A 57,671-nucleotide genomic window follows, 5' to 3' on the forward strand; every position below is an offset into this window, starting at 1 on the left:
CTGGCATCGCCGGAGGAAGCGGAGACGGTATTATCCCTTTGGTTGGGCTCTGCAAGGTGGCTGAATGCCAAAGGCATAAATCAGTGGCGACCCGAGTATTTCAATCTGAAACAAGTGTTGGACTTCATGGATGACGGCTCTGATGTTTATCTGGCCGAACTTCAAGGCGAAATTGTGGGCACGTATGTGCTGACTTGGTCCGATCCCGTTATATGGCAAGGGCTCGATACCACGGATGCGGGGTACATTCATCGCTTCGCGGTAGAGAGGAATCACCGGGCCAGAGGAATCGGAAGCAGTCTTTTGCAGTCGGCCGAGGCGCAGATCTATCAAAAAGGAAAACGCTATGCCAGGCTGGATTGCATGGCGGACAATCCGAGACTGAACCAGTATTATAGGAGCCACGGGTTCCAATGGGTCAGAAGAATGGAATTGGACAAGAACAACTGGTCCGCCAATTTGTATGAAAAGAGGCCTTCAATGAACTACGATTCCGCTTCTGAACCTGCGCGAAAAGAGGCACCCTTCTGATCTACCGCCGCAAAACCTGCATCGTTGCGTCGGCTGACGTGGAGGAGTTTAATGCCTTTTAACGCAATCCTTCTTCCTGCTCAACTCAAATATGGGGCTAGACTGATCGGAAGGTGGCATGCGCTCGTAGACGAAGAAACCAGCGAGATTTTTGCCGTGTGGGAATAAGCTCAGGAACCGTCGCAATGCGAGAAAACAAAAAAGGGAGGCTGCCTTAAGTCAGCCATCCCCCGGATGCTTAACCTCCCAATACCGCGATACGATGCAGCAGCGCTCCCCGATATCTGTTCCATACCATGGAAGCTTCTCTTCCGATCTTTTCCGCATGCCGCAGCGATCCCATTCCTTCATGCCATCGATAAGCGGTTAGCGGCACGTTCAGATACGAAAAACGATATCCGTTCAGGACGATTCGCAGCCATAAGTCCAGATCATGCGTATAGGGCAAATGCTCATCAAAGAGCCCCACGGCGGAAAATAAATCTTTACGGATCATGACCGTGCACCCATTCACCGGATTGCTTTCCACGAAGCGGCGCAGCAGCCCGATTTCGTCTACCGGTTCGATCCCGCAGTTCATGCGCGTTACCGCCGATTGCCCATTGATATAATGGAAGTTGGTATGTGATATCAACGTCCCCTGTTCGCGCATCAACCCCACCTGAAGGCGGATTTTGTCCGGATATAAGAAATCGTCCGAACTGAGCCAAGCGACGTATTCTCCCGAAGCATGGCGAATGCCGTGATTGAGAGCAGATGCCGTTCCTCCGTTGCTTTTCCCCAGCACATTGATATGCGGCAGATAGGGCTGGAGCCGTTCGGCATGCGCGGTGGAGCCGTCATTCACCACGATAACCTCCACATCGCTGTAGGTTTGGTCCAAAGCACTTTGAATCGCCTGAGGCACATAGGGGCAATTGTAAAAAGGGATGATAATCGAAACCCTGGGATTCACCTGCTCAACCTCCCCAGCCCTGACCGGGCATCCTCTAGAATATCCCGAAGCGACTGCGAAAAAGAAATCATCGGTTTCCAACCAAGGTTCCGGAGCAACGAGGCACCTTCCTGGTCCCCCGCTCCATCCGGACCGGAAGAGGCATGATCCCAACGCACGGGAATTTCAGCGTCGGACATTCCTAACAGCGCATCTGCGATCTCTCCCAGGCTTCGTTCCTTGCCGGAAACAACGGGGTATACAACGCCGGACGTTCCTTTAATCAACAAGGTGGCGTAAGCACGTACGGCATCCCGCACATCCAGATAGTCACGGGTGCTTTCCCTGCCGGACAGTCCGAAAGCTTCCGTCTTGCCCGCGATTTCGCAAGCCGCTATATGGCGTGCCAGCAGAGAACATATGCCCGTGGAAGGTCCTGCGCCAATGAGGTTTCCCGGTTCGGCAAGCATGATTTGTTGACCGAACAGGGACATCCAGGCCAGGGATACCGTCTCCTCCAGCGCTTTGCTTAGACTGTACGGGTGAGACGGCTGGGGAGGCAAGCCCGGCATTGGAACATATTTCAGCCGGGAGCCCACGATCACGATTCTTGCCGCCTTGAAATTGCGAAGAGCATCGAGCAAATACAAGGCGGCCATGACATTGCTTTCTATAGCAAGGATCGGATTGGCCCAGGAGTCCGGAACGGAGTTTTTCCCCGCCAGATGCAATACGTCGTCCGGCTGCACTTTGGTGACAAGCCGGCATACCTGTTCTTTGTCGTTCAAATCGCATACATGCACGGCTACGCCTTCCCCGAACGAGTGCGATCCTGCTTTCCTGACCACGGCGGCCACTCTGGCGCCCATGGATTGAAAATAGGCTACGGCGTGCCGACCGGTGAAACCGGTGGCACCCGTAATGAGCACTTTCCTGCCTTTCAGCTCCGTTCCATCCATAACGCTAGCTCCTTCAGCATCGTAGGATAGTCCGGGAAGTTCGTCTGCACGTCCGCACGCGTGCATACCAACGTACGGTCCTGCACCACCCGGTCATCCGGAACGATGTTGACGTCCCGTTTGTCCCAGGTCTTCTGAAACAGTACAAGCAGGTCATGCTTGCTGATCGGCTTGGGGTGTGCGAGATGGATGAGGCCGCTCACCGGCGAAGCCAGGTAATGATCCACCCACTTTGCCAGTTCGAGCGTTGTTACCCCGTTCCAGAAGACACGGGTATACCCCCCGACCTCCCCTTTGGTCGACATGAACCAGTGCATGAGGCCAATGCCGCTCTTTCGGATTTCAGGTCCGATGATGGACGTCCGGATCGTCAGATGCCCGGCATCGTGCACTTCTCCAAGCGCTTTGGTGATTGCGTAGGCGGACGTCCCGTCCGTGGCGTCATCCTCCCGGTAGGCTCCCCGGTCCCCGCTGAATACGCAATCCGTGCTGATGTGGATCAGGCGCGCGCCGATCGTATCCGCGACGCGGCGCAAGCGATGCGGCAGGAAACCGTTGATATGGTATGCCGCGATCTTATCTATATCCGCAAAGCTGTTCAGCACGCCCACCGCATTAATGATGACGTCCGGATGGACCGCTTCGACGATCCGGTCGACCATGAAGCTGTCGTTCACGTCGAGCAGCAAACCACCCGGGTCTGCTGCATCCCGTGTCGTGTAGAACAGATGGTGCCGCCCCTGACGGCGGAAATATTCGACCAGCATATGGCCGGCCATGCCGTTTCCTCCAAGGACAAGCAGCTTCATGATAAGAATCCTCCGCGCTTCAGAATATCGCGAATTTCGTCCTTCGTCATCAACTGATGCTCCGAACTGAAGCTGCTGAAGGATACCGGGCGGCAGTGGCTGTAATGCTCCCGAAGTCCCGGAATGCCGACCGTAGGCAAGATGACCAAGTACTGCTCGTCATAAACAACGGTGGTCATGCTCTCGAACTCGCTCATCAATATTTCGTGGATTTTCTCTCCTGGACGCGTGCCACTTTCCACGATCGATACGTCCGCCACGCCCGAATCCTCGATCAGCACTTCAGCCAGATCCACGATTTTGCATGTCGGCATCGTCATCACGAAAATTTCGCCGCCCACGCTCTCCACGGATGCTTTGAACAGCAGCGAGATGGCATCCTTCAAGGTAAGGAAGAAGCGGGTCATTTTCAAGTCGGTGATGGACACCTCGCCCTTTTGGCGAATCTGGTTTTTGAACAGGTGCACCACGCTGCCGTTGGTACCGAGCACATTGCCGCCGCGGACCGTAACGAATTTGGTATTGCTGTTCAGCAGATTGGCATACACGATCAGCTTCTCGCCGATCGCCTTGGTCATGCCGTAAAAGTTGGACGGATTGGCCGCTTTGTCTGTCGAAATATAGATCACTTTCTTAACATGGTTTTCAATGGCCGCCTCAATGACGTTTTGCGTACCGATCACGTTCGTTTTCAACGCCTCATATGGCTGGTCCTCGCAGACCGGCACGTGTTTGAGGGCTGCGAGGTGGAACACATAATCCACGTTCTGGCACGCCGCGCTGATCGCTTCCTTGTCGCGAATGTCCCCGATCCGGAAATGAAGACGGGAATCCTCGAATTCGCGGCTCATCGCAACCTGGCTTGATTCGTTGCGGGAGTATACGACGATTTGTTTCGGCCGCTGGGGAAGCAGCTGGGCGACCAGCTCATACCCCCACGATCCGGTCCCGCCAGTCACGAGTATACGCTTATTTTCAAACATTCAATTTCCCCCCAAGCAGAAATTTGACCACAATGCCGGATACATTCTTTGCTTTATAGCCGTCGGGACATTCCCAATCGGCTGGAAGAGCGGTCATGACTTTGACGCAATCGGCAATGCGGTCTGCATCGAGTCCGGATACCACATTGCTGCCGCAATCCACGGTTTCGGGACGCTCCGTCGTGCGGCGCATGGTGACGGTTGGCACGCCCATAATGCAGCATTCTTCCTGCACCGTCCCGCTATCGGTCAGCGCGCACCGGGCGTGCCGTTCCAGCATGACAAAGTCGAAAAACCCGAAAGGCTCATGGAATTCCACCAAGGGATGCATCTCCAATTCCAAATGCTCGGCGATCCGGATCGCCGTGCGAGGGTGAATGCTGCAAATGATGCGCTGCCCTTGTTCTTTGGCTACGCGGTTCAACCCCTTCATGATCTCCAGCAAATGCGGAGGATGGTCCACGTTTTCGGCTCGATGGGCGGTAACCAGAAAGTATTGGCCGGGTTTGAGTTTTAGCTTGTTTAGAATATTGCTCGCGCTCACCTGCCGATCATAATGTTGCATCACTTCATATATCGGATTGCCCGTCAGCACGATGCGGCGGCTCGGCACGCCTTCCCTGACGAGATGTTTCTTGCTCTGCTCCGTATAAGGCATGTTGATGGTCGATATGGCATCGATCACCCTGCGATTTTTTTCTTCGGGAACGTCGAGATCGAAGCAGCGGTTGCCTGCTTCCATATGAACGACGGGAATGCCCATGCGTTCTGCCAACACGGCGCAAAGCGCGCTGTTGGTATCGCCGAGGAGCAGCACCTTGTCTGGCTTCTCTTGGCGCAGGATATCCTCCATTTGGGTAAACATTGAGGATAACTGTCTCCCAAGCGAAGCTGCCTCATCCTGAAGCACGTAATCCGGCGCACGCAGACCCAACTCCTTGAAAAACAGGCCGCTCAGGCTTTCCGTGAAATTCTGTCCGGTATGGACCAAAACATGTTCGGCTGCATACTGGTCCAGCTTGGAGATGATGAGGCTGAGACGAATGATCTCCGGTCTTGTGCCCAGCACCGTCATGATTTTCATCGCTATCCCTGCCTTCGTCGTAAAATGGATGTCGGCTGTCAAGCCAGCCTTCGCTTACGGGTTTTAACTTTTACGGCTCGCGAGGGGCGCTTCCTTTTGCTCGCCCGCCCTTTTCTGCCTCCGGTCCTTACTTTGCGGCCCAGCATCCTCCGTTTGGCCAAACGGTTGCCGCTTTCCCTGCGCTTTCTTCTTTTCTTGCCTCGCTTGACGGCCGCGGGATACATGAGCGGGCCATCCCCTCCCCCGCTCCCTCCCTCAATGGCAAGCGGGGGAAGAGGAGATTTGGGCAGGGCCTCGATGACGGATAGCGGGAACCGCTTTGCACTCATTCCGTTCCGTTCAGATACCAATACGGTACGAAGCCCTCCTTCTCCCCATCCATATACAGGACCCGTGGGCGACTGAATATACGGGAACCATCCGGGAAAACGCAACAACCACCGGGTCACCATCGCGTGCAGCGAGGTTCTGTACGCATCGTTTCCATACAGCCGTTCGGCCTCCGCCCGGTTTCTCCACCCCGTATCGGAAGCTAATTCCTCATTGTCGATCAGACGGGCGGCCAGCTCCGCGAGCGCCGCGCTGTCCCCTGGCGGCGCAAGAAACTCGCCGCTGCCGACGCCCTCCATCAGTTCAGCCAGCCCGCCCTGCGTGAAAGCGATGACCGGTTTGGCAAAGTGCATGCCCTCCAGCGCGGTCATGCCGAAACCTTCCTTCACCATGCTTGGAATGACCAGAATATCCATGGCAGGATAGGCCATCGAAACGTTTTCCACGAATGGGGTCATCTCGAATCGACGCTGGTAACCCGATTTTTTGACCCGCGATATGCATGCATCGTAATACTTTTTGTCCGCCGGCGTGCCGATGATCCAGAAACGGGCCCGCGGATGCGTTTCGCAGATTCGCAGGCACATATCCACGAAAGGTTTCAGTCCCTTGGCATCATGGATGAAAGAGGATATATAACCTATGCAGACATGCGATGATTTGAAGCCGAGTTCCTTCCGCTTCCGTTCCCTGAAGTACAGCCATCGGTCCGGGGCAGGCAGAGAGGAATCCCACGTAGGAGGCAGAACCGTGAGTTTGTCTTCGATCCCGGCTTCTCGAAAAGGCAAGGCCGCTGCATTGGAGATCGTAATGATCCAATCGGAGTAGCTGGCGATCAAGCGAATGGCGTCCTGCAGATGATCCGTGGACTGCATAATCTCGGTGATCTTCCAGATGACGGGGATTTGCAATGATTTCGCCGCAATTGCAGGCAGAACGTTGACGCAGGTATTGGTCAGGACGAGATCAGGGCCGGTTTCCCTGATCAGGGAAACCACGGCCTGGAATTCAGGTTTATGGCGCAGTTGTTCAGCATCGTCCCCAATGCCCTTATATGGCGTATAAACGCCATATAACAGCGGGAACTCGCAGACCTTGACCCGGATCCCCGATCTTTGGGCAAGCCCGGCAAGCTTCCCTTCACGGGGAACGACCAGCACGCAGTCGAAAATGGTGCCCATCTCCCTCATGAAATGAAGCAGGAGCTTTTCCGCTCCCGTAATGCTGCGGGTATTGCATACATGGGAGAACAACATCAATTTCGGTCTAGTCTCCATGGCCGCACGGGCCCGTGCATGTCGGCATGCAGAGCCCTATGCACACCTCCTCTAACCTGAATTTAAGAGAAGACGACGGACAGCAATTCATTGATCCGTTTGCCGTACGTGTGATCCTTCAAGGTCCGTTCGAGCCCGCGCAGCGCGATCTCTCGGCGCTCCTTCTCGTGGGTCAGATAATATTCGACCTTTTCGATCAATTCCTGCGGAGAGGCATACGTTTCGATCTCCACTCCCGGCTGGTAAAATCTCGTTAAGTCATCGCGCGCATCCGTGAGTTGGAGCGTCGCACACGCCGCAATTTCGAACGTTCTTGGGTTCGGCGAGGCCGGAGGTATCCGCAAATGGTTGTTGTTGACCGAATCGTCTTCATGCGAACGGTGCAGGTTAATGACGAGTTTGGTGCCGTTGTATACGTCGTTGGTTTCCTGGGGATTCATCCAGCGGCCAAGCTCTATTTTTTCGCCGTAAGCCTCGTAGCCGGGCAGGCGATCCCACCAAATCCCGTTGAATACCGTGTTGTGGGACATTAATTGGGCCATGATCGGATTGAAGAAATACACCCGGTTCCAATAGGCCGAGCCAATGAAGCTGACGTCACGTTTAAGCGGGGACGGGGTAGTAATCGGAAAGTAATGCGACGTATAAGCCGCAAATGGCAGGTAATGCACCGAAGCGCAACCGTTCTGACGGTAAAGCTCCACGCAATTTAGTTCTAATGTAAAGACATGATCGAAATGCTTCGATACTTCCAGCGTCATGTCGGTGTAATAAGGATCGTCGGTCAACCAGATGGCTGTCGGTATGCCTGCCTGACGGATAGCATCGATTTGGTCCAGCGGCAGGTCCATGCCGTCCAGGGCAAGCACAAGGTTCGGACGGGTCGCCAATGCAGTTTCGGCAATGGGTTGACGCGGATCGGATAAAGTGACTTTAGCCACCATACTCTGCAAGGTTGCGGCGATCGCTTCATCCAATGGGGAATACGGGAAGCCTTTGCCCGATGAAATATACATGATATGCACGGGGCGAAAAGGAAGCGGCTCCTTAGCACAATTGACAATATAGTTTGCGCGTCCGCGCAGATAGCCTTCCTCCTTGCCAGCTTCGTATCCGGCACGCTGCCCGTTTTTGCGTGCCTGGTCAGCCAAACCGAGCACCGGGACATGAGACTGTCTGTGTTTACGGTGTTTGATAGGCATATTGCCACTCCTTTGTATGGGGATCATTCCGATCCCTGAATAAGAACCTACAGATGTTCCAGAAGCTGAGACATGCGTCTCGCAAAAGTATGGCGACTCATCGTGGTGATCAGTCCGCGCATCGCTATAGCCAGGCGCTTATCCTCGTTCTCGAGGTAGTATTGGATCTTGTACCGAAGTTCGGACGCGGAAGCGAACGTTTCGATATCGTATCCTGGCCGGTAATATAGCGGGAGATCGGCGCGCAGGTCCGTAATTTGCATCGTTCCACACGCACTGATTTCATAGGTGCGCGGGTTGATGGACCGGCCTTCGATCTGGTGCACATTGCGATTGTCCTCCCCGGACTTATCCGTGCGATGAACATTGATAACGATTTTGGCTCCATTGTAATAATCCACCGTCGCGTTGGGATCGATCCAACCTTCATGCAGAAAACGTCCCAACAGATCCGAGCGCTTCAGGCGATTCCACAGACCTCCTGCGATGAATACCTTTTTTCCGGCAAGAAAAGGAGCCAACTCGTCGAACAGTGCGATTCGGTTCCAGAAGCCCGTTCCAATAAAACACACGTCATACTGGTGCTGAGGCTCGGCCCGCCGCGGCTGAAACATTTCCGGATTAACCGCAAGCGGAAGATAGATGACCCGACTGGCTCCGTGTTGATGATAAAAAGCGACCGTCGCTTCCTCATGTGTGAATACCACGTCGTAATGACGGCAAATTTCCAGCGTGTCCTCGGTAAAATAAGGATCATCCACAAACCACACCGCCGTTTTGATCCCCAACCCACGTATGCCGTTTACCTGCTCCAGGTGGTCCGCAGGAAATACATGCAACCCATTCATGACCAACACAACATCCGGCCTATGCTGAGCCGCTTCCTGCAGCATCGCTGCAGGGGAACCGACGATGCATTCGCGTACCAATTGCTTCAATGCTCCAATGACGCCAGCATCGATGGCATCGAACCCCTGAGGAATGTAAAGCACCTTTATATCGCGCAATGGCGGCTTGAACCCCTCCACTCTTGCCATCACGGCCTGACAACCACCGAATCTGCGGCCTTCCGCGTATCCGCAGCGATATGCCGCTTCCGATTCCGTCAATGGCCGGTGCCTTTTTTTTGTCACATCCTTCACCCTGACTTCCTGCAGGAGAACCCGAATTGGATTCTCCCCGAGATTTGATCTTCCCTCTAAAGGATATGCCCTAGGGTCAGATGCATCATGGACGGCTGTCCTGCTGAGCGCAAAATTGGCGCATGCCCGAGCCAATAGCCTGTACGGGCATGTCCGCTCCTGCGGGGACGCAAAAAAACCCGGGGGAAATATCCCGCCGGGCAACATCATGCCGCTGGTCCGGATGAATGAGACGGTCTGGAAAATGACTCCATTAGTCTGCTACTGCGCCTTGTACGCCAGTTGATGTCCGTCCTCGAATCCCTTCGCGAAACCCGCGTTGAATCCCTCGTTGTACGCTTCGTTGTATCCCTGGCCGTACGCATTGTCCGGATTGGGATCGGTGGGCGTAGCCGGCGCGACCGATTGTACGGGATCTTGGCGCCGTACGGCCGTACGTTTCTTTTTTCTAAGCCACGCTTTGCGTCCCCGAAGCGTGCGTTTGCGAAGCACGGGTTTGCTTTTGGCGGCTCGCGGCTTGCGAACTTTGCGCAGACGTGCACCGCGAGCTACGAGCGCTCTTTTTTTCAACCCTACTTTTTTCTTCTTCAACATCTCAACATTCCTCCTGTATGCCCGGAACGATGCGTACTGCATATCCGGGTTCTTTGAGCCACGGCACGCTTGGCTCTCCCTGCTGAATGCGGGCCAGCCTGATTCCCGTCACCATACAGGACATTTCTTCCTGATACCGGCTCAGCAAACGAATATTCTCGGCAATACTGCGAGCGGACAGCTCCGAAATGGCGGATACGCTGGCTACGCTGTCCAGAATACGGGCTAACGCCTCCTGGCTGTGCGCAATGGATTCAATGAGAGCCAGCTTGACTTCCTGTTCACGCCTCAACAGATTCATTTTCCCATGTCCCCCATGTCCATACCGCCAAACATGCCTCCGTCCATGCCGCCTTCTTGCTCATTCTCATCCTTGACCATCAGTGCTTTCAGGTTGTTGCACAGGCCGGTCTCCATCCGTGTTAAGCCTTCCAGCACTTCAATGAGCTGATCATGTACTTTGAGCGGCTCTGCCACCTGATCACCGTGGGTCAGAAACGTGTCGCCGTTCAGATGATTCAACATCCATGTCCTCACCTTTTCGGCCTCGATCGCCTTGGCCTCCAGAATAAGCGCAATATTCCACTGCATCTTCGCTGCCGCATCCAACATCTGAATCAAGCTCTTCTCTTTGCTCATGCCCCTTCACCCGCCTTCCGGGCCCTATTCTTCTTCTTCTTGATCCGCCATTTCACGCATAACCTGGGTCAATGTTTCGGCTACCGCCTCCTCCAGATCCGCCAAGCCTCCCAAGTAGGAGATGATGCTTTTGTTGATGTTTCCCGAGCTGCCCAACAGACCCTCAACGCCATCGAGCTCCGGCTCGATATCCGGCAAATGATTGATGATTTCAGCCATGCGCACAGCGACTTGGCGCTTGGCGTCCAGCACGCGTGCAAGCTGTTGGTGGGATTGTGCAATGTGCGAGAATATTTCATCGATCTTGCTCTGCATGGTTCTCCTCCTAACCGATGCGGCCTGTTCAATCCATACGAAAAACCCGGCCTATCAGCATTTGCCTGCTACAGCATATGCCGGGCCGGGATCGTCAGTTACTCCAGCTTGCGCCTATATATCGTCAAATCACATAACTCCAATCCGGCGAATACCGGCTGAGGAACTGGCGAGTTCGTTCCTGCTTGGGCCTCACAAAAATTTCCTCGGGCGCGCCTTCTTCAACAATGCTGCCTCCATCCATGAAAACGACGTGATTCGCCACCTCGCGGGCAAAACCCATCTCATGCGTAACCACAATCATTGTGATCCCTTCCTGGGCAATGGAGCGGATGACGGACAACACCTCGCCTACCAACTCCGGATCGAGGGCGGATGTCGGCTCGTCGAACAGGATGACTTCCGGATTGAGCGCCAGCGCCCGGGCAATACCCACCCGCTGCTGCTGTCCACCCGAAAGCATGCTGGGATAGGATGCGATTTTGTCCGATAAGCCCACCTGATCCAGGACGCGAAGGGCACGCTGGCGAGCCTCCTCTTTAGGGACCCTTTGGGCCACGATGAGTCCTTCCGTCACGTTCTCCAGCACCGTTTTGTGTTTGAACAGGTTATAATGCTGAAACACCATTGCCGTCTTGCGCCGAAGCTGCAATATATCCTGCTTCTTTGCATGTTTGCAATCGACGGTTAATCCGCTGATATCGACTTGCCCCTCATCTGCCCGTTCCAAAAAATTGACGCACCGCAGCAGCGTGGTTTTGCCTGAACCGCTCGGGCCGAGAATCGCCACGACGTCCCCTTGCTCCACGGTGAGGTCTATGCCTTTCAGTACCTCCTGTTTGGCAAACGATTTGCGTATGTTGGTCAACGTAATCATGAGACCCCTCCTTTGCTGTACCTTGCAACCCTGCGCTCAAGCAGCGCCGTGATCCGCTCGGCAATGATGGTCAATCCCCAGTAAATGAAAGCCGCGGCGATAAAGGCCTCCAGAAACTTCAGGCTGACCGAGGCCACGACGTCCGCCTTGCCCAAAATATCCATCTGGGATACGGTAAAGGCCAGCGTCGAGCCGTGCAAAAAACCGACAAACATGCTGCACAGATTCGGCAGCACTGCCCCGATAGCCTGCGGAATAATGATCCTCCGCAATGCCTGGAGCGTGGTCATTCCTACGGCGCGTGCCGCTTCCATCTGTCCCGGGTCCACCGCAAGAATGCCGGAGCGGATGATTTCGGACATGTAAGCTCCCGCCGTGAGAGAGAAGGCCAGCAGCACGAAAACTAGAATCGGAATCGATGCCGAATGAAACCCCCAGCCGTAACGCTCCGACAATTTGTCGATAATCATCGGGATGCCGTAATAAATGAGAAACAAATGCATCAGCATCGGCGTGCCGCGGAAGAACGATACATAGAACCCGGCCGCCCGATGAATCCATCGCACCCGGTAGATACGGATCAGCGCGGTGGCGAGCCCGATGCCCAAACCGGCGACGAGCGGAACAATCGTAATGACAAGCGTCAGCGGCAATGCCTTCAGGATCTGGAAAAAAGACGTGAATATAAAATGGAAATCAATCGACATAGGTTCACCCCGCAATCCGTTTCAGCCATTTGGCGCTGGCTGGCGGCAGGCCCGCTTCGTTTTTGCGCTCATGGCGCTGCAACCTGCGTTCCGTGCGCGCGAAGCCTTTTTCCAGCACAATGACGATGATGTAATAAATGATCGACAGGCTGATGTAAACCTCCAACGCGTGGGAGGTTGCCGAAATCAGCGTTTGGCCTCTGCCCACCATATCCATGACGCCGATGGAAAAAGCCAGCGATGTATCCTTGAGCGAACCGATCAGCGTATTGGCCATGTTGGGAAAAGCGACGACCAACGCCTGCGGTACTACGATCCGGCGAAAAGATTGAAATGCCGTCATGCCCGCAGCATAGGCTGCCTCGGTCTGTCCTTTGTCCACGCTGCGCACCGCGCCGCGGAAAATCTCCGCAAAGGATGCCGCGTCGCTCAGCGCATAAGTCACGATGACGAACAGCAGCGGATCTGCCCGCGAAAGGTCAATGCCTAGCGGCTTCAACAGTTCTGGCAAGCCGTAGTACACCAGAAACAGCTTGATTAGAATCGGCGTGCCCCGCATAAAAGAGACATATAGGGTGGCCAGCTGGCTCAGCACCGGAACCCGATACAGCCTGGGGACAGCCAGCAGCAGTCCACCGATCAATCCTAGCACGATGGAGCCGCCGAGCACGATGAGCGTAATATGCAAATATCGCAGCAGTTCCGGCACAAAGTCCAGAACAAGCGACAGATCGAACGATTTTCCCATGTCTTCCCTACGCTCCTTTAGGTCTACTCCTCAACCGTATAATCCGCGCCAAGCCATTCGGTGCTTAGCTTGCTCAACGTGCCATCCTCTTTAATGGATTTGAGCGCTTCGTCGATTTTGCTCTTCAGTTCTACCTCATCCTTGTTCAGGATGAAATACACCTTGGAATTGGATAGGGTATCCCCCACCGTTTTCAATTGCGCATCCACGGCCTTGTTCTGATAATCGATGGCAAACGGCGTGCTGATCGTTGCGTCCACCCGGCCTGTTTTGATCTGGGTTATTGTGTCTTCACCGGCACCGGAGTAAACGATGTCGATGGCGTTGTCGTGCTCCGCATTCCACTTTTCAGCCAATACCGCCGCATTGCTTGTGGCGCCTACGATCAATTTTTTTCCTTTCAGGTCGTCGATGGATTTGACGTCCTGGTTTTTCTCGCTCACGACCACTTTATTAGGGAAAATGTTATATGCTTCGTCATTGAACAGGAACTTGGCCTGTCTTTCCTCATTCACTTCCATCTGATGGGCGATGACATCTATTTTTTTCGTTTCGAGACTGAGCAGCAGGTTTTTGAACTCCATCGTGCTGAATTCGAATTCGTATTCCGGCAAACGTTTGTCGATTTCGCGAATCAATTCCACGTCATAACCCGTCAGCTTGCCGTTTTCGTCAATGAAGCAAACGTTGGGAAACTGCGTGCCGGTCCCGACGATAATTTTCTTTACCGTGCCCTGACTGGAATTTGTCCCAGAGCTGGCCTCATCCGCTCCTCCTCCGGCACTGCAGCCTGCAAGCACCGCCAGCATGGTGATGAACAGCATCGCTGTCCGCATCTTTTTGATCCCCTTTTGCTTACCCATTCCCGATCTCCTCCAATGGCTTTGGCGCCAAATATGATGTGTCCTCCCATTCCCCTCTTCCGATTTATATTAACAACCATTCTTACTTGTATAGTCGGAATTAGATTGAACCAAGAATATCATCGTGCCCATGTCCAGGCAATATGCCAGGCAATAGGAGATGTTGATATCGTTATAGAATTTCTCTATTCCTGACGGTAGCCCCTCGCCAAAAAAGCCGCTCCCCTTGGACTCGTCCGGGAAACGGCTTCTTTCATTCATGATGCTATGCTATCTGCGACTGGCCCATTTGATTTTGCGGGCGATCTCTTCCCGCTGCACCTGCAGCAGTCCGATCCGTTCCTCCCATTTCTCCCGCTCATCATTCGATTGAGCCACTGGGAGCTGGCCCAGCAACCCAGTCAGTCGACTGTTGATTGTCGTAAATCTCGTCCATAATTCATCTTCAGGCGATTCCTGCCGCTCCACCCCGGGCTGAAAAATTTTGAGCTGATGGATAAGGGACTGCTGCCATTCCTGATCCTGAATTTGGATGGCAAAATGCAAAAGATCCAGATAGTCGTCGATTTGCAATGATACGCCGCAATCAGGTTTCGTTCTCATAGTCGTCTCTCCTTAGTTCAGTGCTTTGGTTGGAGTCAGTCTCTTCTATTTTACAGGATGAAGGTTCGTTTAGGCGATAGTTTGCAGAAGAAAAGTTGTAAATTTTTTGTTTAATCAGATGGTGATTTGCCACAATTGGATCGCGGGCTTGCCGGATGCATAGAAGCTTTCAATGAACATATAGACATAGTTTGATTCCCCCTACACCCTATGCGAACATATTCGCGCAATCTCACACCAAATAACCCGCCTCAAGGACATCTTCCCTTGGTGCGGGTTATTTTGGAATCGATACAACGTACCCTTTCAGACCTGTCTGCACAGTTCAAGAGCCGTCTCGATGAGACTGCCTCGTACATAACAGCATTAAAAACGAAATGACGATGACGGCTCCCGTCCATGCCCAGGCCATGGGCTGATTTCCCGAATCCACAGCTACATAGATCGCGGTAGGCACCGTTTGCGTTTTGCCCGGAATGTTTCCCGCAATCATTAACGTAGCTCCGAACTCCCCAAGCGCCCGGGCAAAGCCCAGGATAAAGGCCGTCATGAGCGCCCTCCCGGCGAGTGGCAACGAGATATATCGAAATACTTGCCACTCGTTCGCACCGATAGATCTCCCGGCATCCTCCAGATCGCGGTCGATTCCCGCAAAACCGGACTTCATCGTCTGATAGACCAAAGGAAAAGCCACCACAACCGAGGCGATGACCGCAGCCCACCAGGTAAAAATGACCGGAGCGGAGAAAATCGCTTCAATCCATCGTCCGAGCAAGCTTTTGCGTCCGAGCAGCACCAGCAGCAAAAATCCGACGACCGTTGGCGGCAGCACCAAAGGGAGCATAAATGCCGTCTCCAGCAACACTTTGCCCCGAAACGAACGGCGGGACATGAACCAGGCTACGGCAATGCCCACAACGGCTGCAACGATGCTGGATAATAACGCGACCTGCAACGATAAGCGAACGGGAGGCCAGAATGCCCCCCAATCGATGGTCGTTCCGCTCATTCCGCGATGGCGAAACCGTATTTGGTGAACACGTCCAGCACCTCGGGCGTTTGCAAATAGGCATAGAATTTTTCGGCTTCCGCACGATGCTTCGTAGCTGTGATAATACCTGCCGGGTAGTTGGCTGGCGTATAGCTGGCCTTGTCCACTTCAAAGGCAATCTTTACCTGGTCGGATGTCAAAGCATCCGTTTTGTACACGAATCCTGCATCGGCATTGCCTGTCTCCACATATTGCAGCACCTGTCTAACATCCTTGCCCTGCACCAGCTTGCTTTCCAACTGGTCCCACAGTTTGGAGTAAATCAGGGCTTCCTTGGCATATGTACCTGCAGGCACGCTTTCCGGAATGCCGATGGCTACGGTACGGATCGCATCAGATGTCAGATCCTTTTCGCTCGCGATGTTGTTTTGGCTATCTGCGGGCACGATGGCAACGAGTGCGTTTTGCAGCAGGTTTTTCTGGTCTGCCGAAGCGATCAGCTGTTCATCGACCAGTGCGTTCATGTTTTTGGTCGCAGCGGACACGAACACATCGGCCGGCGCTCCTTGTTCAATTTGCTGCTGCAGCGCTCCGGATGCTCCGAAATTAAAGCTTAAATCGATGTTTGGATTTTCGCTCTCAAATCCTTCTTCAATCTCGCCCATGGCATCCGTAAGACTTGCCGCCGCCGAGATGGTCAATGTTACTTTTTCCTGAGGCTCCGTACTGCCTGCAGAAGCGTTATCGCCAGTCGTTGCCGTCGTCGAAGCCGCTTGGTCACCCGTGGTGGCCGATTCTGCAGCATTGCTGTTTGCTCCGCAGCCGCTCAGCACCAACGCCAATCCCAATGTCATGCTTCCCAATATGTAACCCAATTTCTTTTTCATCCGGTCTCCCCCAATGTTATGTTTCGTTATAACTAGTTATAATTAATTATAATTCATTATACATAAGATCGATCAAATGAAAAGGTGACATAAAGCACACTTGCCCTATTTTTGGCTTTCTTTATGGCTCGCTGCGTCCCTTTTGGTTTATCGCGCCCGGCAGGAATGGTATAGTACAAGAGGCACGGTAAATTGAACACGCCCCAACCGGAAGCGGAATCGCAGCAACGAACCATAGATGACATACATGTACCTTTTTGAAGGAGGCGCTTCACCATGACAGAGGAGCAGTCCTATACCACGGAGGAAATCTCCAAGCTGTTGAAAATATCCAAATTGACCGTATACGATCTGATTAAAAAAGGGGAACTGGTCGCCTACCGCGTCGGCAAACAGATGCGTGTCGATGCCACGGACCTGGAAGCCTATAAACGTCGCGCCAAACAGCTGCAATCTCCGGGGCAACGGGGACAGGACACCGGAGCTGCAGCCCCGTCCGCTTCGAGGCTCATTCACGAACATGCCGAGATTGCTGCCCATCCTGCGGCGGCGGCATCCGGGGACCTAGCGTTTTCGGCGCCACTTGCCCCTTCCCGCCCGGAGCAGGGTCATTTGCCCGGGGCGGGAGCGGCAAGGCATCTTGTCATAACAGGACAGGACGTTAGCTTGGACATTCTCATGCGGCATATGGAGAAACACACCGGAAACCTTCGTCCCTTGCGCTCCTTTATGGGCAGTCTGGACGGTCTCGTCTCGATGTATCGGGGAGAATCCGATCTGGTCAGCACCCATTTGCTCGACGGAGATACGGGGGAGTACAACTTGCCTTATATCCGCAAAATTTTGACCGGCAGGTCTTACTTCGTGGTAAACCTATTGTCACGCCCTGCCGGCTTGTACGTGCAGCGCGGCAATCCCCGAGGGCTCCGGAACTGGACAGACCTTGAACAGCAGGGGCTCAGGCTCGCTAACCGGGAAAAAGGCTCCGGGGCCAGGGTGCTGCTCGATGAGCAGCTTCGTTTGCACGGCATCCCCGCCTCCAGCCTCTGGGGCTACGACCAGGAAGAAACCAGCCATATGGGCGTAGCGGCCAAAGTAAGCTCCGGCGAAGCCGATGTCGGAGTCGGCATCGAGAAGGCTGCGCGGATCGTAAGCGGGGTCGACTTCGTCCCATTGGTGCGGGAACGATACGATCTCGTCATGCTCAACACGAAAGGTAACGAAGCCTGGACGGAATCGGTGCTCCGCATCCTGCAGTCCCCGGAATTCAGGCAGGAACTTCAGGCCTTTGAAGGTTACGACGTCTCCCGGACCGGCGAAATTTTATTTGAAGCATAGGGCGGCGAGGCAAACGGAAGCCACGTGATCTTTCTTATGCTTCATCTCGAACCCATACTATGGCTCGGATGATTGGAGCAAGAACCGTCCGTCTGGAAGTTTGGTCCCCTGCTCGCCTCCAAACATGCAAAAAACGCCGCTGCAGCTTCTCGCTGCGCGGCGTTTTCTTCTTTGCGGGCATCATGATGTCGTAACATTTGTCGCCATCCAGCGTCTTCCCGCCGTCATTGCAAATTCGCAGGGCTCTATTGTTATCGCCAAAACAGGCCTGCTTCATCCCGCTCCACTTGTTCAAGCAAATCCTCGAAGCAGGCTTGGGGTCCAATTCCATCTACCGTATGCCATGTGCACCCGCCTTCCGCAGGCGCATACACCTTCCACTGCTCCGATTCCCAACAAAAGCGTGCAATATGCTGTTTCTCCCAAGGGGTCTGCCTGTCTACGGGACGTTCTTCCGTCAGAATCAATTCGTCATTGTTGAGCTCATATGTCAGCTTGACCATCGTTCGAAGCGATGCGGGAATTTTGGCGTCAATGTACCCGTTCAATAGTGCCTGGATATTGTAGAGGGTGAAGTCATCCACGATTGGTCTCATCTCCCGCAGCAGTCCAAATTTTAACGATTCATGATCGTTTTTAGGTTGCAACATATGCTTCATCTCATCGCACGTTCCTCGCTGCCCGTTTCATACATGAACAGGCTTTAACAAAACATGGCCTCACCAGCTCGATTTGGTTACCCCGGGAATTTGCCCTTTGTGGGCAAGCTCGCGAAACGCAATCCGGGATACTTTGAATTTGCGCAGATATCCTCTCGGTCTGCCGGTCAGCTCGCAGCGGTTTTTCAACCGGGTCGGAGAAGCGTTGCGGGGCAATTTTTGCAGTGCTTCATAATCTCCTTTTTCCTTCAGCTCCCGGCGGAGTTCAGCGTATTTGGCAACGGTTGCCTGTCGTTTTTGTTCACGGACGATTTTCGATTTTTTGGCCATGGTTGTACATTCCTTTCTGTTATATTTAAACCGCACTATCAATCACACAAGGCCACTGCGAGTGCAGTACCTTTTTCCGATCGCCTGTTATTCCCAGATTTTTTGTTTCCCCTTTTTTAAGGAGAAAGTCCGGTGATAAGCCTATGCTTCCGATGCAGCTTTCTTTCAGAAAGCTTTTGGCGAACGCTTCGCTTCTCCAGATTGGTTCTGCCTCTCCATTGACGTGTGTATGTTTTTTGCAGTTTATATGCATGGTTTTATTGCAACAGGGGCTGTGCGGCTTCGATCGGCCATGGCAGCGGATTATCAAACCGTGCCCAGTCCGCTTGCATTTCTTCGTCGTTCAACAAACATTGATCCAACTCTTCTTCGATCTGCGCACGTTCCATCTCAATGCCGATCATGACCAGTTCGGTTTGGCGGTCTCCCCACTCTGCATGCCACTGCTCCATGATCTCCGGTTCGGTTTGCAAAATGGCTTCCCTGTCCGCTTCGGGCAAAGCCGCCGTCCAGTACCCTGCCGGTCCGAATTGAATGGATGGCCCTGCTTGACTGAGGCTTGCGGCGAGATCTCCCTGTGCGGCGAGCCACACCAACCCTTTGGCTCGTACCACTTCTTCCGGCCAATGGCTCATGAATGCGGCCAAACGGGCCGGATGGAACGGTTTGCGGCGACGGTACACAAAAGAGCTGATGCCGTATTCTTCGGTTTCCGGCGTGTGGGATTCCCGTGCCAGTTCCTGGATCCAACCGGCCGACAGGCTTGCTTTTTCAAAATCAAATAAACCGGTATTCAAAATTTCGGACGGGTCGATCTGCCCCTTCACGGTACGGATCAATTTGGCATTGGGCTGCAATTTGCGGATAACATGTTCCAGCTTCAGCAATTCGGCCTCGTCCACCAGATCACATTTGTTTAGCAGAAGTACATCGCAAGTCTCGATCTGATCGATCAGCAGATCCACCACATCGCGGGTATCGCCTTCATCCGTTGCTTGATCCCGGTCCAGCAAGCTTTCGCCCGAGGCAAAGTCATGCCAGAAACGGTGGGCATCCACTACCGTCACCAGACAGTCCAGTCGCGCCAGCCCTGTCAGGTCGATGCCGGTTTCCTCATCCGCATAAGTGAACGTCTGCGCCACAGGTACCGGTTCGCTAATCCCGGTCGACTCAATCAGGATATAATCGAAATCACCCTCATTGACCAACTTTTCGATCTCCTGCATCAAATCGTTGCGCAGGGTGCAGCAGATGCAGCCGTTCGACAGCTCAACCAGCTTTTCTTCCGTACGGGACAAGGCTGCTTCTCCCTTTACCAGCGCCGCATCGATATTGACCTCGCTCATGTCGTTGACGATGACGGCTACTTTAAGCCCTTGCCGATTATGCAACACATGATTGAGGACCGTTGTTTTGCCTGATCCGAGGTAACCGCTAAGAACCGTTACCGGGACTTGTTTTTGTACCATGAAATTCTTCTCCTTTTGAAACGAGTAATGAATTGTTTTATCTTTTTTTGTTTAATAGTAATTATTACGATTAACAACAATGACTATACTCTGCTTGCTTTAAGATGTCAAATCCCTTTTTCATGTAAACGTGCGGGCAACATTCCATAAAAATATTGTGAGAAGAGCCATGAATCTGCCGATTCATGGCTCTTTGGCTCACTTTTCCTACCACGCTACATCTTTAATGCGGTACCTGTGACTGAAAATCGTCCCGGCTGGATCGACCCGCATCGTAAAAGACCACATCCCCATCCATCAAAGGCCATGTGTTTCCTTGGCCGTTCAAAGGGCGTGTATCAAAACCCTCCAACTTCCACTGATTCATCAGCGGAGCGTGGATATATTGCAGATAAGGCTCGTTCACATTGCCGTTACGCAATGTCTCGATATTAAAATTAACCACGATATACCCGTCTCGCAGAAACACGGGCGACTTTTCATCCAATGACTGCTGTCTCGCAACGGCCTCCAGATCGGTGCCTTTGGGAACGGCATATACATCGGCCGGCAGGCTGTACTCTCCATACCAACGCTGGACAGAGGCTAAGGCCCGGTCGGCATTTACGCTGGCTGGCAGATCTGTCTTGGGCCCGATCAACGTCCGGATGGTGTCAGGCAGTATCATCCAGTCGTAACGGCCGACCCACGTCTTTCGCCGCGATTCTTGTTCGGTTTGCTGGACCATATACTCGGCCAACGTCCGCCGCCCTCGTTCCTCGGCCGTGAGTTCGTTGGCATATCGATAGCGGGCCGTATCCCCAAGCTCGGTTCCGGGGACATTGCGCAGCCGTTCGTTAAGCACGACGTACCGTTTCTCCAGGTCCTGTTCGGAGCCGATCCGAATTAAACGCTCCTGCCCGCGATGGTAATACAAGTCCACCTCTTGCCTCGACTTGCCGTCCCGGCTCACCACGTAGAAGCTCGGCGTGATTCGGATGCCATCCTGCCCTCCAAACATGTTGCCTTTGGTTTTCAAGTCGAACCGGAAAAGGTAACCCGTTTTTACCGCTACGTTGCCAAAGCCCTGCACCGGATGACTCCCTGGACGGATTGGCAGCATATAAGGCGTCAGGTTCCCACGCGGATCGCCATCAATACCGAAGGGACCCACCCAATAGTTATTTCCCGTTGTTTCAGGACGTCCGATTTGTTTTCGAAATACATTTTCCCAATGGTAATCGGCAATATCCGTTATTTTAAAATCATACACGCGCCCTATGACTTGCACAGGAACGGTGTTCACGGCGACATGTTTTGCCAAGTTCAAGTTTGCCTGATCCTCGTAAGTAAAGCCTGATTCGGGCGAGTTCTCTGCAAATGAGCGATAAGAAACCGAATAATCCCCCTCATCCACCCAGGTCGGCAAATAAAAGGTGGTCTCCGTCTGTGAAACCGGAATATCGATCCACGTATTTGCCGGATAAAACGTGACTTTATTCGCCGTATACACGTCAAACGGGAATAACACCTGTTTGCGCTTGATATACTTTGCATAATCTCTGTCCCCGTAGCCGGGAATATTGCGATGCTGTCCATTGGTGGGCAGCGATACGGTAAAAGGTCGGTCCAGAATAAAAGCTCTGCGCGCATAATCCGGCGTCGTTCTCTGATTGTGCTCCCGGTCATCGGAAGCATCGGAATACATAACGGTCGGTGTATGCACCGTTACCGTATTAATCCCCTGAATCGGATGCTCTTGATTGGCCCCTCCACTCACATTGCCTGGAAGCAATTCATAAGAAACGTTTCCGGAACTGCCCGTGTTTTCTCTGTTCAGCAGCGTGCTGCTGATCATGTTTCCAGGTTTGTATAGTACATCCCGCCCAACCTTTGTTGGATTCGGAATATTCGATGGGTTCGGTCCATCTTTCGTATATTCGGCCCCGTCCATGATCGTCTGGTTGTTAAACTTGACCAGATCGTTATTCACTTTGCTTTGCGGTGTATTGGTCTCGGCCATCCCCCTAAGCAGTTCGGTGTCATCACGAACATCAGGTGGAGCGTTGAGCCCCCCGGTTAATTTGGGCGGTGTATACGATATCGCTGCCGTTTGCCCAGGACGCACGTGGCGATCGACGGCTTCTTCATGTCTCGATTCCAGCGTTGGTGCGGTGTACCCCGCTGGCATCATCGTGACCGTGCCGCCAGGCAGCGCATAATTGCTCATCGTTGCTTTGGCGAGCTTGTACACTTCCAGATTGTTGATTTTCCAGTACGAGTAGTCGCGGGTCATTTGAAATTGGTACGATTTCGTAACGGTGTCCCGCTCCGGTACAGGATCTCCATCCGTACAGTTGCCCTCTTCATCACATACTTCCGGACCTGGAACCGTCCATTCTCTCTCATACGTAATGGAACCACTGCAATTGTAGGTCACTTTTCCGCTCATTTTTGCCCAGGCTTGCTTAAACAGGTAATTATCCGTCAACGCATTGGTATAGAGCGATTCCGAGGTCGGGATTCCCTTCGTCACATCAAATTTCTCAGCATCCCGCTGGTCCGCGCGAATGACTCCCGTCGCATTGGGATCGAGATCGCTCATGATCATCGTTGTGCCCGCAGAAGGCGGACCGATGGTGGGAGCACACACCACGTCGCCCCCGCCTGGATTGCCACCTCCATCATCAGTACCTTGTCCGACCACAATATTTGTTGAGGTTGTCAAATGATAGCCATCTTTTACCCATAATACCGTAATCGTCGTCGTTCCTTCGGTTAAGGCATGAACAACCCCTGAACTGCTAACAGTAGCCACAGTTGGATTGGAGGAAGTCCATGTGATATCTCCATTTCCACTGTTTACATTCGTTTCTGGGCCAAAACTGCCATCGCCGGTTTTGGTCTTTACTGTTGCATTCAGTTGTTTTGTATCATTCTTGTTAAGAGACCCACCATTAGTAAGGTTTATTTCTTTGGTGACCTCGGCTCTTGCTCTCCAGTAAATGTCAGTGTTGAAGACGTAATCTGCAGAGTATTTAGGAGAATTATAAGGCCTGTAATCAAACGGCTCTATGGCTCCACCTATTTGCATTCGGAATTTAACCCAATCTCCATCAAAAGAATCTACATCTAATAGAATAGGAAGACCTACAACATAGTGATCCGTATTATCCATATACATCGGTTTCACAGACTGGATTGTAAACTCAGAATCTGGATGTGACTGACCTAAGCTATCTTTGTAGTCTGTTGGTTTGTATTTGGGTGCATCCAACGGCAAGTTAACACAAACTATAGATGACTTCGGCTTATTAGTGTCGGGATCATTTTGTAAGAGCGCTTCCCTATTACACTCACCATCTACCTTCCAACGTAGATCGTCAATTTGGTAAATGTAGATACCAATATTACTAGTTCCCTTCCCCTCAACTTCACTCACTTTTTTTTGTGATTTTGCAGGTGTTGAGGGCTCAAAATAAGGGGCTACCAATGGCGGCTTGACTCCTGGTCCACCTCCTGCTATTACATAAGAATTAGGGAAATAAAAGAAGTTTACTATTGATACTATTGATAGAACAAAAGCTACTTTCTTTAGATTCGAATACACACCAAGCCCCCCAAGACATCAATATATTGAGACATTAAATTCAGTACCTTCTTTCGTTTCAAGTCTCACTTGAGTCGTTAAAGTTTTATCAAAATGCAATAGTCCTGCCCCCCAATAAACAGGCTCTTTATCTGAGAAAGCTCTTTTATTATTAATATAGTCGTTGACCTTCGGAGCACCATATGCTGCAAAAGACTTGGATGTAGGAGACAGTAGGGCATTAAATGTTGGAGATTGAATTAAGCCCCCTGCTTGTAGGTGTGTAATAGTGTTGGGAATACTGAGCTCAAACTCAGTAAAAGAGTGATATGATCCTCGTAAAGTAGTAATTACACCCTCGTCCACAAATACAGGATAGTAAATACTCCGATCATCCTCTTTGGCATAAGGACTCACGACGATCCAATTTCTAATTTTAAGATCCGCATAATTGGTTCGGGTAACAATCTCTTTATTCCGCACTTTTGAAAAATCATCCGTTACCATACTATAATCAACAGTCGGGGAGACCTTACTCTCTGGCGTTTTCTTATACGACGGCGCAATAATACTCAAGTTCGTCCCCGTTAAACCTACCTGGCGCAACTCATTCAAACCTTTAAAATCGGACGGTTTCGCCTTTGCCACCGAAGAATAGCGTTCAATGAGGACCGCTACCTCAGCGCGTGTGGTTGTGCGATCAGTTCCGAACATTTTATCATTCGCAACGCTCATCAGCCCCGTGCCCATCGCTACTGCCACCGCATTTTTTTCGGAAGCCGCGAGTTTACCTGTAAAATATTCTTTAGCTGGTACAACGGTATTGGTAACGTCAGACAGCGCTTGCTTGTAATCGGCATCAACAGTTGCCAAACCTTGAGTAAGCCAAACTGCCATTTCCCCTCTTTTAAGGGAAGCACCGGCATCCAGTTTTCCTTTGTAATCGGATGGATCAATGAACCCTTTTTGAATAGCCAAGTCCACCCCGTCTTTCGCCCATGCGGGAATGTCTGTAAATGTATTGGTTTGATGGATTGCCGAGTTCGGCTGGTCGCTCAGCCTTCCCAAAATGCTTGCCATTTCTGCCTTCGTTACAGGCGAACCGGGTTTAAACGTTCCATCGGTGTATCCTTTTAAATATCCCTGTTCCACTGCAGCATTAATGGCTTCCGATGCCCAATGCGTTGCCGGCACATCTTTAAATTTTACCGAGGAAGCAGCCTCCGAAGAGGACCCACCCGTTCCCATAACGCCAGCTAACAAAGATAATGCCATCAATCCGGAAAATAACCTCTTTTTCATGACATGCACTCTCCTTCAATTGAATTTTTCGAATCGATACCCGAAGCGTCTTGACCCATTTTTTCTAACTCCATGCTTTACTTCCTCGTCTACCCTCAGCCTGGTTTTCTATATTGCCGCATGTTCCTATGTACCTGAAAGCAGACATACTCCCTTGCTCCACTTACTCCACCACGCTGTCCTCACCATTCGAAAAATCTAATTTTGTCAGAATCACCTATATTCTACCATGCAACATGGGAGATTGGGATTATTTTTCATTAATTCCATCCGACTAAAAACGCATTCCCTCCTCCCAAAGACCTACCTCACCTCCTGTCAAACAACAAAAAAAAGGCCACGAATCCGCAGATTCATAGCCTTATGCTTTAAGGTCGTCGTCGATCATATTTCATGCTTGCAATCAAGCATAACCGATTTCTCGGTCTTTGAACAGAGGGCAACAGGAAAATATTTCATCTAAATCGTCCCGTATCAATGACTCAACCCATTAAAACGACGCTTTCGCCGCCTCCATCCGCTTCCTGCAAACGATAACCGGAATCACTGCCAACACCGACAGCAACGTACAAATCATAAACATCGCGGAATATGACGCAGCCTGCACAATCACTCCCATAACAAGCCCGCCTAATGAGAATCCAAGATCGTACGAGGACATGAAAATGCCCATAAGCACGTATCTTGATTCTGCCGGAAGCACAAATGACAAAAACGTCGTGAGCGTCGGATAAAGCAGCGCCACCGCAAACCCGCTGCACACCGCAGACAAATAAACCAGCGGGCCGATCATTTCCATCATCGAGAGCAGCTGGGTGCCCAGCGCCGCAGACAGCAACAATCCGGCCATCAGCCACGTATTCCAACTGCCGTCCGAAGGGATTTTTTTACGCAGCACGAAGCGGCAAACGATCACCACCAGCCCCTGTAAGGCCAAGAACAACCCTGCACTGGCTCCATCGTTTGCTACCATGTACAAAGGCAAAAAAGTCGCAGTCGCGCCAAACACGCACGAAGCAAACAGCATGACCACCGTGCTCACCAGCAAAGGAGTGCTCTTCCAAACGCCGCCAAGGGAACGGAACATATCCGTTAGCGTATACGATTTGTTTTGCACCGTGCTCTCCGGCAAATCCAGACGAAATCCGAACAATAGCGGTAATCCGGCCAGAGCAGCAAGCATCAGCACAAACCAGAAGCCGCTAGCTTGTTCCCAGATTTGGATCGCCAGCACGGGAATGACCAGCGAAGGAACCATCGTAAACAACGTGTACATTGACAGTCCTTGCGCCCGATCCTTGTCCTCCAGCCTCTCCACGATTCCCGCCTGCATCGTCATCGAGAAAAAGGCCGTAGCCACGCCCTGCAACGCCCGCAGCCACAGGTAACTCCCCACGCCGCCCACCATGAACAACAGCAGCGTCGCTGCATGCAAAACAAGCAGCCCCTTCATAACGCGAAGCGGCCCGCAGCGTCCAAGAAGCTGGGCTGCGAAAGGACGCAGCAGCATGCAAGTGAACATGTACGCGCCCATCATCAGACCGATTTCGGACTGGCTCAAGCCGGCCGCCTCGCTGCGGAGCGGAAGGATGATCGTCAATGCCGAATTGGCGGCAAAAAACAAAAAAGCCAATATATAAAACCGGATAAACGATAAGGAACCCGGAGTCAGTTTTCCAGATTTCTGTGCAACTTTATTCAACAGTACGCCCTACTTTCTCTCTTTCAAATCCCTATCCCATCTTGATGAAACCGAGAGCTTCTCATCCCCGGCTTCACCCAACGATACAATCATTTGACTTTGGAGACAAGTAGGCGGGTATAATCATGGCGTTCTGCATCATAAATTCGTTCAGTTTCAAACAGGTCAACACGTCGCCCTTTCTTCATGACCAAGATGCGATGGCTAATGGAGGCTACCGAAGCAATGTCATGCGATATAAACAGGCAACTGATGCCCAGTTCCCGGCCGAGCCCCTTCAGCATACGCAAAATTTCGGCCTGTACCGTCACGTCCAAGCTGGACGTCGGTTCATCGCAGATCAGCAGTCGGGGATTCAGCGCAATGCCGCGCGCAATCGCCACCCGCTGCTTCTGTCCGCCGCTCAGTTCATGCGGGTAACGGTCCAGATACTCCGGTGAAAGCCCGACCATATCGAACAGTTTCTCGGCACATGCCCGGCGTGAACCCCGAACTTCGCTCAAAAACGGTGGAACGATCTCCGGAAAGTTGTCCAGCGGCTCCATGACCGAACGCCATGCGGGAAGCCGCGGGCTTAACGACGATGAGGGATCTTGAAACACTACTTGCATATTTTTACGCATTTGTCGAAGCGCTTTTCCTTTCAAACCAACCAAAGATGTGCCACCAAAGACGACCTCGCCTGCATCCGGACGTTCCAGACAGAGCAGGATGCGCCCAATCGTGCTTTTGCCGCTGCCGCTCTCGCCAACAATCCCCAAACACTCGCCCTGCCTAATCTGCAAAGAAACATCCTGCAGTGCTGTCACCAAGTGTCCGGCATGGCGGTAGCTTTTGCACACGCCCCGAAGCTCGGCCAATACAGGTCGTGAAAAATCCTGAACCGCTAAGCGCTCACCTAAACGAACAGAGCTAACCATGCTTCACCAACTCCCGATCCGAACTTTCTATGGTTTCTCCACGCCCCTGCTCCTCAGCATCACCAGCGGACTTATCATCCTCCACATCATCCTTTACCGGCATTTTTGGGCAGCTTTCCAACAGTTTCAGCGTATATGGATGCTTCGCTTTCATGCGAATATCCGATGCCGTTTTCTGTTCAACGATCTGCCCCTCCTTCATTACGGTTACATGGTTGGCACGTTTAAGGACCATCTGCAAATCATGGGAAATGAGCAAAATGGCGCATCCTGTCTGCCCTTGAATGTCCTGCATCAGATCAAGCACGGTCTCTCCGCTAATGACATCCAATGCCGTCGTTGGTTCATCCGCGATCAGCAGCTCCGGCTCCAGCATCAACACCGCCGAAAGCGCTGCACGCTGCAATTGTCCCCCACTCAGCTGAAAGGAATAACTGGAAAAGATTCGTTCTGCCGGCAGACCTACCTTGTCCAGATGCTCCAACACCATTTTTTTGCATGCTTTGCGCGTGAATGCTCGGTGAGCACGAATCGCATCCATCAGCTGGCTTCCGATCGTTCTGAACGGAGCGAAGCTGCCCCGATAATCCTGGAATACGCAACCGATGGATCGGCCCGCCAGTTTTCTGCGCTGTTTACCGTGCTGCTGCAACAGGTCCTGCCCCTGGAAAATCAGTTGTCCCTGAACGACCTTTATTCCCGGCGGCATCAGACCAATAATGGCATTGGCCGTCATGCTCTTTCCGCTTCCGCTCTCGCCAACCAGCGCCAATATTTCTCCGGAACGAATGTCAAAAGAAAAGTCCTTCAGGATCATCCGCCCCCCGTCAGCCGAACGAACGGATAGATTCCGTACGCTTAAAATGGGCACCGTGCCTGAATCCATGAGTATCACCTCAACTTAACCAATTCATGATCAAAGTCATCCTTGTTTGCCACGAACGTCCAACCCATCTCTCAGACCTTCCCCGATCAAATTAAAAGCAATGACCACCAGCATAATGGCCACTCCGGGATAAATCATAAGTTCCGGTTGGGTTTGGAAAAACGGCCGGCCATCGTTCAGCATCGCTCCCCATTCAGGGGAGGGCGGCTGTGCCCCCAGTCCAAGATAGGACAGGGACGAGATGACCAAAATCGTTTTGCCGATATCGAGTGCGGCATAGACGAGCACCGGAGGGAGAACCGCGGGCAATAAGTGTCGCCACAGGACGGTCCATGTGTTTCCACCGGCGATCTCAGCCGCCGTAATGTAGTCTTTTTCCCGCTCGGACAGCACGATCCCACGTACAATGCGTGCATATCCAAGCCAGTTGATCAATACGATGGACACCACCATGTTTTCCCTGCTTGGCCCCAAAAAGCCGGAGATGGCAATGACCAACAGAAAATCAGGCAGCACGCTAAGCCCATCCACAATGCGCATAAGGAACGTATCCACCTTGCCGCCAATATATCCTGAAAGCAAACCCAGCGGAATGCCGATCAACATGACCATAACGATGACCATCGACGAAATGCCAAGAGTCGAACCCGCACCCTCTACCAAGCGGGAAAACAAGCATCTGCCCAGCTGATCCGTACCGAGCGGATATGCCAGGCTCGGCCCCTGCAGTCTGATCGCCATATTGACAAGATCGGGATCATTCCGAACAAACAACGGTCCGAGCACAATCAGCAATACCATCAACGCAAGTATGGACAAACCAGCCACGATGCCTGGTCTGCGCAGCAACCTTTTGAAAGAAGGAGATTTGCCAGAACTCAGAGAGCTCTTCCCACGAGCTGTAGCCATTCTCACGAGGAGACTCCCCCTTTGCGCAAACGAATTCTCGGGTCGATCCAGCCATAGAGCAGGTCTACGAGCAGATTCACCAAAATGGTAAACGCACCTGTCATCATGAGATATCCCTGTATGAGCGGATAATCCCGCTGGAAAATAGCCTCCACCGCCATGCTGCCCAATCCGGGCCAGGAGAACAGCGTTTCAACAACGACCGAGCCGGCAATCAAACTGCCAAAGGTCATGCCAAACACCGTCAGCACCGGGATACACGCCGCACGCAGCGCATATTGCAGGACGATTTTGAATTCGCCGATGCCTCGCGCCCTTGCAGAACGGACGTATTCCGTGGACAAGCTTTCAAGCATGCCGGTTTTGAGCAACTGTGTGTGGACCGCCGCCAGACCGAAACCAAGCGTAATGGATGGCAGCACCAGATGTTTAAATTCGCCCTTGCCCATCGTGGGCAGCCAGTGCATTTTGGTTGAAAACAGGTAGATCAGAATCAGACCGATCCAGAACGTCGGCATGGATGCCCCCAGCAAAGCAAACATTTTGCCAAAATGATCAGGCAATCTTCCCGGAAAACGCGCAGCCAGCAAACCCAGCGGGACGGAAATCAGCACCATCACGGTTATGCCGCCCATCGCAAGCTGTAACGTGGCTGGCAAACGATCCAGCAATTCGTCAAGGACCGGTTTGTTCTTCAACAGCGAATCGCCGAAGTCAAGCGTCATCACATTCGTCATCCAGCTCCAGTATTGAACGGCCAAAGGCCGGTTGAAACCAAGCTCCTCGCGCAGCGCCTCTGCCTGTGCCCGGGTTGCCTGCATTTCATCCGCTCGCAGCAAACTCATCACCGGATCGCCGGGAGCAAGCTTCATCAGCACAAAAACGACAATCGATAAAACAAACAACACGATGACCAGTTGAGTCAGCCGTCGCCCTATCCATTTCAACACGTCAGTTCACGTCCATCTTATTCGTCATAAAGTAGTAGTCCTCGGCGCCCGGTTTCCAACCTGTGACACGGTCGCTCATACCCACGATGATATTCGGATAGACGATATAAGCATGCGGCATGTACTGCTTGGAAATTTCCACTGCTTCCTGCGTCAGACGGATTCGCTTGTCCATATCGCTTGCGGCATTCAACGTGTTAACCGCGCCCGACAGCTCATCGATCTCGATATCGGCTGCGTTCAGTGCCCCGCCGGGCATCAATGCCGAATTAAGGAAATATCCACCATCGCCGCGAGGCGCGGACAGATTGCTGTACGTCACGATATCCCAGTTGTTATTGTCACGGATGGCCGTGTCTACATTTTCCACCGTTCGGATGTTGATCGTTACACCGGCTTTCTGCGCTTCAGATTGCAACACCTGGGCAATAAGCGGCAGCTCCGGACGTGCCTTGTACGTCAACAATTCCAGCGTTAACGGTTGTCCGTCTTTCACCATTTTCCCGTTCTCGAGCACATAACCGGCCTCCTGCAACAGCGCTTTGGCCTGCTCGACGTTTTCCGGTTGAACGGGATCTGTGCTGCCGAACGGAAGGCTCGCATTAAACGGACCGTTGGCTGGAGCGGCATACCCCAACATGACGTCATTCGCAATGCTTTGGCGATCCAGCAGTAAATTCAGAGCTTGTCTTACTTTCAATTCCTTCGTTGCCTCCCCCGCCGGGTTAAACAACAGGAAGTGCACGCGCAATCCCGGAAGTGATTCCACATGCAAATCGGAAGACTGCTCGATCGGTTCCACGGATTCAGCAGGCAACTGCGTGGCAATGTCGACCTCGCCCGATTGCAGCGCCAATGATCGCACGTTACCATCCTCGTTGAATTTGAAATCGACCTGCTGCAGCGGGGAAGCGCCATCCCAATACCCGTCATAACGTTCCAATTGAATTTGGATACCTGGCGAAAAGCTCGTTACCTTAAAGGGGCCCGTACCCACGGGCGCCAGATTGAAATTTTTCGTACCCATTGCTTTTTCCGCTTCAACGTTAATGATCGAAGCATAAGGGTTGATCAGCTCCGATACGAGGGCAGGATTCGGTTTGTTGGTCACAATGGTCAACTGCTGCCCTTGAGCCTGCATGCTTTTGATATCGAGTGCATTTTTCAATGCCCCATTCACGCTAACGGCACGCTCCAGCGAAGCTTGGACCGCCGCCGCATTGAGCGGAGCACCATCTTGGAAAGTCACGCCATTCCTGATCTCAAAGATCCATGTATCATCTCCCTGTGCTTCCCAACGGGTGGCAAGCCAAGGCTGTACGGCCAGATTCTCGTCTAACCTGACAAGGGTTTCCGTAATTCCTGCCCGTACCGCCACGAGGTCATTGGAAGGGTCAAGCGTACTGCTTCTAAAATGGAACAGCAAGGTCACCTTTTTTACCACCGATTCGCTTTGGGAGGCGGAGCCCGTAGAGGTTCCTTCACCAGACCCGCCACCTGCCTTTGCGCTGCATGAAGACAATATCATTGCCGAGGCAAGCACCTTTAGCGTCAATAACAACCATTTTTTACACAACACTCGCTTTTTGTTTTTCAATGAATGGTCAATCCTTCCTTCTGCTTCTCTTAAAACCGCAATCAACGCTATTAAGACAGTAATTTTCACACTATCGGAGAATTCCTTTATTTCCCTGTCACATTTTCTATCATTATATGTAATTCAATCTATGTTGTACATACAAAAAAAGACTGACACCAATGTGCCAGCCCTTGCTTCATTTATTTTTCATTTCCGAAGTGTTCTTTCCGTGCTTGTCTCAGTGCGTTCTCCGCGAGAGATGCAAGCAGTTCAGCCCCCAGCGGCAGCGCCCGTTCATCCAAATCAAAAGCAGGATGATGCCATTCGTGCGACCCGGAAGTACCTAAGAAAAGAAACAGGCCCGGAACCTCCCTTTGATAAAAAGAAAAATCCTCGCCTGCCGGTGACGGCAGCGGCCTGACGCCATTCAATCCTACAGCTGCGGCGGTCTGTTCCGCCAAGGCTGCAAGCGAAGGGTCATTGACCACGGCAGGAGGTCCCTGAATCCAACGGACCGTGGCGGTGGTGCCGTATGCCGCGGCTACGCCAGCCACCACCTGGTTGAAGCGCTCCCTGATGCGTGCCCGCACCTTCTCTTCAAACGTACGAACCGTGCCGTCGAGCACCGCTTCCTCCGGAATGACGTTCCAGGCCGTGCCGCTATGGATTTTGGTCACGCTGATCACGGCGCTTTCCTGTGCTCCGACATTTCGGCTCACGATGGACTGCAAGGCCGTGACGATATGGGATGCCACCACGATCGGATCAATGCCTGCCTCAGGTACGGCCGCGTGGCTTCCTTTGCCCTGCACCTTAACGACAAAGCCGTCCGCGGCGGCCATGAGTGCACCTTCGCGGATGCCAACGCTGCCTACCTGCAAGTCAGGTTTGTTATGCAGCCCGAAGATGGCTTGAACATCCTGCAGCGCACCGGTTTGAATCACTTGTTTGGCCCCCGTCGCTTTTTCTTCCGAAGGCTGGAACAGAAGGCGAACCCTGCCCGGCAGCCGCGATTCGCGTTGCTTTAACAATTCGGCAGCGCCGATCAGTATGGCCGTATGAGCGTCATGTCCGCAGGCATGCATCTTTCCGGACACCTGTGACGCATACTCCAGTTTCGTTTCTTCCTGGATCGGCAGTGCATCAATGTCGGCCCTTAACGCAACAACCGGACCTTCGCCTTCCCCGATTTCCGCAACCAGTCCGGTGCGAAGCGAGTATTCCTCGGCAATGCGAATACCTTGTTCCTCCAGCCAGCCCCGGATGGATTCCGTCGTTTCCCATTCCTCGCCCGACAATTCCGGATGACGATGCAAATGACGACGGATGGCCGTCAATCGCTCCGCGAAGGAAAGATCCTGACCGCGATCCGCCGCATCCGATAAGGACGTTGGTTCTTTAGGCGCATTCTTCGCATCCAGCGCCTCTCGCTGCTCCAATTCGCTTTTCATGAAATGGCCCCCTTGGTTCAATTTCCGATCCATCAGATCGTTATGGAACACGTCATTTCACCATCAAAGCTGCAACTTCTCTGGTCGTGATCCGATTCGCGGTAATTTAATTTTGGCACAACAGAGGTTAGCCGACAACGGTCTGGATAGCTTCATGCTCTGCCTCAAATGCATCCAGCCCTTGCTCTACCAACGCCTCGCGCAGCAGCTCGAAGGAACGCAGTCTTTTGCCGAAATCGCGGGTTGCCGTTGTTACGATCAGTTCATCAAAGGCAAAATCCCGCTGCAGCTTGGCCACAACCCTGCCCACGCTCTCCTTGTTTCCCTTGATTGTGCTTGGTTCAAGCACCTCGATCCGGTATTTTTCATTCGATTGCTCGCCAAACTGTTCCGCTTGTTCAATCGAACCGACCGTCAGCGTTTTGCCGCCTTCCAGGTGAATTTTAACGAGTTTGTGCTCGCTGGTCAGTTCCTTGGCCTCTTCCTCCGTCTCCGCGACGATGAGCGCCGCTGCCAATGCCACGTAAGGCTCGGAACCGCCGGAACGGTCGAATTGTTCGCGATACACGCGGAAGGCCTCCTGCGCCACCTCCGTATTGCCGTTAATGAACAGAGAAAATACATAAGGCAATCCTAACTCGGCGGCCATCGCCGCGCTATCCACGCTGGCTCCAAGCACGTAGAGCTCGGCAGGCGCATCGACGACCGGTGCGGCACGCAAGCCTGCCAGAGGATGCGTCTCGTCCGCATGCGGTTCATTGTGAATATACCGCTTCACTTGCAGTATCTTTTCTTTTAGTGGAGCCGCATCGCTCACTCCCTCCTGCAGGGCTTGCGTGGAGCGCGGCAAACCTCCCGGCGCGCGACCGATGCCCAGATCCACCCGTCCCTGACCAAGGGCGGCAAGCACGTTGAAGTTCTCGGCCACCTTATACGGACTGTAATGCTGCAGCATCACTCCGCCGGAACCCAAACGAATCCGCTCCGTATGGGCAAGCAGGTGCGAAATCAATACCTCGGGCGACGAGCCGGCGACATGCTCCGAATCGTGATGTTCCGATACCCACAACCGATGGAATCCAAGCCGCTCCGCCGCCTTGGCAAGCTCGATCGTATGCCGGAAAGCCTGTACCGACGTTTCTCCTTCATAGATCGGGGTCTGATCCAAAATACCAATACGAATACTCATCCTTTTTCCTCCTTCGCATGCCAACCTGCCTTGCCTCATCTATAACTTCCGCAACAGCTCCCCGAAAGGCTCCGCAAACGGCGAATGTTGTTCTTTCAATGTCACGACGCTGATCTGTAACGACACACCCGCGACTTCATGCACCTGGATCGGAAACAATTCCTGTTCCCCAACTTCCTTCTGCACCGTCAATCCGGGCAAAAATGCGATGCCCGCCTTCTGAAGCACAAGCTTCTTCGCGGTTTCCGACTGATCCACATGGTAGGCGATATCCGGCGGTTGCTCCAGCGAGTCGAATGCCCGGTGAATCCGCAGCCAGTCGAGCGATCCACATTCGAAGAACACAAGCAGCTCATCCCGCAGCGCTTCCATGCTGACATGTCCTTTTTCAATGAACGGATGTCCTTTGTACACGTAAAGTTGAATGGGATCTTCGTAAAAAGCGACCGTGCGAATGGCCGGATGCATGACCTTGCGCACAAACGCCAGATCAATTTCCTGGTTCAACAGCTTGGCAACCAGTTGGTCCGTCGTCGCCGTCGTCAATTTGACCGTTACATCCGGATAGGCTTCCCTGACCTTCGGCAGGAAATCGGGGAGGACATAGGTGGACACCGAGATGGTACTGCCGAGTCGCAGCGCATTCGGCGTCGTGCGCCGCTGCTGCAGCTTCTGTTTTCCCTTCTGGATCACCTGCAGCACCTGCTGGGCGTACGGCAGGAATTTCCTGCCTTCCTCCGTGAGCACGATCTGTTTGCCAAGCCGGTCGAACAGCTTGCAGCCGAGCTCGCGTTCCAGCGACTGAATGCGTGCCGTTACGGAAGGCTGGGACAAAAAAAGCACTTCGGCAGCTTTATTGAAGCTTCCGTAATGATTGATATATACAAATGCTTCAATGTTCTCAATGTTCATAAGCGCCTCCGTATCCTTATCCATTGACGATAACGTCAATATTGATTTAACCCATTAATTTACTTGGTTTTAGGAGATCGTAATGCTCTCCCTGCTTAATGTCAATACCAATTCTTCCAAAGCGCGATCCAAACGTGCGGCGATCTCCGCCGAGAGGGCATAGGTCCCGTCTTCCAGACGTTCAATGCCCTGATCCACGGCATATACGCCGCCAAGGATATGTCTTCCGCCGAGGGCGGCCAACACAGGTTTCAGCGCGTAATCGATCGCCAGCAAATGCGCAATGGAACCGCCGATGACGAGCGGAAGCGCAAGCTTTCCTTTCAATCCCTCCTGCGGGATCAGATCCAGAAACAACTTCAGTACGCCGGAATAGGCAGCTTTGTATACCGGAGTGGACACAATCACCGCATCCGCTGCCTGCACAAGCGCAAGCGCGTCCTGAATGGCAGGACTGTCGAACTTGGCCTGAACCACATCTTCTGCCGGCAGATCGGCGACATGGATGATATTTACCGTAGTGCCTGCTTCACCCAATTTTCCTGCACTGTAATCAATCAGTCCTGTCAGGCGGGAACGCTTGGATGGCGATCCCGCGATAATTACGACGTTTGACATTAACAATCCCTCCTCAAGCGATCTTGGTATGTGTTAAGCCGTTCCTTTGGTTTGCGGGTCCAATCGGTCGCGCAGCACGTCGCCGATCAGATTGACCGCGAGCACAAACAGCGTAATGACGAGTCCCGGGAATGTGCAAATCCACCATGCCACGGTCAGGTAGCCCCTGCCCTGTGAGAGCAGCATGCCCCAATCCGGAACTTCCTTGAGCACGCCGAGCCCGAGAAAGCTGAGCCCCGATCCCGTCAGGATGGAGGTACCTACGCCAAGCGTAGCCATAACGAGCAGCGGAGACAACGAATGCGGCAGGACATGCCTCCAAAAAATCCGCGCGTTCGAACCGCCCAAGGAACGGGTAGCCGTAATGAACGGCAGCCCCTTTACCGACATGACCTGCCCGCGAAGCACACGCGCATATCCCGGAATGGCTGCGACGGCCACGGCGAGCGCGATGTTCATCAGTCCGGGGCCAAGCGCCGCCGCAACAGACAGTGCCAGCAGAATCCCGGGAACGGCCATCAGAATATCGACGGAACGCATAATGACGGTATCCACCATTCCGCCCGCGTACCCCGAAACGATGCCAAGCGCGCTCCCCACCAGTCCCCCCACCAGAACGGAGACGAGACCGATGAGCAGGGAATCCCGGCTGCCATGCACAACGACGCTAAAAATGTCGCGTCCGAAATAATCGGTGCCGAACCAGTGCGCTGCTGAAGGAGCCTGCAAAATCGCGTCCGTCATCATTTCCGTCGGAGAATACGGAGCGATCCATCCCGGCACGATGGCACAGGCCACGATAAAAGCAACCACGATCAGTGCCGAATAATAAAACCACCGCGATATCGCAAACGATGCTTTGATGCGTTTGCGAATGCCGCCCCGCCAACGAATGCGCCCAGCGGTTCGGTTCCATGCTTTCTTTTCCTGAGCCAGCGGCTTCATGCTCATCTGCTTCTCCCCCCTGCTTCGTGCAAATGCCCTTCGATATTCCGCATATCTGCCATCGTCATGCCTTCACCGCACGCCTGATCCTTGGATCGATGTACGCGTAGGAGATGTCGACCAGCAAATTCAGGACCACGTAAATGATGGCCGTAAAAAAGACGACGCCCTGCACGACAGGCAAATCCTTGGCCATCAGCGCATCCGCGATGATTCGCCCGATGCCTTGTCTGGAGAACACCGTTTCTACCACCACGGTTCCTGCCAGCAAGTCGGCAATCATCATGCCGATGACGGTGACGGCGGGGATCAGCGCATTGCGTAAAGCATGCCCGTACATGATCGTTCGCTGCGTCAGCCCTTTGGCTCGCAGCGCAACGACAAACGGTTCGTTGATCACTTCCAGCATACTGTTGCGCACCATGCGCACGATAAATCCTGCACCTACCAGCCCAAGGGTTGCCGCCGGAAGCACCAGGGAACTGAAGCCCTCCGACCCCATGGCCGGAAACCAGCCCAACTGTACCGAAAATAACAGGATCAACAAGATTCCGGTCCAAAACGTCGGCATCGAGATGCCGAACAACCCGACCAGTCTGGCGACAATGTCAATGACGCCATTGCGATGAATGGCGGACAATACGCCGAGCGTAATGCCAACGACGATCGCGATAATGGCGCTGAGCGCCGTCAAGGCAAGCGTAGCCGGGAAATGCTCCAGTATTTTCGGCAGCACCGGGTCGGAATTCAGCATGGACTTGCCGAAATCGCCGCGCAGCATATCGCCGAAATAGTTGGCAAACTGGATATAGAAAGGCTGATCCAGCCCAAGCTGTGCCCGCAGGTTTGCGATCATTTCCGGCGTGGCCGAGGAAGGGTCCAGCATGAGCAGGACCGGATCCCCCGGCAGAAGGTACATGATGCAGTACACCAGCACCGAAGCTCCAAAAATGACGAACAATGAGGTCGCGATCCGGGTCAGTATCGTTTGTGCCATGCCGGGACATCTCCTTCCTGAATGTAAATTCATGCATCGTCAAAATGCATCAAGCGGCGTCACTGCTGGATCCGCGCATCATTGAACAGCGGATAACCGAGCGAATCGAATTTGATGTCCTGCACGGTTTTCGATGCCGCCACCGTGTAAGGGAACACGTAAATGGGCAGGATCACAGCCTGATCGATCAAATACTGCTGAATTTGTTTGTAGATTTCCACCCGTTTCTCCTTATCGCTCTCTACCGCACCCTGCTCAAGAAGCTTGTCGATCTCCGGGTCCGACAGGCCCGACAACGTTGGGCGTTCGCCTTCGGCAGGCGTGTGGTAAAAGGCATACAGCGCATGGGGATCGGAATTAACCTGGCTGTTGCCGTACAAATCATAGTCCCAATTCTGGTAAATGACCGTGGCAACGTCCTTCGTAATCTCCACCTGCACCTCGATCCCCACTTGTTTCAACTGCTGCTGAATCATCGCCGCGATATCGTTGCGCTTCTCCCGGTTAGGCGAACCGTCTACGTACCGCAAGGTCAGCCGTTTGCCGTCCTTCTCCCGGATTCCGTCCGCTCCCTTAGTCCATCCTTGCTCATCCAGCAATTGGTTGGCTTTGGCAATATCCGGCTTGATGCTGCCTTCCAGCGAGCTGTCGTAGCCGAGGATGCCCGGGGACAAGGCGGACCATGCTCTGTCGTAAGTGCCCAGATACAACGTTTTAACGATGGCATCCACGTCCACTGCGGCTTGCACGGCCTGACGGAGCTTTGCGTCATTCCACGGTGCCCTGCGTTCGTTGAAAAAGAGCGTATATGGCAGCCCTACCGTGTTGGCTTGCAGCAATTGCTGGTTCGGATCGCTTTGGAGCGCAGCGACGTTTTGCGGAGGAACCGTCTCGGCCGCAAGCACCTGGCCGCTCTGCACGCTTCCGATCCGCGTGGCTTCTTCGGGAACGATTTTGAACGTAATCTGATCCAAATGAGGCGCACCGTCATTGTCGACCGTCTCCGGTGCCCAATGATAGTCCTTGTTTTTGGCAACGACGATGTCGGCATTTTCGGACCAGCTGACAAAGGTATACGGCCCGGTACCTACCGGATTTTTGCCCAGCTGATCGCCGTACTTTTTCGCCGCCGTAGGGGACACGATGCCGAGCAGTGCCTGACTCAGGTTACCGAGGAATGCTTCAGATGGTTGGGACAGGTTAACCTTGATCGTGTACTCATCAATGACCTCGGAGGAGCTGTAGGGTCTGATCAGGGCAAGGGCGTTGGCGGCTTTGGTCGCCGGATCGATGACCCGGTCCAGGTTGTATTTGACCGCTTCGGCGTTGAACGGCGTGCCGTCATGGAACTTCACGTCCTCACGCAGCTTGAACGTATAACTTTTGCCGTCGTCCGACACCGTCCACTCCTTGGCCAGCCACGGCTTGATGGAACCGTCCGGGAGCTGCACGACCAAATTGTCGTACAATGTTCGGATGGCCCGCACGGCCACGGCCAGGCCGCTGCGATGAGGATCAAGCGTATCGGGAGAAGTGGCGAGGGCATAGGTCAAATTGCCGCCTTCTGCCTTCGCTTGTTCCCCGCCCGACGCCTGAGCCGGGCTGCTCGCCTGATGGCCTGCACCGCAACCGGACAATACCAGCATTAAGGCCGACGCAAGCGCCACATATTTAAACCACGAAATGGACCTGATCATATCGCTTCCCCCTCTGTGTATACAGCAGTCATCAATGTTTAAATATATATTTCCTATGAGTTAACTTGGTTTTAGAAACATGCGCAGCCCTAGGAAGTTTCGATACCTTGTCAGATACCAACTTCTTGACGGGCAGCCGTGTATCGGTTAACGGGAATGTTCAATCCAAGATTGCCGCGCAGCGTATCATGCTCGTAATCGGTTCGATAGATGCCGCGCTCCTGCAGAATCGGCACGACCAATTCGACGAAATCGCTCAGCCCGCTCGGAAGCTCGGAATGAATGATGAAGCCGTCGGCGCCTTCTGCTTCGAACCACGCCTGGATTTGATCCGCGACCTGCTCGGGCGTACCCAGGAACTTGCTTCGCGGTGTTGCAGCTCGAAGGGCAACCTCGCGCAAGGTCAACCCTTGCTCTTTCGCATCCTTCTTGATTTTGTCCGTGGTGCTGCGGAAGCTGTTGCTGCCGATGCCGTTCAACTCGGGGAACGGCTCATCCAGCGGATATTGGGTGAAATCGTGATGTTCAAAAAACCGGCCAAGGTAATCCAACGCTTTCTCGATCGTCACCAGACCCGCAATCTCGTTATATTTCCGCTCAGCCTCTTCTTCCGTGCGTCCGATGATCGGATTGATGCCCGGCATGATGACGATATCGTCCGCGGAACGGCCGTAGGCCACGGCACGCTCTTTGACGTCTTTGTAGAAAGCCTGCGCATCCTCCAGTTTGTCATGCCCTGTAAAGACTGCATCGGCTTCTTTGGCAGCCAGCGTTTTACCGTCGTCCGACGATCCTGCTTGGAAGATGACCGGCTGCCCCTGTTTCGAGCGATCGATGTTGAGCGGTCCTTGAACGGAGAAAAACTCCCCTTCATGATTCAGGGTGTGCAGTTTGGAAGGATCGAAGAACACTCCGCTCTCCTTGTCTCTGACAAAGGCGTCGTCTTCCCACGAATCCCATAGCCCCTTTGTGACCTGCAAATATTCGCTGGCGATCCGGTAACGCTCCGGATGAGACGGATGATCTTTTTTGCTGAAATTTTTGGCCGAACCTTCCAGAGGGGAAGTCACGACGTTCCAGCCCGCGCGTCCGTTGCTGATTTTGTCCAGCGACGCGAATTGCCTTGCCACGGTGAACGGTTCGCTGTAGGAAGTCGACAGCGTGCCGACCAGCCCGATGCGCGACGTTACGGCAGCCAGAGCGGAAAGGATGGTGATCGGCTCGAAGCGGTTCAAAAAGTGAGGAATCGATTTCTCGGTAATGTAGAGTCCGTCCGCAATAAACACGAGGTCGAACTTGCCCTCCTCGGCTTTCAACGTCTGGCGTTTGTAAAATTCGAAATTAACACTGGCGTCCGGTAAAACCTCCGGATGCCTCCAGGTTGTCATGCTGCCTCCCACGCCATGGACGATGGCACCCAGCTTTAATTTTCGTTGCGTTGTCATATGCATTCCGCCTTCCTCGAATGGGATTGAACTGAAGTTAAAAACTTCGAAATCAACGATGAAACGAACCAACCTTGGGCAGCAAGCTGATGAAACGGAACGACAGCGATAAGATATTGACCTTAACACCAAATAATAACTATTCCTATGCGTTTGGTATGTTTTTAATTTCCACAAATCTTATCACCGCCCTCGAAACGGGTCAACCATGCTGCGATAGAACTTTTCTATAAGAACGAATCCCGGCCATCTCCAACGGAGACAGACTCGCAGCCAATGACCGGGAGACGTTGGCTTCGCTTATGCAAACGGCTTCCGGCCCACTATCAGACGGCTGCCGTTTCTCCCGGCTGTGCCAGCAAGGCTGCCAGCTTTTCCAGGTCCGGCTCCAGCAGCGCTTCGAATGTTCCGTCCACGCCGACCTCGACGACAGGCACATGCCGAATGCCGTACTTGGCTTCGAGGACGTCCCTCAACACGTCATGCCCTTGTACCTCAATGTTTTCGAAAGGCTGGTTGCGCTCATTCAGGAATGCTTTGACTTCTCCGCAAAAATGACAACCCGTTTTGCTCCATAACACGACTTTTTTGCTTGCAGCAGACATCGACATACCTCCTGTTTGTCTTCATAATAAAGGTCCGAAAGAACTGTCATTCTTAGACCATCAATTCCTACCTGTTAAATAAGAATTATGGCTTTAAATGTACTCCTCGGGCCAGGAAGCGTCAATGGAATTGCTAATAGAATAAACCTATAAGCACATAGAAAGAATGTATTCGATCTCTCGCAGCATATGTAATTGGCGAATGCGGAATGAAACCCAAGGCGGGTCTCCCTGCGATTCATTCCGCACCACGGCCGACCTCCATGCAAGCCCTCCTACAGCTGGCAGCCCAGCAATTTCGGCGGCGCTATGATCGGCCATCCTTCTTCTAGAGCATGCAGCTTTTCGTAAGGAACCCGCATGACTGCATAAGGGTAAACTCCCCAGCATTCGGCGGCGTATGCCGAAGCATATTTTCTCCGCTTTCCGCCGCTAATCTGGTACCATATCTGCGGTGCTTCATTGGCCGCAACAACGCTGCCTTCCGGCCATTCCGCCGAACTTCCTTGCAGCAGATGGGCCGATGATTGGCCGGAATCCGAAGCTTTTCCCTCGATCTGCATGGAAGAATCGATGGCATTGCCGACCGGAATGCCCAGCAGATCGGGCTTTGCCAACCGAACGGGAGAGATGCCCCGCGGAACTGGAATGTGCAATTTACGCCGACAACCTCCAGACAAGTGATATACGTCGCCATTCACATCCGTCAAGAAGCTCCCCTCCGGATAGAAATCGCTGCTGCGCCTGAAAGGCTGGCGTCCGTCAGCGCTTCCTTCCGAGCGCTCGCCGACGTCGAACGAAGCAGGAGCCTCCTTTGCCATGCGAGCAACTTCGGCGATCAAGGCGTGGGGGTCTCCCCATTTTCGCTCATAAAATTGCTCATTGTCCTTGTTCAGAGCCGCGAATCGCTGCTCTTCCACCGCCTTCATGCTGACGCTCCCGAAATGATGGATAAAGGCATCCCCTGCCACAGCGAGCTTGTATCCCGCAAGTTTCGCACGCACGATCCAATCGTCGTCTTCGAAATTGCCTATGGCATAACCTTCGTCCAGATAACCTACCCGTTCGAACAATTCCCTTGAAAACAACCAGCAAAATCCGACGAGACGATCCGTCAGGCGGTGTTTGGACGCATCAGGCCTGTTGTAGTTTGCGGCAAATGCCCACATCCCCGATATGTCATCATATGGCACTTCAATCTGCTGTTCGCCGCCGATATAATTCGTCACCGGACCAACGACCCCGATGTCCGCTTGACTTTGAAGGCATGCCATCATGTTGTCCAGCCAACCCGGCGTGACCAGCGTGTCGTTGTTCAGCACGACGATATGTCGTCCTTTGGCCATCATGAGGCCATGGTTCACTCCGCCGGCAAATCCGCGATTGCCATCCAGCGCAGCTACCCGAACCATGCCCCCGATCCGTCTTAGCGCGTTGGCGGTGCCGTCCTGAGATCCATTGTCCACCACGATGATTTCGTAGGGAGCAGGGGTGTGCTTTTCAATGCTGGATACGCATTTCAGTACATAATCCTTCTGATTGTAAGTCGGGATGACGATGCTTACCCCGTCAAACACGGCGCCGAACGAATTTTTCCCTTGGCGCACGCCGTCCTCATACCCTCTTTTGTAGCCCTGATTGTATATCTTCATCCTTCGGACAGCCTGTTGTCCCTTCCGGCTTGCTTTGGATTTGCTTCCCTTGCCGCGGGCTGCCGCATGCAAAAAAACAGATGGGGCCGACGCCCGATTCCTGTTCCGTCGTTTTCCGGGTTTACCGGAAGAGCGCAGTCGGATGGCCTGCTTGCCTGACGTCTTTCCCAAAATCCGCGCTCGCTCCTTCGCACGGCATTCGGCCCGGCGGGAAACACCCCCGGCGAAAGCATCTTCACCGTCGTACGTTTCATCTGTTTGCCTATAAAGCTGCCCTCCGTTTGTCTCATGATCCGGTCTGCCCATACCGCTCCCTCCTTTTTTGTTCCAAAGCGCTGATGTTTTTACATAATCAAACTGGAAGCGCGTCAATATTGAAGTTCTCCCGTAACCAACTTGTTTGCCAGATGACCAAAATCGATGGCCACCTTGCCGAGTTCATCCGCAATATGACGGCACAGTACGATTGCGGGAATGCCCGCCGCCACCAGCGCCAGATCGAAATCATGCTTCCGAATTCGCTGCATGACTCGCGGAATGTCGGCATATCCGGCAACCGGTGCGATCATGCCGGCGACATACACCCCGTGGCTCTGCAGCAGCTCCCCCAGTTCGGATGCCAAATCGCCGATCACAAGCACGCGCCGGTTCTGCAGAAGGGACGGCAGCAGCCTGGAATGATGCAGGCTGTAATTGATTGTGGAGTCGGTCAACTTCAGGCTCGACCAATCGATCGCGAAATGACGAAGCACCGGAAACAGCAGGCCTTGGAACGTAGGTGCCCGCGAGATGGGCACCCCGACCCAATCGGCTCGGCGAATCGCTTCCGCCAAGGAGGCACGCACATCCGGCGTGGAGCGCGGCACTCCCGCATAAGGCAGAAAAGGGGCCAGCTCTTGCACTTCTTTGCTGGACAGCACGGTGTCCGCTGCCAGCGCAAGCAATTCGCCGTCGCCGAGGCGAATGACCGACAGCGGGCGCCTGGCGTCCAGCGCCGCATAAATGTGGGCAGCCACCTCATGCGGGCCGGCCAACCGGGCAAGGCGGGAGGCATATTGGTTGACCCCCGCCGCGATCAATTCTGCCGCGGCAACGTCCGGCAGAATATGGTCGGGCGGAATGCGCTGCTCCACCAGCGCCTCCCCGCCCGCGTACACGCCGTCGCGAAAACCGGCGGCGTAGCTGCTATCCCGTGCCGCCCGCTTCGCAGCCTGCGGCGGCACGCCCTTCGCGCTGCCCCGAGCACCGGCAGCGCCTTCACCCCCCGCAGCGGCGCGGGGCCGCACCTGGCCCGCTTGCGGCGGTGCTGCGCCGACAGCGCCCGCCGGCAGTGCCTGCGGTGCCGGCGAGTGCGTGCGGCGCACAGCCTTGCCCCGCTTGCCCCGGCGGCGGCCGGGCGCCGCGCTCTGGCCGCGGGCAGTGCCCGCGCGCGCTCCGGCATTAAGCTTAGCGCGCCTGTGCTTCACGCCCGCCCTTTTGCCTGCCCGGCTGCCTGGCTTCCTGCGCCCAAAGCCGGAGTTCCGAGACATTTTTCCTTTTCTGGCACCATAGCTCCCCCGGCGTGCAGAAATGAACACTCGCTGCTTGCAAGGCGCTATCTCGCCACTTCTGCAATTTATATCCATAGGTTCGTCGCTTTCGTTGACGATGATCTGCTCATCACTGCCCTGGTTCATTCCGACATTAAGCTGCCCGTCTTCGTTTGCATCAACAAGACGTCCCACGCGTTTAACGAATGGGTTTTGCACCGCTCTTCGGCGGGCTGCTTTATTCTTAAGCTTGGCTGCCTCTACTTCTGGACGTTGAACCTGACTTGCCATCGTTGATGGGTCCCTTTCGGGAAGCTTACCCTCTCTCCTGCTTGCTCCGGTGTTTTTCGCTGCTGTCACCCCATTCCCCCCTTGCCGGCCACAGAAAGTGCCACTGCACAAAACGCCGGAGCATTGGGGCTCCAGCGCGGTTCATCCACCCGATCGAGGTGCCGCATAGCGGCCACTGTGGCTCATCGACTTATGGCAGCTGTCCTTTCATGCGGACGGCCGCTTCCTGCAACGATTCAAAGGTGCCTGCATCAGTCCAGTAATTTTGCAATATATCGTACTCCAAGCTTCCGGCGGCAGCATAATGGTTATTCACGTCGGTGATTTCCAATTCTCCGCGCGCCGACGGCGAGATGCCGGCAATGAAATTGAAAACATGATCATCATACATATAAATCCCGGTGACACAATACGAAGTTTTCGGCTGACTGGGTTTCTCTTCGATATGGGCAATCCGCTCCGGGTTCGCCGGGTCGAACACAGGCACCCCATAACGCCGGGCATCGTCCACCTCTTTCAAAAGGACCCGTGCTGTCCCTGCTGGTTGTGCCATATAGCGCTCCACATAAGGCTTGAGGTCATCGCTGAACAGGTTATCGCCAAGCAGTACAACGAACTTTTCTCCGGGTGTAACGAAACCTTTGGCCAGGTTCAAGGCCTCCGCAATCCCCCCGGCCTTCTCCTGAATGCGATAGGTGAGCTTGACGCCGTACTCTTTGCCGCTTCCCAGAAATTCCGTGTACAAACCCGCAGAATGAGTGCCCATCACGATCATGATATCTTCGATTCCCGCCTGGCGGAGTCTGTCGAGTCCGTATGCGATCATCGGATGTTTGCCGACCGGAAGCAGGTGTTTGTTGATCAGGCGAGTCAAGGGATATAGTCTTGTTCCCGTTCCGCCTGCAAGAATGACACCTTTCATTCCTTATCCCTCCTTCGTCTGATGGTCAACATAGTCAAGCGGATCCACTTTCCACTTATGGATAAAAAGCCTTCTGTTCCGTTCAATCAACCGGTTCCACTGATCCCGGTCCGTTTTCTTGAAACTTGCGCTGCCCTGATGGTGGACCAGCACATCGCCGCACGCGAGCAGCCGGTAGCCTGCCAGACGGGCTCTATAGCAATAATCGTCATCTTCGTAGTGCCCCGGGGAATACGCTTCATCCAAAAGACCCACGTTCTCCATCATGTCTCGCCGAAACATCATGCATAATCCCACGATCCTTTGGACTCCTCTCCATCTGCCCGGATCGGGTTGATTATTCACGGCGGCCAGTTCCTGAAAATGCTCCATATCCCGGAAATCCACGTTGACCTGCTGAATGCCGCTTGCATAATTGGTCATCGGACCAACGATACCGATGCCGGCATCGCTATGCAAGGCAGCATGAAGATTGCGAAGCCAGCGGGGCGTTACGGTTACGTCGTTGTTCAGCAGCAGCAGGTCATCTCCGGATGCAGCACGCATGCCCGCATTGCAAGCTGCCGGAAATCCGCGGTTGGCCGGCAAACGAACGAAACGAATCCGTTCGCTCGCGCAAAAGGAGGCCGTTCCGTCAGTCGAGCCGTTATCTGCCACGACAATTTCATACGGCGTGGCGTCGTCGGTATGCCGGCGAATGGCCGCGATGCAAGACTTCAACAGCTCCAGGCCGTTATAGGTAGGAATAATGATACTGGTCAATGTCATCTGCCGTTCCTCCTGTAGGCCACTTCGATACGCGAAATGCCCGGCGAAGTCCTCCCGCTTTCTTCCGACAATTTCAGCCAAACCGCCAACGCTTCAAGATGGTCGCCGATGATCAGCTTCGCAACCTCGTTGCCGCTGCCGATATTCGACTTGCGCAAACGATTGGTCCGGATAACGTCAACCCGTGCGGGAGCAGCTATTGCCAGACCATGATGGATGGCAAGGGTTTGCGCTTTGGGCGGCACAACGAGCGATTCCGGTTTGACGGTATCGATCATGCGGCGGGATACTGCATGGGGGACGGCGGTCATGGAGTTGGAGCCAAGATCCGGCCTTCCCAATGTACGGTTGAGATAGGCCTTGATGCGGCTAACTTCATCCTGCCTTGCAAAAGGAGGAATCAGCGAGGAGATATCGTTCAGCGCAACATCGCTTCCACGGTCGATTTCGTACAGGAAAGGTGCAAGCTGTTCGGCAGGAAGCACCATGTCCCCATCCACGAACAGCACGGAATCCGCCATCGTCATTTTGGCTCCCAATGCCCGGCCCACGTCATGTCCGGTCCGTTCCGGTTCATAAACAATTGTGATGCCTTTCTCGGAAATCACCCGTTCCAAACTGTTATCCTTCGTTCCATTCAGCACAACGATAATATCCTCCAAAGGCAAACGTTTCAGCTGTCTCAGCACTTGCGGAAGCGTCTGCTCTTCATTGCAGGCACAGACTACGGCCGCAGCCGGGCGGCGCAGCAGCAAAGGGACCAGATCGAGATTGCGGCCGGCGGCATGAGCGTATCCTTCCATGAACGCCTTGCCTGCCAAAATCGCACTATCGTACGTGGGAAACGTTCCCTCGACCGCCTTGCCGTGTTCATGCCATGACTGGAATGCATGCCTGATGAATGCCTCCCTTTCTTCGGGGGCAGCCTGGCCTGCTTGTTGTCCCGCCCTTCGAAAGACATCCAAATTTACGGCGTATGGATGGATAGCCGTCCCCGGACGTTTCCTTTTATGGATTCTGCGGTTCCGACGCACTCTTCTATTTATTGCGGGCCTACGTCGCCCCGTTTGCTGCTTCATGGTTTCACCTCCGACCTGCTCATCTTGCCAAAGCGCGGACACGGTTCAAATCGGGAAATCCTCCTCGTGGACCGCGATGACCCATAATCCATCGGATCGCGGCCAGATGATCGTTCAGCACGATTTTTTCCAACGGGTCTGGCCCTGATCGCTTCAAGGCGCGCAGCCGGTTCATTTTGCCGACAGGAACATGATGCACCGCCCGTACCCGAAGTCCCGCATCCACGGCCTTTGCCAAGGCCAGCGGCGGAGTTTCCAGCGCTTCCACGCCGATGATTTCCAGTGCCTTGCGGCTCATCGCGTGAGGTATGGCAGTAAGGGAAGCTCCTTTAAGGTCCGGTCTTTCCAATATGATGTTCAATGCATGCTTAGCCTCTATGACCGGATGCACGGGATTGCGCTTTATTGGCCCGGTGTAATCATTAAGAGCCACATCCGTTCCGTCAACAATCGCTTGCACGAAAGGCGCCATTTGTTCGGCGGGAATAACGATATCCGCATCGGTAAAGAGCAGGATATCGCCGCATGCCTCCGTTGCGCCTACGCGCCGTCCTCCGTCATGGCCGAGGGCATCGTCATGAACAAGTACTCGTGCGCCCGCGCCTGCGGCTAATGCCGCCGTACGGTCCGTAGAACCGTTGACGACAACGATCACTTCGGTGCTCGGGCTGATTCTCTTCGCTTCGCGTACCGCCCTGCGGACGGTTTTCTCCTCATTCATGGCTGGAATAATGACCGAAAGCAACGGGTTTCCTGCATTAGGAAGACCTATACGGGGCAGAACATACCTTCGGCGTTTGGATTTGTTGGAAATCCCCGTCTTTCGGACGTCTCTTCTCCGGCGATTCTTTTTTCGTCCTGCACTTGCCTTTACGACAGCACCAACCTTCCGTCTCCGATTCTGCAATATGGTCACCTCCCGTATTCTTTCATCATCCATCGCCAAAGGAGCACACAGTATTCTATGTATCTGTGGAGAAGTGGAAACGGCATTCGCCCTTGAGCAGTTTTCTTCACTTATGACTTGCTCCGTCCGTTTCGACATGGATCGTTTATGGAAACAGCCGACAAAGCCGTTCCACTTGCTTTACCATTCGGTGATCCCCCCTTTGAAGCCACGTCCAAATATCCGGCTGCCAAAACTGATATCATTCAGCCTGCACTCGACTTGTATGGACCCAACTCATTCGCTGTGACAACCATTGCAAAAAGTGTTCCGGGCCGTCGGCCTCCGGGCAGGGAATACGGGCATGACATACGGGAATGCCCCTTTATACTGACCTGGCCTTCCCTGGCGATTCTGACAGGACAATCTTTATACAGATAGTAAAAAAGGCGGCATTCCGGATTTTCCCGGATACCGCCTTTGCAGCATTAACGGCTGTTATCCCCGTTATAACGACGGACCGGCCGCGATCCATGACAACAGTCCGTACGTGTGCTTGCATCCTGCTGTACGTGTAACTTCCAACACTGCTTCGTCTTCGCTCTGGGACAAGAGCGATACCTGAAATCCCCGGTCATTGCACATCGCCACAATGACGTAGTGCTCCGATGCAAAAGCTTCTTCAAATATTACCGTCAGTTCGACCGAGGAATCTTCTTCAGGCAGGATGAAGGCTTCCATGCCGAACTGTTGAACGATCGGCTGGCGGCTGGAACTTCGCACCGGATGGAAAGATAAATGTTTTGGGGTTACGGCCCCTGCCTTCAGCTCCCGGCTACCCACCGCATCCTCGCACAGGTGATCCCCCCGAACGGAATTTTCACTGATCCGTTCTGCAGCTTCGAGGCTTTCCCTTACGTCGGCAGCCGGCTCCGGATTCGGTTGTACGTCCACCTGGTTCGTATCCTGAATCGGTTCGTCTTTTAGAGTAAATGCTGCTGCCTTTGCCGACTCTTGTTCTTCCTGCTGCTTGGCGGCAACCAATTGTTCCAACGTATCTCCGCTGAGTTGGCGAATCGCCTCCCAGACTTCCGCACTCAAATGCTCCGTCCCCACGATCCCCCCATTTAAGTGAAGGGAACTTATGCTTTGTTTGCCAAGTTTGCTGCCATCCACGCTGCCATTTGCCAGTTTTGGACCGGTAACCGATCCGTCTTGCAAGTTTAGCGTGCCGACCGCTTCTTCTTCCAAGTGCAAGCTGCCGATGCTGCCATCCAAAATGTGGTGCGATTGCACGGAACCGTCCGCCAGTTTGCTGCCGTCGATCGAGCCTAGCTCAATGTGCTCCGCGCGTACTGAGCCAGCGGCGAGCTTGTTGCCTTGTACCGCTCCGTCTGCCAAATGCTCTGTGTTGATGCTCGCTTTTGCAGGTTCCCTGTTTTCGATGATATCTGCTGCCAGATGTGCCAAACCAACCGATCCTGCCGCCAGTTTGCTGCCGTCTACGCTGCCTGGGGCCAGCTTGGAAAGCGTGACCGCGCCATCTTGCAAGTTCAACGTTCCGACAGCTTCCTCTTCCAAATGAACACGACCAATGCTGCCATCGGAAATGTGATAGGAGAATACGGCGCCTTCGGCCAGTTTGTTTTCATCAATGGAGCCATCTGCCAGTTGCTCCGAGCCGATGCTTCCCTTAACAAGTTTACTGCCATCAATGGATTCTGCCACGAGATGCTCCCAACCGACGGATCCAGCTGCGAGCTTGCTGCCTTGCACCGCACCGTTCGTCAAATGCACCGTATCGATGCTGCCTTCGGCCAGTTTGCTGCCATCCACGCTGCTTGGAGCCAGCTTGGAAAGCGTGACCGCGCCATCTTGCAAGTTCAACGTTCCGACAGCTTCCTCTTCCAAATGAACACGACCAATGCTGCCATCGGAAATGTGATAGGAGAATACGGCGCCTTCGGCCAGTTTGTTCTCATCAATGGAGCCATCTGCCAGTTGCTCCGATCCGATGCTTCCTGCGGCCAGGTTGCCGCTTCCCAGCACTTCTGCCGACAAATGCTGCAGACCGATCGTTCCCGCCGCCAGTTTGCTGCCATCGATCGCACCTGACTTGAGATGCTCCGGACCCACAGATCCCGCTGCGAGCTTACTGCCTTGTACCGCACCGTCCGCCAAATGCACCGTGTCGATGCTGCCTTCAGACAGTTTGTTGGTCTCCAGTACTTCTGCTGACAAATGCTCCAGGCCGATCGTTCCTGCTGCCAGCTTGCTGCCATCCACGCTGCCATTGGCGAGTTTGGAAGCCGTCACTGCTCCATCTTGCAGATTCGCCGTACTGATCACTTCTGCTTGCAAGTGCGCGCTGCTGATGCTGTCCTCGGCCAGTTTGCTGCCATCCACGCTGCCGTTGGCGAGTTTGGAGGCTGTCACTGCTCCGTCTTGCAAGTTCGCCGTACTGATCGCTTCTGTTTGCAAGTGCGCGCTGCTGATGCTGTCCTCGGTCAGTTTGCTGCCATCCACGCTGCCATTTGCCAGTTTGGAGGCTGTTACTGCTCCATCTTGCAAGTTCGCCGAGCTGATCGCTTCTACTTGCAAGTGCACGCTGCTGATGCTGCCTTCGGCCAGCTTGCTGCTCTCCAGCACTTCTGCCGACAAATGCTCCAGGCCGATCGTTCCTGCCGCCAGTTTGCTGCCTTGTACCGCACCGTCCGCCAAATGCGCCGTGTCGATGCTGCCCTCGGCCAGCTTGCTGCCATCCACGCTGCCGTTGGCGAGTTTGGAGGCTGTCACTACTCCATCTTGCAGGTTCGCCGTACTGATCGCTTCTGTTTGCAAGTGCGCGCTGCTGATGCTGTCCTCGGCCAGTTTGCTGCCATCCACGCTGCCGTTGGCGAGTTTGGAGGCTGTCACTGCTCCATCTTTCAGGTTCGCCGAACTAATCGCTTCTGTTTGCAAGTGCGCGCTGCTGATGCTGTCCTCGGCCAGTTTGCTGCCATCCACGCTGCCATTTGCCAGTTTGGAGGCTGTTACTGCTCCATCTTGCAAGTTCGCCGAGCTGATCGCTTCTACTTGCAAGTGCACGCTGCTGATGCTGCCTTCGGCCAGCTTGCTGCTCTCCAGCACTTCTGCCGACAAATGCTCCAGGCCGATCGTTCCTGCCGCCAGTTTGCTGCCTTGTACCGCACCGTCCGCCAAATGCGCCGTGTCGATGCTGCCCTCGGCCAGTTTGCTGCCATCCACGCTGCCATTGGCGAGTTTGGAGGCTGCCACTGCTCCATCTTGCAAATTCGCCGTACTGATCGCTTCCGCTTGCAAGTGCGCGCTGCTGATGCTGCCTTCGGCCAGTTTGCTGCTTTCCAGCACTTCTGCCGACAGATGCTCCAAGCCGATCGTTCCCAACGCCAGCTTGCTGCCATCCACGCTGCCGTTGGCGAGCTTGGAGGCCGTCACTGCTCCATCTTGCAGATTCGCCGAACTAATCGCTTCTGTTTGCAAGTGCGCGCTGCTGATGCTGTCCTCGGCCAGTTTGCTGCCATCCACGCTGCCATTGGCGAGTTTGGAGGCTGTTACTGCTCCATCTTGCAGATTCGCCGTACTGATCGCTTCCGCTTGCAAGTGCGTGCTGCCGATACTGCCTTCGGCCAGTTTGCTGCCATGCACCGCCCCGTCCGCCAAATGCGCTGTGTTTATGCTACCTTCAGCCAGTTTGCTGCTTTCCAGCACTTCTGCCGACAGATGCTCCAGACCGATCGTTCCCAACGCCAGCTTGCTGCCATCCACGCTGCCGTTGGCGAGCTTGGAGGCTGTTACTGCTCCATCTTGCAAGTTCGCCGTACTGATGGCTTCTGCTTGCAAGTGCGCGCTACCTATGCTGCCTTCGGCCAGTTTGTTTTTCTCCAGCACTTCTGCCGACAAATGCTTCAGACTTATCGTTCCCGCCGCCAGTTTGCTGCCGTCGATCGCACCTGCCGCAAGATGCTCCGGACCCACGGATCCTGCTGCGAGCTTGCTGCCGTACACACTGCCCTTGGCGAGCTTGGAGGCCGTCACTGCTCCATCTTGCAAGTTCACCGAACTGATCGCTTCTGCTTGCAAGTGCACGCTGCGGATGCTTCCTTCAGCCAGTTTGTTGCTTTCCAGCACTTCTAACGACAGATGCTTCAGGCCTACCGTTCCCGCCGCCAGTTTGCTGCCATCCACGCTGCTGTCGGCAAGTTTGGAGGCCGTCACTGCTCCGTCTTGCAAGTTCACCGAACTGATCGCCTCTGCTTGCAAGTGTTCGCTGCCTATGCTTCCTTTGGCCAGTTTGCTGCCGTCGATCGCACCTGCCGCAAGATGATCCGAACCTACAGATCCTGCTGCGAGCTTGCTGCCATCAACCGCTCCGTCCACCAAATGCGCTGTTTCGATGCTGCCTTCGGCCGGTTTACTACCCTCCAACACTTCCGCCGACAAATGCTCCAGGCCGATCGTTCCCGCCGCCAGCTTGCTGCCATCCACGCTGCCCTTGGCAAGCTTGGAAGCCGTCACTGCTTCATCTTGCAAATTTGCCGAACTGATCGCTTCTGCTTGCAAGTGCACGCTGCCGATGCTTCCTTCAACAAGTTTGCTGCCGTCGATCGCACCTGCTGCGAGATGATCCAACCCCACGGATCCTGCTGCGAGCTTGCTGCCTTGCACCGCACCGTCCGCCAAATGCACCGTGTCGATGCTGCCGTCGATCAGTTTGTGCCCAGCCACGCTGCCATCGGCGAGTTTGGAGGCCGTCACTGCTCCATCTTGCAAAGTCGTTGTACTGACCGATTCTTCTTCCAGATGGGCATTGCCGATGCTGCGCTCCAAAATGTGATGCGAGAGCACGGCGCCTTCCTCAATATGACGGGATTTCACTGCCCCTTGCTGCAGATGTACAGGACCTGTCGATTCCGCCTGCAAATGCAGGCTGCTGATTAGCCCAGGCTGCAAATGGACTCCCGATATCAACAGGGGTGCCAAGTGTTCTTCTTTGATCGATGAAGGCGCCAAATGCCGCGCCTTGATCTCATGGCTGGCAATGTGCTCGCCATTGATGCTTTCTACCTGCAAATGCTGTGGGCCAACAATCCGTTCGGCCAGATGATCCGAATTCACGCTGCCCGCGGCAAGATGGGCGGATTCCACTACCGAGGCCTGCAGATGTTCCTTCCCAACGGCGCCAGGCTGCAGCGCGGTGCCGGATACGGAACCTGAAGCCAAATATTCCTCCCGAATCAGACCCGGTTGCAATTTATTGCTGGTGATGCTGCCATCGGCGAACAAATCAGGGGAACGAACCTCATCTGTCAAATGCTCCAAGGAAACCACATGCTGTTTCAAATGGTATCCGTGAATCGTACCTGTCGGAATATGTTTGGGCGCAATGCTCTCAGCCATTATTTTGGCAGAGTTCACACTGCCGTCCGCCAGTTTGGCCGACGTCACCGCCTGATCGGCAATTTTATCAGTGGACACACTTTCCGGAGACAGCTTTGGCGAAGTGACGGCATGGTCCGTCAAATGCGGAGGGAAAATCGAGCCATTTGCCACTTGTGCAGAAGCTACGCTGCCTGGTGCAAGCTTTTCTCCCGTCACGGCTCCTTTAGCCAGCGCCGACGTCTGCACGCTCCCCGGCTGCAGATGAGGGGCTCCTACAGCACGCTCGGTCAGATGCTCCGATTTTACCGTATACGGCCGTAACGCCTCTGAACTTACACTGCCTGGAGACAGGTGACTGCTCGTCACTCCGCCATTGGCAAGGTGTACTGTCGAAACGCTGCCTGGTGCCAGAACTTTGCCATTGACCGATGCCGGCCCCAGTTTGTCTGATGTCACGCTTCCTTCAGCGAGTTTTTTACCCGTGATCGCTCCGTCTTGGATTTGATCCGTTCCGACGGATGCTTCGGACAGATGTTCGGTAGACACCGCATTCTCTGCCAATGCTGCACCCGAAACGCTGCCGTCTGCCAAATGCACAGCTTCCACGCTTCCTGAAGCGATATGAATGGAATGGATCGCGGCATTGTCGATGTGGACTGGCGTAATTCCCCGGTTGGCGATATGTTCGGCACGAATGGAAGCCTGGGCCAGATGTTTTCCCTGAATGACCTCGTCGGCGATTTTGGAGGAAACAATGCTTTGATCCGCGATTTTGGAGGCCGTCACCGCTTGTTCCAGAAGCTTTGCCGTTCCGATTGACTGATCCGCGATCTTTGAGCCGATGACGGCTCCTTCCGCCAAATGCTCGCTTTGCACTTCCCCTGGTCCAATTTGGTCCCGCCCCACCGCATAAGCACCAATCTGAATTTGGCTGATGGAGCCGCTGGCCAAGTGTCTGCCGTTCAGCGCACCCGGTGCAATATGCCTCATTTCGATCGCGCCTTCTTCAATCTGCTTGCTGCCAACGCTTTCGTCCGCCAGTTGAGGTCTTCCCACCAAACCTTCGGCAAGATGACTTTGTTGAATAGCCCCTGTCTGAATGTGTGCCGACGTAATGGATTGTTCTTCGATCTTGCTGCCCGTTATCGCGCCTTCACGGATTTTGGACGTTGTAACCGCATCGTCGGCAAGCTTCGAGGTATGCACGGCCCCTCCGACCAAATGACGGGTATCAATGCTGCTAACAGCAATCTTTTCTCCGGTGATGGCCTGATTTTTAATCAGATCCTCGGTAATGACCATGTGATTAAAATGCCTTGCACTGATTGATCCGTCCGCGATTTTGGAGGCATCGATGACCTGATTGCCGAGCTTCTGCGACGTGATGCTACCATCCCTGATTTTATCCCCCGAAATCGAGGCGTTTCGGATTTTGTGGCCCGATACGGAACCATCAATCAAATGCTCCTCCGACACGGAATTTTCGGCAAGCTTGGCGGACAGGATCGCTCCGTCAGCGATATGAATGCTCGTTACGGCATAGTCCTGAAGAGCCTCGCTTCCAACGGCACCCGGCTTCAGTTTGCTTGCATCCACGGACAGCGGGGCCAACCGGCTCTCCGTAACCGCATGCTCGCTTAAGTCATCGGTGTAAATATAATGTCCGACTTGGCCGGGCATCTGGTTTTGCCTCAACTGTTTGAGCCTTTCTCCGGCAGTGAGTCCTTCCTGCTTGTTGTCTTCTACTTCCGCGGACCATTGGGCTACGCTGCTGACTTTCATCTGATCCTTCTCGAGAGCAGTTGCCTGCGCAGCTTCCGTAACCGCAGTTTCCGGCGGCGGTTGAACGACTTCAACATGAATTTCGGGCTGCTGCGCATTTCCAGATGGTTCATCGGTTTCCGGCAATGCGGGATCGGATGGCTGTAGAGGTCCGTCTGGCTCCTTCGATGACGGAACATGGGCATTCAAACGATCATCCTTCTCGAGAGCAAAGCTTGAACGAACCGGACTAGTGCGGCGTTCCGTCAGCTCCAGCTCCCTAAATGTGGGGCTCAGATGACGAAGTTTCGGCGTCTGGGCCTTTTTTCTCCCTTTTTTACTCATGCAGCTTGCTCCTTCCTCTAACCTTCGTCTCCGCCATCATATGCGCTGATTTGGGCATATGCCACTATCTTTGGAGACATTGGCGCAGAAAGGAGCAGCCTCTGCACGAGAAAGAGCAAACAACCTGTCCCGTATGAAATAGGCTGTCCCCCTCCATGCCGGTCAGGCGGGTGTCCAAGCATCGGTCCGGCGGCGTCATACGATATCTATATACACCGTTGGCACACACCCAAGAAACATGACTGCTGCATGTAAGCATTGCCAAAAATAAACGTGATTCAATCTGCATTCGTTCGCCAACATATCGGCTTCGTAAGTAATACTTCTCGCATTTACTCGAAAGGGGGAATAATCAATGCCGCAAGAACTGATCGGCATTTTGCTCGATACACGGATGTACCGCGGCATACCGAATGGCAAAACCGGCCAAGAATCACTCGTCAATTATGAGATGGCAGCGGCACTCTACAATTTGGTGCCCTGTTTCCTGCGGCTGGAGGATATCCATCCCGAAAGCAAAACCTGCTTGGCCTATATCCGCATAGAGGAAACTTATGTCCGGCGGCGGATCCCCCTTCCTGCGGTCATTCATAATCGCGCTTTCCAGCTGCGCCGGATGGAACAGCACAAAATTGCCCAGTTGCTGCTGCAAGGCATCCAGATTTACAACGTCCGCAACCGTTATCGCAAAGACTACATCCATGACATGTTGTTTCAAAATCCGGTTTTGCGTGAACATCTGCCTCATGCGCAAAGGGCCACGCAGCAATCTTTGGCTCATATGATGGACCAATTCGACGATCTCATTATCAAACCGTGCAGCGGAAGCATCGGCCATGGAATCATGCGTTTGTTCAAAAAAGAAGGGCAATGGCATTTAACCTGTCAATCCAAGGCTTCACGAAAGGGATGGGCTACCTTCCGCCTGCACAAGGGCCAGCTGCCATCGGCTGCGCTTCGGCGAATATTCCGCCATGCCTATTTGATTGAGGAACGAATTCCACTGCTGCGTTACAAGGGAAGGCCCGTCGACCTGCGTATATCCGTGCAGCGCGGAAAAGACGGTTTGTGGCAAGTGACCGGCATGTTTGC

General features: G+C 53.7%; 51 protein-coding genes (2 of these 51 only partly in view). 3 read left to right on the top strand and 48 right to left on the bottom strand.

Going from position 1 to position 57,671, the window contains the following annotated elements; genetic code table 11:
- Positions 1-531 carry the 3' portion of a GNAT family N-acetyltransferase gene (locus SNR34_RS25395; RefSeq protein WP_486180469.1) on the top strand. 33 nt of this gene lie to the left of the window's left edge, so only the last 531 of its 564 coding nucleotides appear in the window; its start codon lies off the left edge, out of view; its stop codon occupies positions 529-531.
- 238 nt (positions 532-769) lie between these two features.
- Here SNR34_RS25395 and SNR34_RS25400 read toward each other — a convergent pair whose 3' ends face one another.
- The 19 genes from SNR34_RS25400 to modA form a co-directional block, all read right to left on the bottom strand.
- Positions 770-1,486 carry a glycosyltransferase family 2 protein gene (locus SNR34_RS25400; RefSeq protein WP_236414499.1) on the bottom strand — a complete coding sequence of 239 codons (717 nt, stop codon included), beginning with the start codon at positions 1,484-1,486 and terminating at the stop codon, positions 770-772.
- Positions 1,483-2,424: an NAD-dependent epimerase/dehydratase family protein gene (locus SNR34_RS25405; RefSeq protein WP_339274368.1), complete on the bottom strand. Its 942-nt coding sequence runs from the start codon at positions 2,422-2,424 to the stop codon at positions 1,483-1,485. The genes SNR34_RS25400 and SNR34_RS25405 overlap by 4 nt, the downstream gene beginning before the upstream one ends.
- Positions 2,406-3,233 carry a dTDP-4-dehydrorhamnose reductase family protein gene (locus SNR34_RS25410; protein ID WP_236414502.1) on the bottom strand — a complete coding sequence of 276 codons (828 nt, stop codon included), beginning with the start codon at positions 3,231-3,233 and terminating at the stop codon, positions 2,406-2,408. Before SNR34_RS25410 ends, SNR34_RS25405 begins: the two co-directional genes overlap by 19 nt.
- Entirely contained in the window at positions 3,230-4,216 is a 987-nt protein-coding gene (locus SNR34_RS25415; protein WP_236414503.1) for a polysaccharide biosynthesis protein, read from the bottom strand. Before SNR34_RS25415 ends, SNR34_RS25410 begins: the two co-directional genes overlap by 4 nt.
- Entirely contained in the window at positions 4,209-5,300 is a 1,092-nt protein-coding gene (gene wecB, locus SNR34_RS25420) for a non-hydrolyzing UDP-N-acetylglucosamine 2-epimerase (RefSeq protein WP_236414505.1), read from the bottom strand. The genes SNR34_RS25415 and wecB overlap by 8 nt, the downstream gene beginning before the upstream one ends.
- A 38-nt stretch (positions 5,301-5,338) precedes the next feature.
- Entirely contained in the window at positions 5,339-6,907 is a 1,569-nt protein-coding gene (locus tag SNR34_RS25425) for a glycosyltransferase family 4 protein (RefSeq protein WP_486180470.1), read from the bottom strand.
- Between the two features lie 62 nt (positions 6,908-6,969).
- The gene (locus SNR34_RS25430; RefSeq protein WP_236414509.1) at positions 6,970-8,109 is read right to left on the bottom strand and encodes a CgeB family protein; all 1,140 of its coding nucleotides are present in this window, start codon (positions 8,107-8,109) and stop codon (positions 6,970-6,972) included.
- Between the two features lie 47 nt (positions 8,110-8,156).
- Positions 8,157-9,251 carry a CgeB family protein gene (locus tag SNR34_RS25435; RefSeq protein WP_486180471.1) on the bottom strand — a complete coding sequence of 365 codons (1,095 nt, stop codon included), beginning with the start codon at positions 9,249-9,251 and terminating at the stop codon, positions 8,157-8,159.
- A gap of 261 nt (positions 9,252-9,512) precedes the next feature.
- Positions 9,513-9,845 carry a hypothetical protein gene (locus tag SNR34_RS25440; protein WP_236414513.1) on the bottom strand — a complete coding sequence of 111 codons (333 nt, stop codon included), beginning with the start codon at positions 9,843-9,845 and terminating at the stop codon, positions 9,513-9,515.
- A gap of 1 nt (position 9,846) precedes the next feature.
- Entirely contained in the window at positions 9,847-10,146 is a 300-nt protein-coding gene (locus SNR34_RS25445) for a hypothetical protein (protein WP_236414515.1), read from the bottom strand.
- Positions 10,143-10,484: an alpha-helical endospore appendage domain-containing protein gene (locus SNR34_RS25450; protein WP_236414517.1), complete on the bottom strand. Its 342-nt coding sequence runs from the start codon at positions 10,482-10,484 to the stop codon at positions 10,143-10,145. Before SNR34_RS25450 ends, SNR34_RS25445 begins: the two co-directional genes overlap by 4 nt.
- Before the next feature lie 24 nt (positions 10,485-10,508).
- Complete coding sequence (locus tag SNR34_RS25455) at positions 10,509-10,799, bottom strand: nucleoside-diphosphate sugar epimerase (protein WP_236414519.1); 291 nt, start codon at positions 10,797-10,799, stop codon at positions 10,509-10,511.
- Positions 10,800-10,923: 124 nt separating this feature from the next.
- Complete coding sequence (locus SNR34_RS25460) at positions 10,924-11,676, bottom strand: amino acid ABC transporter ATP-binding protein (protein WP_236414521.1); 753 nt, start codon at positions 11,674-11,676, stop codon at positions 10,924-10,926.
- Entirely contained in the window at positions 11,673-12,383 is a 711-nt protein-coding gene (locus SNR34_RS25465) for an amino acid ABC transporter permease (protein ID WP_339274374.1), read from the bottom strand. The genes SNR34_RS25460 and SNR34_RS25465 overlap by 4 nt, the downstream gene beginning before the upstream one ends.
- Positions 12,384-12,387: 4 nt before the next feature.
- Positions 12,388-13,131: an amino acid ABC transporter permease gene (locus SNR34_RS25470; protein WP_486180472.1), complete on the bottom strand. Its 744-nt coding sequence runs from the start codon at positions 13,129-13,131 to the stop codon at positions 12,388-12,390.
- Between the two features lie 23 nt (positions 13,132-13,154).
- A complete protein-coding gene (locus SNR34_RS25475; protein WP_343261632.1) occupies positions 13,155-13,994 on the bottom strand; it encodes a transporter substrate-binding domain-containing protein in 840 nt (279 codons plus the stop codon).
- A gap of 270 nt (positions 13,995-14,264) precedes the next feature.
- Entirely contained in the window at positions 14,265-14,597 is a 333-nt protein-coding gene (locus SNR34_RS25480; RefSeq protein ID WP_236414530.1) for a hypothetical protein, read from the bottom strand.
- A 325-nt stretch (positions 14,598-14,922) separates the two neighbouring features.
- Entirely contained in the window at positions 14,923-15,606 is a 684-nt protein-coding gene (gene modB, locus SNR34_RS25485) for a molybdate ABC transporter permease subunit (RefSeq protein WP_486180473.1), read from the bottom strand.
- Positions 15,603-16,475, bottom strand: coding sequence for a molybdate ABC transporter substrate-binding protein (gene modA / locus SNR34_RS25490; RefSeq protein WP_486180474.1), 873 nt, complete (start codon positions 16,473-16,475; stop codon positions 15,603-15,605). The genes modB and modA overlap by 4 nt, the downstream gene beginning before the upstream one ends.
- Positions 16,476-16,751: 276 nt before the next feature.
- Between modA and SNR34_RS25495 the strand changes: the two genes are divergently transcribed.
- Positions 16,752-17,813 carry a substrate-binding domain-containing protein gene (locus SNR34_RS25495; RefSeq protein WP_486180475.1) on the top strand — a complete coding sequence of 354 codons (1,062 nt, stop codon included), beginning with the start codon at positions 16,752-16,754 and terminating at the stop codon, positions 17,811-17,813.
- Between the two features lie 34 nt (positions 17,814-17,847).
- Here SNR34_RS25495 and SNR34_RS25500 read toward each other — a convergent pair whose 3' ends face one another.
- The 29 genes from SNR34_RS25500 to SNR34_RS25640 all read right to left on the bottom strand — a co-directional run bounded on the left by SNR34_RS25500 (position 17,848) and on the right by SNR34_RS25640 (position 56,579).
- Entirely contained in the window at positions 17,848-18,108 is a 261-nt protein-coding gene (locus SNR34_RS25500) for a hypothetical protein (RefSeq protein ID WP_343261689.1), read from the bottom strand.
- Positions 18,065-18,463, bottom strand: a complete 399-nt coding sequence (locus SNR34_RS25505; RefSeq protein ID WP_236414535.1) for a DUF3024 domain-containing protein — start codon at positions 18,461-18,463, stop codon at positions 18,065-18,067. Before SNR34_RS25505 ends, SNR34_RS25500 begins: the two co-directional genes overlap by 44 nt.
- 69 nt (positions 18,464-18,532) lie before the next feature.
- Entirely contained in the window at positions 18,533-18,802 is a 270-nt protein-coding gene (gene rpsN, locus SNR34_RS25510; protein ID WP_236414536.1) for a 30S ribosomal protein S14, read from the bottom strand.
- Between the two features lie 257 nt (positions 18,803-19,059).
- Positions 19,060-20,271, bottom strand: a complete 1,212-nt coding sequence (locus SNR34_RS25515; protein WP_486180476.1) for a GTP-binding protein — start codon at positions 20,269-20,271, stop codon at positions 19,060-19,062.
- A gap of 223 nt (positions 20,272-20,494) precedes the next feature.
- A complete protein-coding gene (locus tag SNR34_RS25520; RefSeq protein WP_486180477.1) occupies positions 20,495-23,344 on the bottom strand; it encodes a DUF5704 domain-containing protein in 2,850 nt (949 codons plus the stop codon).
- Between the two features lie 534 nt (positions 23,345-23,878).
- On the bottom strand, positions 23,879-25,141 hold the full coding sequence (locus tag SNR34_RS25525; protein ID WP_486180478.1) for an S-layer homology domain-containing protein: 1,263 nt from the start codon (positions 25,139-25,141) through the stop codon (positions 23,879-23,881).
- Positions 25,142-25,631: 490 nt separating this feature from the next.
- A complete protein-coding gene (cntE, locus tag SNR34_RS25530; protein WP_486180479.1) occupies positions 25,632-26,843 on the bottom strand; it encodes a staphylopine family metallophore export MFS transporter CntE in 1,212 nt (403 codons plus the stop codon).
- Positions 26,844-26,932: 89 nt separating this feature from the next.
- A complete protein-coding gene (locus SNR34_RS25535) occupies positions 26,933-27,763 on the bottom strand; it encodes an ABC transporter ATP-binding protein (protein ID WP_486180480.1) in 831 nt (276 codons plus the stop codon).
- A complete protein-coding gene (locus SNR34_RS25540; protein WP_486180481.1) occupies positions 27,756-28,649 on the bottom strand; it encodes an ATP-binding cassette domain-containing protein in 894 nt (297 codons plus the stop codon). Before SNR34_RS25540 ends, SNR34_RS25535 begins: the two co-directional genes overlap by 8 nt.
- A gap of 36 nt (positions 28,650-28,685) precedes the next feature.
- Positions 28,686-29,558, bottom strand: a complete 873-nt coding sequence (gene nikC / locus SNR34_RS25545; RefSeq protein ID WP_486182514.1) for a nickel transporter permease — start codon at positions 29,556-29,558, stop codon at positions 28,686-28,688.
- A gap of 2 nt (positions 29,559-29,560) precedes the next feature.
- Positions 29,561-30,508 (bottom strand): nickel ABC transporter permease, encoded by a 948-nt coding sequence (gene nikB / locus SNR34_RS25550; protein WP_236414545.1) that lies wholly within the window; start codon positions 30,506-30,508, stop codon positions 29,561-29,563.
- 1 nt (position 30,509) lies between these two features.
- Positions 30,510-32,087: a nickel ABC transporter substrate-binding protein gene (nikA, locus tag SNR34_RS25555; RefSeq protein WP_486180482.1), complete on the bottom strand. Its 1,578-nt coding sequence runs from the start codon at positions 32,085-32,087 to the stop codon at positions 30,510-30,512.
- 200 nt (positions 32,088-32,287) lie between these two features.
- Complete coding sequence (locus SNR34_RS25560) at positions 32,288-33,538, bottom strand: amidohydrolase (RefSeq protein WP_486180483.1); 1,251 nt, start codon at positions 33,536-33,538, stop codon at positions 32,288-32,290.
- 127 nt (positions 33,539-33,665) lie between these two features.
- Positions 33,666-34,727 (bottom strand): LLM class flavin-dependent oxidoreductase, encoded by a 1,062-nt coding sequence (locus SNR34_RS25565; RefSeq protein WP_486180484.1) that lies wholly within the window; start codon positions 34,725-34,727, stop codon positions 33,666-33,668.
- 39 nt (positions 34,728-34,766) lie between these two features.
- Entirely contained in the window at positions 34,767-35,639 is an 873-nt protein-coding gene (locus SNR34_RS25570) for a LysR family transcriptional regulator (protein WP_236414550.1), read from the bottom strand.
- 69 nt (positions 35,640-35,708) lie between these two features.
- Positions 35,709-36,257 (bottom strand): NADPH-dependent FMN reductase, encoded by a 549-nt coding sequence (gene ssuE, locus SNR34_RS25575; RefSeq protein ID WP_339274399.1) that lies wholly within the window; start codon positions 36,255-36,257, stop codon positions 35,709-35,711.
- Positions 36,258-36,290: 33 nt separating this feature from the next.
- A complete protein-coding gene (locus tag SNR34_RS25580; RefSeq protein WP_486180485.1) occupies positions 36,291-37,208 on the bottom strand; it encodes an ABC transporter permease in 918 nt (305 codons plus the stop codon).
- A 58-nt stretch (positions 37,209-37,266) separates the two neighbouring features.
- Positions 37,267-38,199 carry an ABC transporter permease gene (locus SNR34_RS25585; protein ID WP_236414556.1) on the bottom strand — a complete coding sequence of 311 codons (933 nt, stop codon included), beginning with the start codon at positions 38,197-38,199 and terminating at the stop codon, positions 37,267-37,269.
- A 59-nt stretch (positions 38,200-38,258) separates the two neighbouring features.
- Positions 38,259-39,896, bottom strand: a complete 1,638-nt coding sequence (locus tag SNR34_RS25590; protein WP_236414558.1) for an ABC transporter substrate-binding protein — start codon at positions 39,894-39,896, stop codon at positions 38,259-38,261.
- Between the two features lie 110 nt (positions 39,897-40,006).
- Positions 40,007-41,341 (bottom strand): LLM class flavin-dependent oxidoreductase, encoded by a 1,335-nt coding sequence (locus SNR34_RS25595; RefSeq protein ID WP_343261647.1) that lies wholly within the window; start codon positions 41,339-41,341, stop codon positions 40,007-40,009.
- A 326-nt stretch (positions 41,342-41,667) separates the two neighbouring features.
- Positions 41,668-41,946 carry a glutaredoxin family protein gene (locus SNR34_RS25600; protein ID WP_236414561.1) on the bottom strand — a complete coding sequence of 93 codons (279 nt, stop codon included), beginning with the start codon at positions 41,944-41,946 and terminating at the stop codon, positions 41,668-41,670.
- Positions 41,947-42,221: 275 nt separating this feature from the next.
- Positions 42,222-43,598, bottom strand: coding sequence for a glycosyltransferase family 2 protein (locus tag SNR34_RS25605; protein ID WP_486180486.1), 1,377 nt, complete (start codon positions 43,596-43,598; stop codon positions 42,222-42,224).
- Positions 43,595-43,888 (bottom strand): hypothetical protein, encoded by a 294-nt coding sequence (locus SNR34_RS25610; protein WP_486180487.1) that lies wholly within the window; start codon positions 43,886-43,888, stop codon positions 43,595-43,597. Before SNR34_RS25610 ends, SNR34_RS25605 begins: the two co-directional genes overlap by 4 nt.
- A gap of 78 nt (positions 43,889-43,966) precedes the next feature.
- Positions 43,967-45,487 (bottom strand): GT-D fold domain-containing protein, encoded by a 1,521-nt coding sequence (locus SNR34_RS25615; RefSeq protein WP_486180488.1) that lies wholly within the window; start codon positions 45,485-45,487, stop codon positions 43,967-43,969.
- Between the two features lie 121 nt (positions 45,488-45,608).
- A complete protein-coding gene (locus SNR34_RS25620; protein ID WP_486180489.1) occupies positions 45,609-46,340 on the bottom strand; it encodes a sugar phosphate nucleotidyltransferase in 732 nt (243 codons plus the stop codon).
- Positions 46,341-46,343: 3 nt separating this feature from the next.
- Positions 46,344-47,108 (bottom strand): glycosyltransferase family 2 protein, encoded by a 765-nt coding sequence (locus tag SNR34_RS25625; protein WP_486180490.1) that lies wholly within the window; start codon positions 47,106-47,108, stop codon positions 46,344-46,346.
- Complete coding sequence (locus tag SNR34_RS25630) at positions 47,105-48,142, bottom strand: glycosyltransferase (protein WP_486180491.1); 1,038 nt, start codon at positions 48,140-48,142, stop codon at positions 47,105-47,107. The genes SNR34_RS25625 and SNR34_RS25630 overlap by 4 nt, the downstream gene beginning before the upstream one ends.
- Before the next feature lie 64 nt (positions 48,143-48,206).
- Entirely contained in the window at positions 48,207-49,094 is an 888-nt protein-coding gene (locus SNR34_RS25635; protein ID WP_486180492.1) for a glycosyltransferase family 2 protein, read from the bottom strand.
- Between the two features lie 486 nt (positions 49,095-49,580).
- The gene (locus tag SNR34_RS25640) at positions 49,581-56,579 is read right to left on the bottom strand and encodes a WIAG-tail domain (RefSeq protein WP_486180493.1); all 6,999 of its coding nucleotides are present in this window, start codon (positions 56,577-56,579) and stop codon (positions 49,581-49,583) included.
- Positions 56,580-56,934: 355 nt separating this feature from the next.
- On the opposite strand from SNR34_RS25640, the gene SNR34_RS25645 reads away from it, so the two are divergent.
- A protein-coding gene (locus tag SNR34_RS25645) for a YheC/YheD family endospore coat-associated protein (protein ID WP_486180494.1) crosses the window boundary here: on the top strand, positions 56,935-57,671 show its 5' portion. It continues 394 nt past the right edge of the window; 737 of the gene's 1,131 nt are visible here — the first part of the coding sequence; the start codon lies at positions 56,935-56,937; its stop codon lies off the right edge, out of view.

The organism is Paenibacillus sp. XP01 (assembly GCF_057364885.1).

Bases quoted from the DNA above. Each gene is read 5' to 3' on its own strand.
- SNR34_RS25405 (WP_339274368.1), bottom strand. From the start codon at position 2,424: ATGGATGGAACGGAGCTGAAAGGCAGGAAAGTGCTCATTACGGGTGCC.
- SNR34_RS25410 (WP_236414502.1), bottom strand. From the start codon at position 3,233: ATGAAGCTGCTTGTCCTTGGAGGAAACGGCATGGCCGGCCATATGCTG.
- SNR34_RS25415 (WP_236414503.1), bottom strand. From the start codon at position 4,216: ATGTTTGAAAATAAGCGTATACTCGTGACTGGCGGGACCGGATCGTGG.
- wecB (WP_236414505.1), bottom strand. From the start codon at position 5,300: ATGAAAATCATGACGGTGCTGGGCACAAGACCGGAGATCATTCGTCTC.
- SNR34_RS25425 (WP_486180470.1), bottom strand. From the start codon at position 6,907: ATGGAGACTAGACCGAAATTGATGTTGTTCTCCCATGTATGCAATACC.
- SNR34_RS25430 (WP_236414509.1), bottom strand. From the start codon at position 8,109: ATGCCTATCAAACACCGTAAACACAGACAGTCTCATGTCCCGGTGCTC.
- SNR34_RS25440 (WP_236414513.1), bottom strand. From the start codon at position 9,845: ATGTTGAAGAAGAAAAAAGTAGGGTTGAAAAAAAGAGCGCTCGTAGCT.
- SNR34_RS25445 (WP_236414515.1), bottom strand. From the start codon at position 10,146: ATGAATCTGTTGAGGCGTGAACAGGAAGTCAAGCTGGCTCTCATTGAA.
- SNR34_RS25450 (WP_236414517.1), bottom strand. From the start codon at position 10,484: ATGAGCAAAGAGAAGAGCTTGATTCAGATGTTGGATGCGGCAGCGAAG.
- SNR34_RS25455 (WP_236414519.1), bottom strand. From the start codon at position 10,799: ATGCAGAGCAAGATCGATGAAATATTCTCGCACATTGCACAATCCCAC.
- SNR34_RS25460 (WP_236414521.1), bottom strand. From the start codon at position 11,676: ATGATTACGTTGACCAACATACGCAAATCGTTTGCCAAACAGGAGGTA.
- SNR34_RS25465 (WP_339274374.1), bottom strand. From the start codon at position 12,383: ATGTCGATTGATTTCCATTTTATATTCACGTCTTTTTTCCAGATCCTG.
- SNR34_RS25470 (WP_486180472.1), bottom strand. From the start codon at position 13,131: ATGGGAAAATCGTTCGATCTGTCGCTTGTTCTGGACTTTGTGCCGGAA.
- SNR34_RS25475 (WP_343261632.1), bottom strand. From the start codon at position 13,994: ATGGGTAAGCAAAAGGGGATCAAAAAGATGCGGACAGCGATGCTGTTC.
- SNR34_RS25480 (WP_236414530.1), bottom strand. From the start codon at position 14,597: ATGAGAACGAAACCTGATTGCGGCGTATCATTGCAAATCGACGACTAT.
- modB (WP_486180473.1), bottom strand. From the start codon at position 15,606: ATGAGCGGAACGACCATCGATTGGGGGGCATTCTGGCCTCCCGTTCGC.
- modA (WP_486180474.1), bottom strand. From the start codon at position 16,475: ATGAAAAAGAAATTGGGTTACATATTGGGAAGCATGACATTGGGATTG.
- SNR34_RS25495 (WP_486180475.1), top strand. From the start codon at position 16,752: ATGACAGAGGAGCAGTCCTATACCACGGAGGAAATCTCCAAGCTGTTG.
- SNR34_RS25505 (WP_236414535.1), bottom strand. From the start codon at position 18,463: ATGTTGCAACCTAAAAACGATCATGAATCGTTAAAATTTGGACTGCTG.
- rpsN (WP_236414536.1), bottom strand. From the start codon at position 18,802: ATGGCCAAAAAATCGAAAATCGTCCGTGAACAAAAACGACAGGCAACC.
- SNR34_RS25515 (WP_486180476.1), bottom strand. From the start codon at position 20,271: ATGGTACAAAAACAAGTCCCGGTAACGGTTCTTAGCGGTTACCTCGGA.
- SNR34_RS25520 (WP_486180477.1), bottom strand. From the start codon at position 23,344: ATGCAAATAGGTGGAGCCATAGAGCCGTTTGATTACAGGCCTTATAAT.
- SNR34_RS25525 (WP_486180478.1), bottom strand. From the start codon at position 25,141: ATGAAAAAGAGGTTATTTTCCGGATTGATGGCATTATCTTTGTTAGCT.
- SNR34_RS25535 (WP_486180480.1), bottom strand. From the start codon at position 27,763: ATGGTTAGCTCTGTTCGTTTAGGTGAGCGCTTAGCGGTTCAGGATTTT.
- SNR34_RS25540 (WP_486180481.1), bottom strand. From the start codon at position 28,649: ATGGATTCAGGCACGGTGCCCATTTTAAGCGTACGGAATCTATCCGTT.
- nikC (WP_486182514.1), bottom strand. From the start codon at position 29,558: ATGGCTACAGCTCGTGGGAAGAGCTCTCTGAGTTCTGGCAAATCTCCT.
- SNR34_RS25560 (WP_486180483.1), bottom strand. From the start codon at position 33,538: ATGAAAAGCGAATTGGAGCAGCGAGAGGCGCTGGATGCGAAGAATGCG.
- SNR34_RS25565 (WP_486180484.1), bottom strand. From the start codon at position 34,727: ATGAGTATTCGTATTGGTATTTTGGATCAGACCCCGATCTATGAAGGA.
- SNR34_RS25570 (WP_236414550.1), bottom strand. From the start codon at position 35,639: ATGAACATTGAGAACATTGAAGCATTTGTATATATCAATCATTACGGA.
- ssuE (WP_339274399.1), bottom strand. From the start codon at position 36,257: ATGTCAAACGTCGTAATTATCGCGGGATCGCCATCCAAGCGTTCCCGC.
- SNR34_RS25580 (WP_486180485.1), bottom strand. From the start codon at position 37,208: ATGAGCATGAAGCCGCTGGCTCAGGAAAAGAAAGCATGGAACCGAACC.
- SNR34_RS25585 (WP_236414556.1), bottom strand. From the start codon at position 38,199: ATGGCACAAACGATACTGACCCGGATCGCGACCTCATTGTTCGTCATT.
- SNR34_RS25590 (WP_236414558.1), bottom strand. From the start codon at position 39,896: ATGATCAGGTCCATTTCGTGGTTTAAATATGTGGCGCTTGCGTCGGCC.
- SNR34_RS25595 (WP_343261647.1), bottom strand. From the start codon at position 41,341: ATGACAACGCAACGAAAATTAAAGCTGGGTGCCATCGTCCATGGCGTG.
- SNR34_RS25600 (WP_236414561.1), bottom strand. From the start codon at position 41,946: ATGTCTGCTGCAAGCAAAAAAGTCGTGTTATGGAGCAAAACGGGTTGT.
- SNR34_RS25605 (WP_486180486.1), bottom strand. From the start codon at position 43,598: ATGAAGATATACAATCAGGGCTACAAAAGAGGGTATGAGGACGGCGTG.
- SNR34_RS25610 (WP_486180487.1), bottom strand. From the start codon at position 43,888: ATGAGACAAACGGAGGGCAGCTTTATAGGCAAACAGATGAAACGTACG.
- SNR34_RS25620 (WP_486180489.1), bottom strand. From the start codon at position 46,340: ATGAAAGGTGTCATTCTTGCAGGCGGAACGGGAACAAGACTATATCCC.
- SNR34_RS25625 (WP_486180490.1), bottom strand. From the start codon at position 47,108: ATGACATTGACCAGTATCATTATTCCTACCTATAACGGCCTGGAGCTG.
- SNR34_RS25640 (WP_486180493.1), bottom strand. From the start codon at position 56,579: ATGAGTAAAAAAGGGAGAAAAAAGGCCCAGACGCCGAAACTTCGTCAT.